This window comes from Flavobacterium sp. C4GT6, assembly GCF_036347315.1.
In the GTDB taxonomy this organism is placed as follows: Bacteria; Bacteroidota; Bacteroidia; order Flavobacteriales; family Flavobacteriaceae; genus Flavobacterium.
The window spans coordinates 1-57671 of sequence record NZ_JAZGZU010000004.1 but is presented as its reverse complement, the minus strand read 5'-3'; the positions used below and the strand labels follow the sequence as shown (position 1 = coordinate 57671).

53 protein-coding genes and 1 riboswitch (1 of these 54 running past the window's edge) are annotated in these 57671 nt (G+C 36.8%); of the genes, 40 read left to right on the top strand and 13 right to left on the bottom strand.

Annotated elements, in window-relative coordinates:
* The 4 genes from V3Z67_RS06515 to V3Z67_RS06500 form a co-directional block, all read right to left on the bottom strand.
* Positions 1-123: the 5' portion of a thymidylate synthase gene (locus V3Z67_RS06515; protein WP_330442544.1), read on the bottom strand. It extends 702 nt beyond the left edge of the window; the window shows 123 of its 825 coding nt (coding positions 1-123); its start codon is at positions 121-123; its stop codon lies off the left edge, out of view.
* Positions 124-197: 74 nt separating this feature from the next.
* The gene (locus tag V3Z67_RS06510) at positions 198-809 is read right to left on the bottom strand and encodes a bifunctional nuclease family protein (protein ID WP_330442543.1); all 612 of its coding nucleotides are present in this window, start codon (positions 807-809) and stop codon (positions 198-200) included.
* A gap of 97 nt (positions 810-906) precedes the next feature.
* On the bottom strand, positions 907-1875 hold the full coding sequence (locus tag V3Z67_RS06505) for an electron transfer flavoprotein subunit alpha/FixB family protein (RefSeq protein WP_330442542.1): 969 nt from the start codon (positions 1873-1875) through the stop codon (positions 907-909).
* A 23-nt stretch (positions 1876-1898) separates the two neighbouring features.
* Entirely contained in the window at positions 1899-2645 is a 747-nt protein-coding gene (locus tag V3Z67_RS06500) for an electron transfer flavoprotein subunit beta/FixA family protein (RefSeq protein WP_157481619.1), read from the bottom strand.
* 276 nt (positions 2646-2921) lie between these two features.
* On the opposite strand from V3Z67_RS06500, the gene V3Z67_RS06495 reads away from it, so the two are divergent.
* From V3Z67_RS06495 to V3Z67_RS06470, 6 genes are all read left to right on the top strand, one after another.
* Positions 2922-3899: a pyruvate dehydrogenase complex E1 component subunit beta gene (locus tag V3Z67_RS06495; protein WP_330442541.1), complete on the top strand. Its 978-nt coding sequence runs from the start codon at positions 2922-2924 to the stop codon at positions 3897-3899.
* A 73-nt stretch (positions 3900-3972) separates the two neighbouring features.
* On the top strand, positions 3973-6465 hold the full coding sequence (locus V3Z67_RS06490; protein WP_330442540.1) for a DUF5686 and carboxypeptidase-like regulatory domain-containing protein: 2493 nt from the start codon (positions 3973-3975) through the stop codon (positions 6463-6465).
* Between the two features lie 70 nt (positions 6466-6535).
* Complete coding sequence (locus tag V3Z67_RS06485; RefSeq protein WP_330442539.1) at positions 6536-7096, top strand: hypothetical protein; 561 nt, start codon at positions 6536-6538, stop codon at positions 7094-7096.
* Between the two features lie 95 nt (positions 7097-7191).
* On the top strand, positions 7192-7743 hold the full coding sequence (locus V3Z67_RS06480; RefSeq protein WP_330442538.1) for a hypothetical protein: 552 nt from the start codon (positions 7192-7194) through the stop codon (positions 7741-7743).
* Between the two features lie 256 nt (positions 7744-7999).
* A complete protein-coding gene (locus V3Z67_RS06475; protein WP_035133920.1) occupies positions 8000-8530 on the top strand; it encodes an inorganic diphosphatase in 531 nt (176 codons plus the stop codon).
* 114 nt (positions 8531-8644) lie between these two features.
* Positions 8645-11098 (top strand): sodium-translocating pyrophosphatase, encoded by a 2454-nt coding sequence (locus V3Z67_RS06470; protein ID WP_330442537.1) that lies wholly within the window; start codon positions 8645-8647, stop codon positions 11096-11098.
* A 53-nt stretch (positions 11099-11151) separates the two neighbouring features.
* On the opposite strand, the gene V3Z67_RS06465 is transcribed toward V3Z67_RS06470, so the two are convergent.
* The gene (locus tag V3Z67_RS06465; RefSeq protein WP_330442536.1) at positions 11152-11766 is read right to left on the bottom strand and encodes a deoxynucleoside kinase; all 615 of its coding nucleotides are present in this window, start codon (positions 11764-11766) and stop codon (positions 11152-11154) included.
* On the bottom strand, positions 11766-12560 hold the full coding sequence (locus V3Z67_RS06460) for a hypothetical protein (protein ID WP_330442535.1): 795 nt from the start codon (positions 12558-12560) through the stop codon (positions 11766-11768). The genes V3Z67_RS06465 and V3Z67_RS06460 overlap by 1 nt, the downstream gene beginning before the upstream one ends.
* A gap of 114 nt (positions 12561-12674) precedes the next feature.
* Between V3Z67_RS06460 and V3Z67_RS06455 the strand changes: the two genes are divergently transcribed.
* The 3 genes from V3Z67_RS06455 to V3Z67_RS06445 all read left to right on the top strand — a co-directional run bounded on the left by V3Z67_RS06455 (position 12675) and on the right by V3Z67_RS06445 (position 17320).
* Positions 12675-13580, top strand: coding sequence for a GLPGLI family protein (locus V3Z67_RS06455; RefSeq protein ID WP_330442534.1), 906 nt, complete (start codon positions 12675-12677; stop codon positions 13578-13580).
* Positions 13581-13677: 97 nt separating this feature from the next.
* Positions 13678-16434: a carboxypeptidase regulatory-like domain-containing protein gene (locus tag V3Z67_RS06450; protein WP_330442533.1), complete on the top strand. Its 2757-nt coding sequence runs from the start codon at positions 13678-13680 to the stop codon at positions 16432-16434.
* 10 nt (positions 16435-16444) lie between these two features.
* Positions 16445-17320, top strand: a complete 876-nt coding sequence (locus V3Z67_RS06445; RefSeq protein WP_330442532.1) for a carboxypeptidase-like regulatory domain-containing protein — start codon at positions 16445-16447, stop codon at positions 17318-17320.
* A 49-nt stretch (positions 17321-17369) separates the two neighbouring features.
* On the opposite strand, the gene metK is transcribed toward V3Z67_RS06445, so the two are convergent.
* On the bottom strand, positions 17370-18620 hold the full coding sequence (gene metK, locus V3Z67_RS06440; protein WP_330442531.1) for a methionine adenosyltransferase: 1251 nt from the start codon (positions 18618-18620) through the stop codon (positions 17370-17372).
* Between the two features lie 696 nt (positions 18621-19316).
* On the opposite strand from metK, the gene V3Z67_RS06435 reads away from it, so the two are divergent.
* The 5 genes from V3Z67_RS06435 to metF all read left to right on the top strand — a co-directional run bounded on the left by V3Z67_RS06435 (position 19317) and on the right by metF (position 25432).
* Complete coding sequence (locus tag V3Z67_RS06435; RefSeq protein WP_330442530.1) at positions 19317-19763, top strand: OsmC family protein; 447 nt, start codon at positions 19317-19319, stop codon at positions 19761-19763.
* Positions 19764-19882: 119 nt separating this feature from the next.
* The gene (locus V3Z67_RS06430) at positions 19883-20410 is read left to right on the top strand and encodes a hypothetical protein (protein WP_330442529.1); all 528 of its coding nucleotides are present in this window, start codon (positions 19883-19885) and stop codon (positions 20408-20410) included.
* A 187-nt stretch (positions 20411-20597) separates the two neighbouring features.
* A riboswitch (SAM riboswitch) is annotated at positions 20598-20702 on the top strand.
* Between the two features lie 87 nt (positions 20703-20789).
* A complete protein-coding gene (locus V3Z67_RS06425; protein ID WP_330442528.1) occupies positions 20790-21791 on the top strand; it encodes a homocysteine S-methyltransferase family protein in 1002 nt (333 codons plus the stop codon).
* 8 nt (positions 21792-21799) lie between these two features.
* Complete coding sequence (gene metH, locus V3Z67_RS06420; RefSeq protein WP_330442527.1) at positions 21800-24475, top strand: methionine synthase; 2676 nt, start codon at positions 21800-21802, stop codon at positions 24473-24475.
* Positions 24476-25432, top strand: coding sequence for a methylenetetrahydrofolate reductase [NAD(P)H] (gene metF / locus V3Z67_RS06415; protein WP_330442526.1), 957 nt, complete (start codon positions 24476-24478; stop codon positions 25430-25432).
* Positions 25433-25434: 2 nt separating this feature from the next.
* Here the strand turns inward: metF and gldA are convergent, their stop codons facing one another.
* Positions 25435-26331 carry a gliding motility-associated ABC transporter ATP-binding subunit GldA gene (gldA, locus tag V3Z67_RS06410; protein WP_330442525.1) on the bottom strand — a complete coding sequence of 299 codons (897 nt, stop codon included), beginning with the start codon at positions 26329-26331 and terminating at the stop codon, positions 25435-25437.
* Between the two features lie 152 nt (positions 26332-26483).
* On the opposite strand from gldA, the gene V3Z67_RS06405 reads away from it, so the two are divergent.
* From V3Z67_RS06405 to V3Z67_RS06345, 13 genes are all read left to right on the top strand, one after another.
* Entirely contained in the window at positions 26484-27572 is a 1089-nt protein-coding gene (locus V3Z67_RS06405; RefSeq protein ID WP_330442524.1) for a bifunctional 3-deoxy-7-phosphoheptulonate synthase/chorismate mutase type II, read from the top strand.
* A gap of 36 nt (positions 27573-27608) precedes the next feature.
* Complete coding sequence (rsgA, locus tag V3Z67_RS06400; RefSeq protein WP_330442523.1) at positions 27609-28580, top strand: ribosome small subunit-dependent GTPase A; 972 nt, start codon at positions 27609-27611, stop codon at positions 28578-28580.
* A complete protein-coding gene (gene dtd, locus V3Z67_RS06395) occupies positions 28580-29032 on the top strand; it encodes a D-aminoacyl-tRNA deacylase (RefSeq protein ID WP_330442522.1) in 453 nt (150 codons plus the stop codon). Before rsgA ends, dtd begins: the two co-directional genes overlap by 1 nt.
* Positions 29033-29081: 49 nt before the next feature.
* Positions 29082-30983, top strand: coding sequence for a DUF3857 domain-containing protein (locus tag V3Z67_RS06390; protein WP_330442521.1), 1902 nt, complete (start codon positions 29082-29084; stop codon positions 30981-30983).
* 40 nt (positions 30984-31023) lie between these two features.
* A complete protein-coding gene (locus V3Z67_RS06385) occupies positions 31024-33039 on the top strand; it encodes a DUF3857 and transglutaminase domain-containing protein (protein WP_330442520.1) in 2016 nt (671 codons plus the stop codon).
* Positions 33040-35055 (top strand): DUF3857 domain-containing protein, encoded by a 2016-nt coding sequence (locus V3Z67_RS06380; protein WP_330442519.1) that lies wholly within the window; start codon positions 33040-33042, stop codon positions 35053-35055.
* A gap of 2 nt (positions 35056-35057) precedes the next feature.
* Positions 35058-37007: a DUF3857 domain-containing protein gene (locus tag V3Z67_RS06375; RefSeq protein WP_330442518.1), complete on the top strand. Its 1950-nt coding sequence runs from the start codon at positions 35058-35060 to the stop codon at positions 37005-37007.
* A 1-nt stretch (position 37008) separates the two neighbouring features.
* Positions 37009-37335 carry a nucleotide pyrophosphohydrolase gene (locus V3Z67_RS06370; protein ID WP_330442517.1) on the top strand — a complete coding sequence of 109 codons (327 nt, stop codon included), beginning with the start codon at positions 37009-37011 and terminating at the stop codon, positions 37333-37335.
* A 38-nt stretch (positions 37336-37373) separates the two neighbouring features.
* The gene (locus tag V3Z67_RS06365) at positions 37374-37583 is read left to right on the top strand and encodes a hypothetical protein (RefSeq protein WP_330442516.1); all 210 of its coding nucleotides are present in this window, start codon (positions 37374-37376) and stop codon (positions 37581-37583) included.
* A 4-nt stretch (positions 37584-37587) separates the two neighbouring features.
* A complete protein-coding gene (gene aroA / locus V3Z67_RS06360; RefSeq protein WP_330442515.1) occupies positions 37588-38811 on the top strand; it encodes a 3-phosphoshikimate 1-carboxyvinyltransferase in 1224 nt (407 codons plus the stop codon).
* Between the two features lie 98 nt (positions 38812-38909).
* Complete coding sequence (gene queA / locus V3Z67_RS06355; protein WP_330442514.1) at positions 38910-39959, top strand: tRNA preQ1(34) S-adenosylmethionine ribosyltransferase-isomerase QueA; 1050 nt, start codon at positions 38910-38912, stop codon at positions 39957-39959.
* Positions 39960-40062: 103 nt separating this feature from the next.
* A complete protein-coding gene (gene kynU / locus V3Z67_RS06350; protein ID WP_157481590.1) occupies positions 40063-41343 on the top strand; it encodes a kynureninase in 1281 nt (426 codons plus the stop codon).
* 4 nt (positions 41344-41347) lie between these two features.
* Positions 41348-42436, top strand: a complete 1089-nt coding sequence (locus V3Z67_RS06345; RefSeq protein WP_330442513.1) for an agmatinase family protein — start codon at positions 41348-41350, stop codon at positions 42434-42436.
* Between the two features lie 68 nt (positions 42437-42504).
* On the opposite strand, the gene V3Z67_RS06340 is transcribed toward V3Z67_RS06345, so the two are convergent.
* The gene (locus V3Z67_RS06340; protein ID WP_330442512.1) at positions 42505-42663 is read right to left on the bottom strand and encodes a lmo0937 family membrane protein; all 159 of its coding nucleotides are present in this window, start codon (positions 42661-42663) and stop codon (positions 42505-42507) included.
* A gap of 182 nt (positions 42664-42845) precedes the next feature.
* Between V3Z67_RS06340 and V3Z67_RS06335 the strand changes: the two genes are divergently transcribed.
* Positions 42846-44186 carry an FAD-dependent oxidoreductase gene (locus V3Z67_RS06335; protein ID WP_330442511.1) on the top strand — a complete coding sequence of 447 codons (1341 nt, stop codon included), beginning with the start codon at positions 42846-42848 and terminating at the stop codon, positions 44184-44186.
* A 10-nt stretch (positions 44187-44196) separates the two neighbouring features.
* Here V3Z67_RS06335 and V3Z67_RS06330 read toward each other — a convergent pair whose 3' ends face one another.
* Positions 44197-44559, bottom strand: a complete 363-nt coding sequence (locus V3Z67_RS06330) for a cupin domain-containing protein (RefSeq protein ID WP_330442510.1) — start codon at positions 44557-44559, stop codon at positions 44197-44199.
* A 457-nt stretch (positions 44560-45016) separates the two neighbouring features.
* Between V3Z67_RS06330 and V3Z67_RS06325 the strand changes: the two genes are divergently transcribed.
* The 10 genes from V3Z67_RS06325 (at position 45017) to V3Z67_RS06280 (ending at position 53125) form a co-directional block, all read left to right on the top strand.
* Positions 45017-45877 carry a MotA/TolQ/ExbB proton channel family protein gene (locus V3Z67_RS06325; RefSeq protein ID WP_035133862.1) on the top strand — a complete coding sequence of 287 codons (861 nt, stop codon included), beginning with the start codon at positions 45017-45019 and terminating at the stop codon, positions 45875-45877.
* Between the two features lie 98 nt (positions 45878-45975).
* Positions 45976-46626, top strand: coding sequence for an ExbD/TolR family protein (locus V3Z67_RS06320; RefSeq protein WP_330442509.1), 651 nt, complete (start codon positions 45976-45978; stop codon positions 46624-46626).
* A gap of 21 nt (positions 46627-46647) precedes the next feature.
* Positions 46648-47196, top strand: coding sequence for an ExbD/TolR family protein (locus V3Z67_RS06315; protein WP_330442508.1), 549 nt, complete (start codon positions 46648-46650; stop codon positions 47194-47196).
* A 33-nt stretch (positions 47197-47229) separates the two neighbouring features.
* A complete protein-coding gene (locus tag V3Z67_RS06310; protein WP_330442507.1) occupies positions 47230-48066 on the top strand; it encodes an energy transducer TonB in 837 nt (278 codons plus the stop codon).
* A 265-nt stretch (positions 48067-48331) separates the two neighbouring features.
* Complete coding sequence (locus V3Z67_RS06305; RefSeq protein ID WP_330442506.1) at positions 48332-49273, top strand: PstS family phosphate ABC transporter substrate-binding protein; 942 nt, start codon at positions 48332-48334, stop codon at positions 49271-49273.
* Positions 49274-49318: 45 nt separating this feature from the next.
* Complete coding sequence (locus tag V3Z67_RS06300; RefSeq protein WP_330442505.1) at positions 49319-51013, top strand: tetratricopeptide repeat protein; 1695 nt, start codon at positions 49319-49321, stop codon at positions 51011-51013.
* Positions 51014-51121: 108 nt separating this feature from the next.
* Positions 51122-51754 (top strand): 7-carboxy-7-deazaguanine synthase QueE, encoded by a 633-nt coding sequence (locus V3Z67_RS06295; protein ID WP_330442504.1) that lies wholly within the window; start codon positions 51122-51124, stop codon positions 51752-51754.
* Between the two features lie 20 nt (positions 51755-51774).
* Positions 51775-52179, top strand: a complete 405-nt coding sequence (locus tag V3Z67_RS06290) for a DUF2059 domain-containing protein (RefSeq protein WP_330442503.1) — start codon at positions 51775-51777, stop codon at positions 52177-52179.
* Positions 52180-52263: 84 nt separating this feature from the next.
* Positions 52264-52680: a DUF2059 domain-containing protein gene (locus V3Z67_RS06285; RefSeq protein ID WP_330442502.1), complete on the top strand. Its 417-nt coding sequence runs from the start codon at positions 52264-52266 to the stop codon at positions 52678-52680.
* A gap of 13 nt (positions 52681-52693) precedes the next feature.
* Entirely contained in the window at positions 52694-53125 is a 432-nt protein-coding gene (locus V3Z67_RS06280) for a DUF2059 domain-containing protein (protein ID WP_330442501.1), read from the top strand.
* Between the two features lie 7 nt (positions 53126-53132).
* Here the strand turns inward: V3Z67_RS06280 and V3Z67_RS06275 are convergent, their stop codons facing one another.
* Complete coding sequence (locus tag V3Z67_RS06275) at positions 53133-53840, bottom strand: class I SAM-dependent methyltransferase (protein WP_330442500.1); 708 nt, start codon at positions 53838-53840, stop codon at positions 53133-53135.
* A 41-nt stretch (positions 53841-53881) separates the two neighbouring features.
* Here V3Z67_RS06275 and V3Z67_RS06270 point away from each other — a divergent pair, with 41 nt between their 5' ends.
* Positions 53882-54373 (top strand): YkgJ family cysteine cluster protein, encoded by a 492-nt coding sequence (locus V3Z67_RS06270; RefSeq protein ID WP_330442499.1) that lies wholly within the window; start codon positions 53882-53884, stop codon positions 54371-54373.
* A gap of 262 nt (positions 54374-54635) precedes the next feature.
* Here V3Z67_RS06270 and V3Z67_RS06265 read toward each other — a convergent pair whose 3' ends face one another.
* Positions 54636-54842, bottom strand: a complete 207-nt coding sequence (locus V3Z67_RS06265) for a hypothetical protein (protein ID WP_035133838.1) — start codon at positions 54840-54842, stop codon at positions 54636-54638.
* 94 nt (positions 54843-54936) lie between these two features.
* Positions 54937-56181 carry an exo-beta-N-acetylmuramidase NamZ family protein gene (locus V3Z67_RS06260; protein WP_330442498.1) on the bottom strand — a complete coding sequence of 415 codons (1245 nt, stop codon included), beginning with the start codon at positions 56179-56181 and terminating at the stop codon, positions 54937-54939.
* A gap of 5 nt (positions 56182-56186) precedes the next feature.
* On the opposite strand from V3Z67_RS06260, the gene V3Z67_RS06255 reads away from it, so the two are divergent.
* Positions 56187-57422, top strand: a complete 1236-nt coding sequence (locus tag V3Z67_RS06255; protein ID WP_330442497.1) for an ABC transporter permease — start codon at positions 56187-56189, stop codon at positions 57420-57422.
* Positions 57423-57671 lie beyond the last annotated feature (249 nt).

Sequence of the window (57671 nt, the reverse complement as noted above, 5' to 3'; positions counted from 1 at the left end):
ACCTTCGCTAAGGTTAAAACGCATTTGGTAACCAAAAACGCTTTTAGTACCCGTTCCTGTACGGTCACCTTTTTGGTTTCCGTTATCCATTACATGCTTCACTAAATCTAAATACTGCTTCATCTTATTGTGTGGATTTGTTTATGTGGCTATTTGTTTATTTGACTCTCAAATAACCGAATTAACGAATAACCAAATTAACTCTCTCTCTTAGATATTTCGTCTCTTATATTAGCTGCCTTTTCATAATCTTCATTTTGCACTGCGCCATCCAGCATATCATACAGTTCCTGTATTGAATATTGTGAATAGCCTTCACCCGAAACCTCTTCGGTTCCGAAAGTTTGCGGTTCTGAAAGTACATTTTCGCTTTCAGGATTATCGGGTTCAGGATTTATTTTAAGGTAAATCCCGGCTTTGTCCAAAATGTTTTTATAGGTAAAAATAGGAGCATTAAAACGCAGTGCAAGGGCAATAGCGTCAGAAGTTCTGGCGTCAATAATTTCCTCAATGCGATCGCGTTCACAAATAATGCTCGAAAAGAAAACACCGTCTACAAGTTTGTGTATAATAACCTGCTTTACTACGATGTCAAAACGGTCTGCAAAGTTTTTAAAAAGATCGTGGGTAAGGGGTCTTGGCGGTTTAATCTCTTTTTCCAGCGCTATTGCGATAGACTGGGCCTCAAACGCACCAATCACAATTGGTAATTTTCGTTCACCGTCCACCTCATTCAGGATAAGAGCATACGCGCCGTTTTGTGTTTGACTGTACGAAATCCCTTTAATAGTAAGTTTAACTAAGCTCATAAAAATCGTTCCTCTTTTCAAATAAAAAGGGCTATCTGAACAAATATAAAACCATCTGTTTCAGATAGCCCTTTCATGGGCACAATTTATAATAAAATTATGAGTTTTGAGCCTTAAACTCTTTTATTTTTTCAGTCAACTTAGGAACAACTTCAAAAGCGTCGCCTACAACACCATAGTCTGCAACTTTAAAGAAAGGAGCATCTGGGTCAGTGTTTATAACTACTTTTACCTTAGAGGAGTTGATACCTGCAATGTGCTGTATAGCTCCAGAGATACCTACTGCTATGTAAAGGTTAGAAGCTACCGGTTTACCGGTTTGTCCTACGTGCTCAGAGTGAGGTCTCCAACCAAGATCTGATACCGGTTTAGAACATGCAGTTGCAGCTCCAAGTGCAGTAGCAAGATCTTCAATTAGTCCCCAGTTCTCAGGGCCTTTAAGTCCGCGTCCGCCTGAAACTACGATTTCAGCATCAGCAATGGTTACTTTTCCTGTTACTTTTTCTGTAGACTCTACTTTAATAGTGAAGTCGTTATCGTTTAATGACGGAGCAAACTCCTCTTCTGTAGCGGCGCCTGATGCTTCAATAAGTCCGAAAGAGTTTTTAGCGATAGCTAAAACTTTTACGTCAGTATTTATTTCTGTTACGTTGAAAGCTTTGTTAGAGAAAGCATTTCTTTTAACGCGGAAAGGAGAAACGCTTTCCGGTAGTGAAACTACGTTTGATGCATAACCTGCTTCAAGACCTACAGCTACAAGCGGAGCTAGGTAAAGGCTGTCTGTAGTAGAGGAAAGTAGTACAATTTTAGCACCTTCTTTTTGCGCTGCCTGCTTAACTACATCGGCATAAGCTTTAGCGTTAAAAGAATTTAGTTTGTCGTTCTTTACGTTTAATACTTTGTCAACTCCGTATTTTCCAAGTTGAGAAGCATCAGCAGCATTAACAGCTACTGCAGTTATAGTGCTACCTGTTTCACCAGCTACTTTCTTAGCGTAAGAGGCAAGCTCGAAAGCTGTTTTTTTAAATTTACCTTCTGCTGATTCAGCATATATTAAGATAGACATAGTCGTAATAATTTTAAATTTGATTAGATTACTTTAGCTTCGTTGTGTAGTAGATTAACCAGTTCGTCAAGGTTATCCGGGCTAATAAGTTTCACAGCCGATTTTGGTGCCGGTTTTTCAAACTTCACAGCCTGAGTAGCATTGTTAGCAGCTACAGGTTCAAGTACTGTAAGTGTTTTTTGTCTTGCCTGCATAATACCTCTCATGTTTGGTATTTTAAGGTCTTTTTCTTCTACAAGCCCTTTTTGTCCGCCTACTACAAGAGGAAGTTTAGCGCTAAGAGTTTCTTTACCGCCATCTATCTCTCTTACAGCTTTAGCATCGGTTCCGTTTACATCTAAACCAATGCATGAGTTAATAAAATCGTAACCTAAGTTTGCTGCAAGCATACCCGGTACCATTCCTCCGTTATAATCAAGAGATTCCTTACCTGCAATTACTAAATCGTAATTTCCGCTTTTCACAACTTCAGCAAGTTGTTTTGCAACAAAAAATCCGTCGGTTGGGTTAGCGTTTACACGAATAGCTTCGTCAGCACCAATAGCAAGGGCTTTTCTAAGAGTAGCCTCTGCGTCAGGTCCGCCAACATTCACAACAGTAACGTTTGCTCCCTGTTGCTCTTTAAACCAAACTGCTCTGGTTAAACCAAATTCGTCGTTAGGATTTATAACAAACTGTACCCCGTTAGTATCAAATTCTGAGTCTCCGTTGGTAAAGTTGATTTTGGAAGTAGTATCAGGCACGTGGCTGATGCAAACTAATATTTTCATTTTTATAAAGTTATAAAGATTATTTTCCGGTTACGAAGTTAATAATTTTATTTAAATAAAAAACTATGCACGCATAATAAATATACTTTTTTTAATAAAACACTGTTAAAATTTAATATACTATGAAAAACGCATACGTTTTAGCCTGATAATTGCGGAATTTTAATTGCTTAAAACAGAAGAAAAACAGGGGGATTTATTTGGTGTTTTTTGAGACAGAAATAAATATAAAATCTTTATTTTTGCCAATCATAAAATTAAGAAATACAATATTACATGAGAACTATACAGTTTAGAGAGGCCGTTTGCGAAGCAATGAGCGAAGAGATGCGTCGCGACGAGTCAGTGTATTTAATGGGTGAAGAAGTTGCCGAATATAACGGTGCTTATAAAGCATCTAAAGGTATGCTTGACGAGTTTGGCCCTAAAAGGGTAATCGATACTCCTATTGCCGAGCTTGGTTTTGCCGGTATTGCAGTAGGTTCTGCCATGAACGGTAACCGCCCTATTGTGGAATTCATGACATTTAACTTCTCGTTAGTGGGTATTGATCAAATTATAAATAATGCTGCTAAAATGAGACAGATGTCTGCAGGGCAGTTTACAATGCCAATTGTTTTTCGTGGTCCTACAGCATCTGCAGGTCAGCTTGCTGCGACTCACTCACAGGCTTTTGAGAACTGGTTTGCTAATACTCCGGGTCTTAAAGTTGTAGTTCCTTCAAACCCATATGATGCAAAAGGTCTTTTAAAATCGGCTATTCGTGATAACGATCCTGTAATCTTCATGGAGTCAGAGCAAATGTATGGTGATAAAGCAGAGGTGCCTGAAGGGGAGTACACTATTCCGCTGGGTGTTGCCGATATTAAGCGTGAAGGTAAAGATGTTACTATTGTTTCTTTTGGTAAAATCATCAAAGAGGCTTTCATTGCTGCAGATGAATTAGAGAAAGAAGGTATAAGCTGTGAGATTATCGATCTTAGAACAGTACGTCCAATGGATTATGATGCGATTTTAAACTCTGTTAAAAAAACAAACAGACTTGTAGTTCTTGAAGAGGCTTGGCCGTTTGCGAGTGTAGCTTCTGAGATTACATATATGGTTCAGGAAAGAGCGTTTGATTATCTTGATGCGCCTGTTCAAAGAATTACAACTGCCGATACTCCGGCACCATACTCTCCTGTACTGCTTAAAGAGTGGTTACCAAACTCTGAAGATGTTGTAAAAGCAGTTAAGAAAGTTATGTATAAGTAAGAATTCAGCCAAAATCTGATTATATTTGAAACTTCATCATACTATATGATGAAGTTTTTTGTTTATAGCATATATGAAAAAGAAAATACTTTTTTTACTGGTAGCGTTTATTGCGTTTACAGCCTGTTTATCAGCACAAACTAAAGTTAGCGGAATAGTGCTGGATGAGGCGAATGAGCCTATACCGTATGCTAATGTTTACTTTAAGGGAACGGCCGAAGGTGTAATAACTAACGAGGACGGGAAATTTTATCTGGAGTCTCAAAATACTTACAAGGAAATACAAATCTCTTTTGTAGGATACGAATCAAAAGATATACAGCTTCAAAAACAAAGTACCTATGACCTTAAAGTGGTTTTGGGTGAAGGGCAAATGCTAAATGAGGTTGTGCTTTATTCGGGTAAAACTTCAAAAAAGAATAACCCTGCCATAGATATACTTCGTAAAATTTGGGAACGAAGAAGGAAAAACGGACTTAAAATGTTTGACCAGTACCAGTTTGATAAGTATGAAAAGGTGGAGTTTGATATGAATAATATAGATAGTGCCTTTACAAAGAGAAAGCTTTTTAAAGGTATGGAGTTTATATTTGATCATGTAGATACCTCTAGTGTTACCGGTAAAACGTATCTGCCAATATTTATTAATGAGAATATTGGTAAAGTGTATGGAGATAATACTACAAACAGTCGCAAAGAAATAACCGAGGCTAATAAAAACTCGGGCTTTAGTGATAATCAGCAAATAATAGCTTTTATAAAAGACCTATATGCTGATTATGATATTTATGATAATTATCTTAAGTTTTTTGATAAGGACTTTGTGAGCCCTTTATCGCGTACAGGTATTAATGTGTATAATTATGTATTGCACGACAGTTCGTATGTAGATAATAAATGGTGTTATAATATAGTATTCTATCCAAGGCGTAAAAACGAACTTACCTTTAAAGGTAATTTTTGGGTAAACGATACCACTTTTGCGATAAAGAAAATTGTAATGTCGGCCAGTAAAAGTGCTAACATTAACTGGGTAAAAGATATTTATATTGAGCAGGAGTTTGAGGTAATGAACGACTCTGTTTTCCTGTTAACGCGAGATCATATGATGTCTGATTTTGCACTTAGAAAGAAAGAAGGTTCTAAAGGAGTTTACGGTAAAAGAACCACGCTTTTCCAGAACTACGAATTTGATATTAAAAAACCATCTGATTTTTATCATAAGGAAGTTAATGAGTATGACGAGACTGTAAATAATAAATCAGATGATTACTGGGCGGAAAACCGTTTTGAGTCGCTCAATAAAGATGAGAAGGCTATATATAAAATGCTGGATACCCTCAAAACGGTACCTAGGTTTAAACAAATGTACAATCTTGTCGCAACGCTGGGGTCCGGTTATTATCAGATAAATCATTTTGATTACGGGCCTATTTTTTCCACCTTCGGTTATAATGATGTTGAAGGAATAAGGTTAAGAGCCGGAGGGCGTACCTACTTTGGTCAAAATGATCCCTGGAGGGTAGAAGGTTATACGGCTTATGGCTTTAAGGATAATAAGTTTAAGTATGGAATCTCCGGTAAATGGATGGTGAACAAAAAGAAAAGGATTATCCTGTCTGGAGGTAACCGAAGAGATATAGAACAAACCGGTGTGAGCCTTACCGCTACTAATGATGTGTTGGGGCGTAGCTTTGCTTCATCTTCTCTTTTTGCCAGTGGGGATAACAGTAAGCTTACTAATATAAGACTAACTACTTTTTCGGCAGAAATAGAGCCGGTTAAGAATTTGTTGTTCAGAACAAGTTTCTCTTATAGAACATTAAAGTCGGCTTCGCCTCAAACCTTTAATATGGATTATTATATAGATCCAAACGATCCGTCGCAGGGAGTGAGGAGTAGGGTGAATCAGTATGAGTATAGTTTACATGCAGATTATACTCCCGGAAGGAGAACAATAGGTTATGGTGTGGAGCGTAGTGATGTAGATTTAAACTATGCCCGCCTGTACTTAAACTTCACACAGGGAGTGAAGTTGTTTGATAGTGATTTTGAATATCAAAAAATACAATTTTACTATAGGCAGCCTGTGCTTATAGGTGGTTTCGGTAGATTGTTTACCACACTGGAGGCTGGTAAAATATTTGGAGCTGTTCCGTTAGGGTTAATGGGTATTGTGCCGGGTAACCAGTCGTACTTTATTATAGAGAATACTTATAACTTAATGAACTACTACGAGTTTGCTGCCGATGAGTATGTTTCATTGCATTTGGAGCATAACTTTAACGGTAGGCTTTTTGCCAGGGTCCCGCTTTTAAGAAAGCTTAACCTAAGGGAGATAGTTGGTATTAAAGGAGTGTATGGTACGGTTTCTCAAAGAAATATCGATTTAAATGCTTCAAGTATAACCTATCGTGCTCCTGAAGACGTGTATTGGGAATATCATGCAGGTGTAGGGAATATATTTAAAGTGTTCCGTATCGATTTTGCATGGAGGGGTAGTTATCTTGATTTACCGGATATTAACAAGTTTGCTGTTAAGGGAACTTTTGGTTTTCATTTTTAATATTCTTCGTTGGTATAAAAAAAATTGTATTTTAGTGTCGAATACCTAATTGTCCATTAATTTTTATTATATGAAAAGCATAGTTATATGCATTTTTACTTTGTTTGCCTTAGTGTCTTTGGGGTGTAAACAACAGAAAAAAGAAGAGCAAAGTAAGCCTGAAGAAGTTATTGAAAAAGTAACTCCTGTAGAATCGCAGCAAAATGTAGCTTCTGCCGAAAGATATTTTACAGATACCCCTGTTGCTGTAATTAAAAATGGAGATATTGAATATACGGATTATGATGCTTTTTTTGAGAAATGGAAGTTATTTACCGGTAAAGAAGGAGATATAGCAACCATAGAAATTAAGGAAACTGATGTTCAGGATGGAGATGGTAATTTTTATATGGTGCTGGCATCCAGCGCAGATAAAAAAACAAAATTTGGAACTTTACTTACCGTGCGGGACTCTAAGCTGTATTATTATGCTGCGCAGGATATGGTGATAATGATAATGTGTAAGGGGTGTGTGGATGATTGTGATGTTGTTGTGGCTTATAATGGAGGGGTAGCAAGTCTTTCATGTTCAGAGGGATGTTCTGATTGTATTAAGCGTGAAGGTGTTTTTAGGCTTAAGAGGAGTAAGTAATAGTTTTTTTAACATTTAGTTAGGAGTTTTGATAAGCGAAAAAGATTAATTTCGTTTGAAATAGTGTCATTTAAATAATTAAACCTTGCCTTATTATGAAAAAAAATACTTTATTAGGTCTTTTGTTTTTATTTGTTTCTTTAGCTTTTGTATCCTGTAGTGATGACAAATCTAATGTTGAGATGAATAATGGAGATACAGCTTTGAGCCTTAAAAGCAGGTCTGAAATATGGAGTAGACCCATTGCTGAAATGCAAAATGGTGAGGTCGTTCTAATAGTACCTGAAAGTGATTTGTTACGGGCTTTCAATGAGTATTTTAAAGAGAATGGTCATGTAGAGCAGGTTCAGTCTGTTTCTGTCGTAAAAAAAGTAGCAACTAACGATTCGAGTATAGAACGTTTTTTTCTTATAGGTTCAACAGCTGATAACCTTTCAGCTAATGTTATATTAAGGTCAGAGCCATCTTCACCTCAATTTTCTGTAGATGATTCGTTTCAATTTGTTGCTTTTTGTGAAGGTTGTCCAAGCGGATGTCATATTAAGTTCTTGAAACATGAAGGTCAGCTTATACCTTACTGTGATGAAGGACCTTGTACTATTTGGTGGTGTGAGCAATTTGAAGAAGGTAATCCTTTAAATCAATAATTTAAAATACTGAAAGTAGTTTTTATTAATAGTTAATACGTATAGTAGTTTAAAGTCTTCTTTTTAAGAAGACTTTTTTATTTCATACACTTTTGATTTTTGTTCAAGGTGTAAAATAATATGGTTTTCCCTATTAAATTTATGTAAATACACTACTAACCAGTGTTTTTAATAGGGGTGTTGCTTTGTAAACAGCATTTTTTGCATTAATTTTGCAGCCGCAAAACTGTAAATGAAATAAATACAACAAAATAAAATGAGCGCAGCAAAATCAAATTCGTTCGATGTACTTATCGAGATACCAAAAGGAAGCAGAAATAAATATGAGTATGACTTTGAACTAAAGAAAATACGTTATGACAGGATGTTATTCTCATCTATGATGTATCCTGCAGATTACGGTTTCATTCCTGAAACTCTTGCTCTTGACGGCGATCCTCTTGATGTACTAGTACTTGTTACAGAACCTACTTTCCCTGGTTGTGTTATGGAAGTTAAGCCAATTGGTGTGTTCCACATGGCAGATGAGAAAGGTCCGGATGAGAAAATTGTTTGTGTTCCTATGTCAGATCCAATCTGGAATAAATTAGAAGACCTAAGCGATATGAATCCGCACCTTCTAAAAGAGATTGAGCACTTCTTTAAAGTATACAAAGATCTTGAAAACAAGAAAGTTGATGTTGAAGGGTGGGGAGATGTTAAGGAAGCTCGTGAAATTATAGAGAAATGTGTTGATCGTTTTGAGTCTTTACAAGATAAGCCTGCTGAATTATTTAGCATCAGATAATAATATTTCCTAAAAAAATGTGAAAAAAGCAATATTCTATGCGGAATATTGCTTTTTTATTTGTTATGGTTTTGTTACATTTACTAATGTATTAACAAACCAAACAATTTTTTTATGGAATCAATAATGATTTACGTGCCTATAATAATGGCCGTTGTAGGGTTGCTGTTTATGGCAGTCAAAAGATCATGGGTCCTTAAGCAAGATGCCGGTGACGGGAAAATGAAAGAAATCTCAGATCACATCTATGAAGGAGCTCTAGCTTTCCTGAAAGCAGAATATAAACTACTAGCATTTTTTGTTATAGCCGCCAGTATAGCCCTGGCGGTTATTTCTTATATAGTCCCCACTACAGATATACTTATTGTGGTAGCTTTTATTTTTGGGGCCTTCTTTTCTGCTCTCGCAGGAAATATGGGGATGAAAATAGCTACCAAATCTAATGTAAGAACTACACAGGCTGCAAGATCAAACCTGCCACAGGCGCTTAAGGTTTCGTTTGGCGGTGGTACGGTTATGGGGCTTGGTGTTGCCGGGCTGGCTGTATTAGGGTTAACAGGTTTCTTTATCTTCTTCTTTCATTACTTTATGAATGGCGTTTGGGCACCGGGAGATTTAGGTGGTGACCCAAAAACAGCTCAGGAATTAATGACTATAGTGCTGGAAACCCTTGCAGGTTTTTCGCTTGGAGCAGAATCTATCGCACTTTTTGCCCGTGTGGGTGGTGGTATTTATACTAAAGCTGCCGATGTAGGAGCCGACTTAGTAGGTAAGGTTGAAGCGGGTATACCGGAAGATGATCCGCGTAATCCTGCTACTATTGCTGATAATGTAGGGGATAATGTAGGGGATGTTGCCGGTATGGGTGCCGATTTGTTCGGGTCGTATGTAGCAACAGTTTTGGCAGCAATGGTTTTAGGTAATTATGTTTTAAGAGATATAATAGCTGCTAACCCAGATGTTAGTCTTGCTTTTGGAGGTATTGGTCCTATATTATTACCTATGGCTATAGCAGGCTTCGGAATCCTGTTTTCTATTATAGGTACTTTATTGGTTAAAATAAAAAGCAACGATGCTAAAGAGGCAGAAGTTCAGGGAGCGCTTAATGTGGGTAACTGGGTTTCTATTGCTCTTGTGGCTGTTTCATGTTATTTTCTGGTGACTTACTTATTGCCCGAAACTATGATGATGAATTTTTATGGAGAAGATGCAAAGGAAATTTCTTCACTACGGGTATTCTACTCAACGCTGGTGGGGCTTTTTGTAGGTGGTGTTATATCATCGGTTACTGAATATTATACAGGACTTGGTAAAAAACCGGTTTTGGCTATTGTCCAAAAATCAAGCACAGGAGCAGGAACCAATATCATAGCCGGATTGGCAACAGGTATGGTTTCTACCTTCCCAACAGTACTGCTTTTTGCAGGTGCGATTTGGGGTGCTTATGCTTTTGCAGGTTTTTATGGTGTAGCACTGGCGGCATCGGCAATGATGGCAACTACTGCTATGCAGTTGGCTATTGATGCTTTTGGTCCTATTGCAGATAATGCAGGAGGTATAGCCGAAATGAGTGAACTGCCTAAAGAAGTAAGAGGGCGTACAGATATTTTGGACTCAGTAGGTAATACTACTGCAGCAACCGGTAAAGGTTTTGCTATTGCATCAGCCGCTTTAACATCGTTAGGGCTTTTTGCAGCCTATGTAACTTTTACGGGTATAGATGGTATTAATATATTCAGGGCGCCGGTACTGGCCATGCTTTTTGTGGGTGGTATGATTCCTGTTGTGTTTTCGGCATTAGCTATGAATTCGGTAGGTAAGGCAGCAATGGATATGGTTTATGAGGTTAGGAGGCAGTTTAAAGAGATTGCAGGCATAATGGAAGGCACGGGTAAGCCAGAGTATGGTAAGTGTGTAGAAATCTCTACAAAGGCTGCTTTACGTGAAATGATGCTGCCGGGATTGCTAACTATTGGTTTTCCTATTGCTATTGTACTTATAGGAATGCTTGTTTATCCTGATAATCATCAGTTGGTGGCTGAAATGTTAGGTGGTTATATGGCTGGTGTAACCGTATCAGGTGTGCTTTGGGCAGTATTCCAGAATAATGCCGGAGGAGCCTGGGATAATGCCAAGAAATCATTTGAGGCCGGGGTTATGATTAACGGGGAAATGACCTATAAAGGGTCTGATGCTCACAAGGCTGCCGTAACAGGAGATACTGTGGGTGATCCTTTTAAAGATACATCGGGTCCGTCAATGAACATCCTTATTAAATTAACCTGTCTTATCGGTCTTGTTGTGGCTCCTATTTTGGGAGGCCATGATGCTCACAGTATGAATGTGCAGTCGGCCACCGTAATAGAACAGCCTATAAGCACTGTGGTTGAAAAACGTACAGAAATGACAGTTGAAAAAGTAAGGGGTGAAGATGGTAAGGTTACTGCTAATGTGGTAATATCTACCTATACTACTAACGAAGATATAAAAATGGAGGAGAAATCCTTTGAAGGTACAGAAGAAGAAGTGGATGCAAAGATTAACGAATTACGGGAAAATAATAAGTAAATTAATCCACTTTAAAGAAAATGCCCCTACAATTGCAGGGGCATTTTTTATTTTTAGAAAAGTCCGTTTAGTTCGGCATTAATTCGGTTTATTATGTCTCCCAAATCTTCAGGGCTGTCAACAAAGTCATTCTTATCTACATCTATAATAAGTAGTTTACCTTTGTCGTAGTTTTGAATCCAAGCCTCATAGCGCTCGTTTAGTCTGCTAAGGTAATCTATGGATATAGAGTTTTCGTAGTCACGTCCACGCTTATGTATTTGCTTTACAAGGTTAGGGATAGAGCTTCTTAGATAAATAAGCAAATCAGGAGCGCCCACAAAAGTTTCCATAAGCTCAAAAAGGGAAGTGTAGTTGTTAAAATCCCTGTTACTCATTAAGCCCATAGCATGAAGGTTAGGTGCAAAAATATACGAATCTTCATATATAGTCCTGTCCTGAATTATCTTCTTTCCGCTTTCCTTAAACTGTAATACCTGTCTTAGTCGGGTATTTAAAAAGTAGATTTGCAGGTTGAATGACCAGCGTTCCATCTGATGATAAAAATCATCCAGATAGGGGTTGTCTACCACATCCTCAAAATGTGGTTCCCATTTAAAATGTTTGGCCAGTAGTTCTGTTAGGGTAGTTTTTCCGGCCCCTATATTTCCGGCTACTGCTATATGCATTATTCGGTACTTGTTATTTTATATTGAATGATGTCGTTGTCTGTAAAAATAGATAAAATTTGCTCTTTGTAATAAAAACTCTTAAAGCTTTTTTCCTTTACCTCAATTAGTTTGTGGCTTTGGGTTTCCATGTTGTAAAGGTACATATTATTGTCTTTTTTGAATAGTACTTTTTGTGGTGCTATAAACTGCAGTTGGTCAAAGCCCTCTGTTATTCCCAGTGTACTTACCTTGCCAAACAGGTTTACCCTATAGCATGTGTTGGTATTATTTACCCAGTAAAAATAATTATAGTCAGACTGGTAGTACTGCATACCGCCGCTCAATTGTGGTGTAATTGTTTTATAACTATTCTGGGCTATATCATACAATCCTATTTGTCGTGTGTTAATATCATAAACCCATAAACGGTTTTGTGAAGCTAAACTAACAGCTTCGGCTATTATAGCCTGCGGAGTGTCTGAAAAGTTTATTCTCGCTGTTTCGGTAAGCTGACTGTCCAATAATACAACTGTATTGAAGTTCTTGTAGAATAAAACTACCTGTAATGGGTTTTGCAGGTCTACCTGATAGATGTCGCCCAGTGAAAGGCTATTGTATTTAAGAACCTTATTGTCCTTTTGTTTTTTAAACTCATTGTCGCTTATGGTGTACTCGTAACCAAAGGCATCGGTTCCTACATATCTTTCAGGTGCTGCCTTGCTGTTAGAAAGAAATTTAACAGGGATGGTAAGCTCCTGTGCTGAGGTACAGTTACAAACAAATAGCAGGAGTATAATAATGGTATTTTTCATACTTAGCCAAAGTACAAAAAATTAGAATGAGAGAAAACTTAATATTTTTTAAAAAAGCTATGTAACGAATCGGCTTTTAGACAGTCTAACAAATAAATGCAAAAACCAATCGATATGAAAAAATTCACTTTTTATGTTATAACATTACTTTTTTCTGTATTCCTATCTCATGCTCAGAATTTTCAGGGAGAGGCCGTGTATGAGTCTAAAACCAGTATGGAAGATGCTACAAAGCAACTTGATGGAAACAAGAACATTACGCCGGAAATGAGAAAAATGATTGAGGAAAGAATGCGCCCAATGTTTGAAAAAACCTTTATACTGCATTTTGATAAAACGGCTTCTGTTTATGAGGAAGAGCAAAAACTTGATGCACCGGGACAGGGAGGAGGAATGTTTAAAATGATGTCATCTATGATGGGCGGTGGCGGAAAACACTACAAAAATATAAAGGACAAGAGAGTACTTGTAGAGAAAGATATTTTTGGAAAAGAGTTTTTAGTAGACGATTCGCTTCCGGCAATTAAATGGAAAATGGTAAACGAAACCAAAAAAATAGGCAACTACACCTGTTTTAAGGCTACTGCTATTATGCCTGTAGATAAAACTAACCTTATGAACATGCGTCCTAAAAAAGGAGCAGAAGAGAAAATCAAAAAATTACAGGAAGAGGGTAGGGAAGAGGAGTTGAGAAAAACCAACTTTATGGATATGGTGGAAATGCCGGAAACAGTTGAGATAACTGCATGGTATACTCCTGAAATACCTATTAGCCAGGGGCCGGGTAATTACTGGGGACTTCCGGGACTTATACTGGAAGTAAGCGATGGTAAAACAATGATACTTTGTTCTAAAATAGTACTTAACCCTAAAGATAAAGCTGAGATTAAAGAGCTTAAAAAAGGGGAGAAAGTAACTCAGGAAGAATTTGCCGAAATCCTGATGAAAAAAATACAGGAAATGCAGGAAATGCGTGGTGGTCCAAGAGGTGGCGGTCATCGTGGTATGGGCAGACCATAATCCTGATTGAAAAAAATAATAAGCCTAAGTATAATATGGAGGGGAGCCCTATTAATCATTACTCAGGTTAAACAGAATAAATTACACTAGCCAATCAATGAGAAATTTTTTATTTACTGTTGTGCTATTGGTTTCGGCCTTTGTACAGGCACAAAGCATTCACGTGCAGGGTACGATTAAAGATTCTACCGGGACAGGTTTGGAAATGGCCAACATAATGGCGGTTAACAAAACCACTAACGAAATGGAATCGTATGCTATTACCAATGAGAAAGGTAAATACCAGCTTACCCTGAAAACCAATACCAGCTATATTTTAAAATCAAGTTATATAGGATATACACCAAAGGAAGAGATAATAACAACAACTACCGATGATATGGTAAAAGACCTTGTGCTTCAGCAGGGGGTTGAGCTGGCAGGGCTTGAAATTACTTACGAGATGCCGGTAACCATAAAAGGAGATACAATTGTGTATAACTCTGATTCTTTTACAAATGGTAGTGAACGTAAACTGGAAGATGTACTAAAAAAGCTTCCGGGGGTTGAGGTGAATGACGACGGAGAAGTAACTGTAGAGGGTAAAACCGTGTCCAAGCTTATGGTGGAAGGGAAAGATTTTTTTGACGGAGATACTAAGCTTGGAGTTAAAAATATTCCTGCCGATGCTCTGGATAAGATTGAGGTACTTCGTAACTATAATGAGGTGAGCCAGCTAAAAGGGCTTGAAAACAATCAGGATAATGTGGCAATGAACATCAAGCTGAAAGATGGTAAAAAGAATTTTTGGTTTGGTGATGTTACTGCCGGAGCCAGTATAGGTGAGGGTGAGCGTTACCTTGTGAACCCTAAGCTGTTTTACTATAGTCCTAAATACAGTATTAATGTAATAGGTAACATTAATAATAATGGAGAACTACCGCTTACTATTCAGGATTATATGAAGTTCTCGGGTGGCTTTCGTAACATGATGCGTAAAGGTGGTACAAGTTTTAATATTGGTTCTAACGATTTAGGTATATCCCTGCTAAGAAATAACAGGGCTAAGGAGATTGAAACCAAATTTGGAGCAGCTAACTTTAGTTATAATCCAACGCAGTCTTTAACCATTAGCGGTTTTGGTATTTACAATTCAAGCCGTACGGAAACCGAGACACAAACCCGTAACCAGATATTAAATCCTGAAACAGGAGAAACACAAACCACACAGGAAACAGATGAAAGGTCACTGCAAAAAAGTGATTTTGCCCTGTTTAAGTTAAGCGGAAGCTATATTCCAAATAAAAGCCTTCATGTTGATTACGATGCTTTCGTAAAAGCTTCAAGCCAACAGGAAGACAATGGTTTGTTCTCATCGGTTTTTCCGGAAACAGAACAGGATCAGGAAATCTATTCGGTTAAAAAGCAAAAGCCTTTTTCATTCAATCAAAACTTTAACCTGTACTATACTTTAGACGATAAGAATGTATTTGCCTTTGAGGCACAGCACCTGTATCAGGATGAAGATCCGTTTTATAATGCCAACTTGGGTAATAATCCGTTCCCTGATTCGGGCACAGGAGATACATCGCTTAACTTAGGGTTGTCGCCTGCTACCCGTTATGATATTTCGCAGGAGCGTTTTGTGATTACCAATAAGCTTGATGTTAAGGCTGACTATTATTATATGGTTACGCCAAGAAGTAACATCAATCTGACGCTGGGCGATACTTATTCATACCAGAGTTTCAATTCGGATATTTTCCAAATACTGGACGATGGTTCGCAGGATAATCTTGATGATAACAGTAAGAACGATGTGAACTATAGTTTTAATGATGTGTTCCTTGGCTTACATTATAAATTTATAACCGGTAAGTTTACTTTTAATCCGGGTGTTAGTCTGCATAGTTATAATGTATATAATGAACAGAAGGATGTGAAAGTCAATAACGATTTTTACAGAGTGTTGCCGGATGTGTATGCGCTTTACCAGATTAAAAAATCAGAAAGCCTTACCTATACTTACAACATGACTACCCAGTTTACCGATGTGACCAACTTTGCACAAGGGCTTATATTCACGAACTACAACTCGCTTTTCAGAGGTAATCCATATCTTGAAAATGCTCTTTATCAAAGTCATAACTTGCGTTACTTTAAGTTTGATATGTTCAACTTTACACAGGTGTTTGGTTCTGTTACATATAATCACCGTATGGATGCCATTAAAAGCCTTGCGGGTTATAACGGGGCTAACAGTATAAGTACTATGGAGAACTCTAATTTTGCCGATGAATCCTTAAGCGGTATGATAGGTTATAACAGGAGTTTTTGGCGTTACTACAAAGCCTCTGTAGGAGCTAATCTAAACTGGAATAAATACAACAACTTCAGGTTCGATCCGCAAAGCGGGGTGCAGGGAGTGCCATCACTGGAAAACTCAATAAGGCAGACAAACGAGCAGTTTACACAAAGTTATTCGGTTAGTTTCTCTACCAACTATAAAACGATGCCTAACTTAGAGCTTGGTTACAGTATAAGTATAAATGACTATGCTAATAACAAGTTTTATAACCATAGGCCATTTGCTAAGCTGGATTATTACTTCTGGGATTCGTTTACCGTTACTGCTGATTATCAGTTTAACCATTACTATAATGATGCAAGGACATCAGATAATAAATACGATTTTCTTGATGCTTATGTTATGTACAGGAAACCGGGAAGCAAATGGGAGTTTAAAGTGGGTGGAACTAACCTGCTTAATACCACTTCGCTTAATGATGACAGCTTTAACCAGTTCAGGACAAGCGTATCTCGCTATAGGGTACAGCCACGATATTTAATGCTTACTATAAAGTATGGTTTATAAAAAATATTATTTGAAAACATTTTTAATTCTTTTTTTATGTCTTTCTTCAGGGTTGTCTTCTCTTCAGGCCCAGATTATTCATGGTGTTGTTAGGGATAGTGTAACTAAAGAGCCAGTACCGTTTGCAAATGTTACGCTGCTAAAAAAAGACCGTGGAGTATCTTGTGATGTTGAAGGTAGATTTGAGTTTGACCTTAATGATGAGAATGATGATTTGCTGATAAGTTCTGTAGGTTATGAAAATAAAGTAATTAGACCTCAAAGTTATAAAGGAGAACTGCATATTGCTTTGGTTCAAAAAGCTTTAGTGCTTAATGAGGTGGTAATTGATTACAAAAAGAAAAAATATTCCGGTACTAAACATTTGGGTTTAAGCAGGAAATACAAGGTGCAGAAATCGATCCCTTTTGGAACTGAATTTTGCTCCTATATTGAAAATACAGAGTACAAAGAAGGTAAAGTGAAGGCTGTATATCTGGATTTAAAAAAGGAAAAAGAGTTTGATTACCAAGCAAGTTATAATATAAGGTTTTACGAATATGACAAACTGGAAAAGAAGCCTGGAAAAGAATTGTACGGTCAAAACCTTATAGTGTTCCCTGATAATAAAACCTATGAGCTAAAAATAGATGTTGATAGTCTCAATATTATTTTTCCCCGAAATGGCATTTGTGTAGGTGTAGAAGTAATAAATACACGGTATGAAGGGAAACTTAAAAGTATGGCTGTAGTTGCCCCGCGTATACTTTTTACTCATACTGAGAGAAAAATTATAACATGGAATCGATACCGTAACAAGGAATGGCGGATTGGTACAACAAAATCTCAGGTAAGAAAGGATTTTGTAAATGCTATGATAAACATAGATGTAGTGATAGAAAAATAAAAAAGGCAGCCAATTGGCTGCCTTTTTTTTATTTGTAACAATAGGGGTATTAAAGCCCGAATGCTTCTTTTACTTTTTCTACATAGTCTAATTTTTCCCATGTAAACAATTCTACTTCCACGGTTTTTTGTTCCCCGTTTGGAGAGGTGAAGGTTTTTGTTACGGTTTCCGGCTTGCGGCCCATGTGTCCGTATGCAGCTGTTTCGCTGTATATAGGGTTTCTTAGTTTAAGGCGTTGCTCAATAAAGTAAGGTCTCATATCAAAAATCTCCTCTACTTTCTTAGCGATTTCACCATCCTTAAGGTCAACTTTTTTAGTACCGTAAGTGTTTATGTAAATACCCATTGGTTTAGCAACCCCAATAGCATAAGATACCTGTACTAAAATCTCATCGGCAACACCTGCAGCAACAAGGTTTTTAGCAATGTGGCGTGTAGCATATGCTGCACTACGGTCTACTTTACTTGGGTCTTTACCCGAGAAAGCACCACCACCGTGAGCACCTTTGCCACCATAAGTATCTACAATAATTTTCCTTCCTGTAAGTCCGGCATCACCGTGAGGTCCGCCAATAACAAATTTACCGGTAGGGTTAATGTGATACTCAATCTCATCGTCAAACAGGTAAGCATACTGTGGGTTCTTTTCCAGTATTCTTGGTATAAGTATATCCAGTATATCTTGCTTAATTTTAGCAAGCATAGTTGGCTCATCAGCAAAATCATCATGCTGAGTTGAGATAACTATGGTCTTTATTTTTACAGGTTTGTTATCATCATCATACTCAAGCGTTACCTGAGACTTAGCATCAGGTCGCAGATAATTGATCTCTTTGTCCTCACGGCGCAAAGCAGCAAGCTCCTGTAATAATTTGTGCGATAGGTTAAGTGCCAGTGGCATATAATCTTCGGTTTCGTTTGTAGCATAACCAAACATCATACCCTGGTCACCGGCTCCCTGCTCTTCTTTAGTAAGCCTGTCTACCCCCTGGTTAATATCCTGAGACTGCTCGTGTATGGCAGATAATACACCACATGAGTTAGCCTCAAACATATATTCGCTTTTTGTGTAGCCTATTTTCTTAATTACATCGCGTGCAATTTGCTGCACGTCAAGGTAAGTTTTTGATTTTACTTCACCTGCAAGTACTACCTGTCCTGTTGTAACAAGAGTTTCACAGGCTACTTTTGAGTCGGCGTCAAAAGCTAGGAAGTTATCAATCAGCGCATCCGAAATCTGGTCAGCAATTTTATCAGGGTGCCCTTCGCTCACTGATTCTGACGTAAATAAATATGCCATAAAATGTTTACTAATTTATGTAGTGAAAAAACAGTGCTGAATGCGGCAAGTGCTAAAGGGAAGTGGTCCTGCTTTAGCATTTTTTATTGAGGTTGCAATCAGTACAAATCTTTCCTCTAATTTTTTCTCCTGCAAAGGTATAAAACCTATTTGGAATAAAAAAAACTGCTCAGGATTTTAATATTTTTAAAAGAATTTTTTAACGCTGTTTATTTAAATACGTAGTATTTAAGTTTCTGCTTATGTATTTTTAAAATGTTAATTTTTACTTTTTGTGTTGTTTATGTCGGGAATTGTTCGGATGTTTGTTGTTCAAAATCAGAGAAATGAAATTTATTATTTGCAATATGTCATACTTTACGTGGAAAATTTCCGCAGGGGTGACTGTTGACTAATTTTAAATTAAAATTATATAAAACAAAAAGCCCCTGCCAACAGCAGGGGCTTTTTTATTTTAATTATTTGGCAATAACCGTTATAGGGACATGAAAGTTTTTAATTCGTTTACATCATTTATCACAACCATTTGTAAGTTCATCTGTATTTCGTATACCTGGATGTGGAAGCACTATGTACATTGCCAAAAGCGAACGACTTAATATTTAGTTTTATAATTCAAGTGTAAGGTCCTTTTGGTAAACTCCAGAAGGACCTTTTTTTATTTCAATCATTCTCATTTAAAAAAATAGCAATATTATGAACACAACATCTATTAACGTACTGGGGTACACAGGTAACAATAAGCAATTTGTAGTTAAAACACTTAATACCGATTTAAGGATAAGCGAAAATGAAAAGTTTCCGGAACTACAGGGGTCAAATCCTTACGAATACATTTTAGCAGGATTTGCAGGTTGTATTAATTCACTGGGGCAACTGGTGGCCGGAGAGCAGGGTATAGCGCTTAACTCATTACAGGTAGAAATTACAGGGAACTTCAATGCAGCAAAATATGAAGGAAAGAACACGAAAGAAAGAGCCGGTTTCAGTAAACTGGAAGTTACTCTTAAGCCGTCAACAAAAGCTTCTTTAACAGCTTTACAGCGATGGGTAAAAGAGATACAGGCGCGCAGCCCTGTATATGATAATCTGGTCAATGCCACACCCGTCGACCTCATACTCTACAAAGAATACCATTACTGATTAGGTAAAGGTTTGATATAAATATTTTAAGTTGTTTTTGTTTGTTTGTGAAGAACTGGTCTTTCCCCCTGCGCCATAACAGGGGGGAGTCCATTCTTAAAAAGAAAAAAGTAAAAAAAATGAATAATAGGATAAACATAGTGCTCTTCGGTATAGGAAACGTGGGGAGCGCGCTCATAAATAAAATTTTAAAAGAAAGAAAAGGCCTTGCGCTGGATAATAAAATAGACCTGAGGTTCCCGGTAATCACTAACTCATCGGTAGCCTTTTTTGAAAAGGAGGGAGTGAACTTTTCATGGGAAGCCAACTTTATACAGTTTGGCATTCCGTTTAAAATGGAAGATGTATTGCAATACCTGCATGCTAATAATATTAGCAACCTGATTACGGTTGATGCTTCGGGGGACGACAGTCTTCCGTTAGATTATACAAAACTGCTTAAAAGTGGGTTTAATGTAGTGTCGGTAAATAAAAATGCAACAGGGTTACCTGCATCATTTAAAGATGAGGTCAAACTGGCAGCATCGGTACACGGGTTAGAAGCCCTCTTTTTAGGTGGTCCTAAAGACAGCAGAGGGGAAATAGTACAAAAGCTATTTGAAGCTTTGGTAGAGATTGCCGAAAAACAAAAGAAACTGGCGGCTTAATAAAATAGGGACTAATAATTCATTATCATGTGTGTTTAAAGGGCAGGCTTTGGAGCCTGTCTTTTTCTATGTACTTTTACAGGCTATATTTATTGTAGCATTATATACCTGTAATTCAGTCTGCTATTTTTTATTTGCATAATATTAATTTATTACATTACTTTGCAGGGTTCTTATACAAATTGATTTGTTATCACGAAAGGCAGAGGGAATAGACCCGATGAAGCCTTAGCAACCCTTTAATCTTTTAAAGAAGGTGCTAAATTCTACCGCAAGCGCGGATAGATAACACAAGGAAAATACTCCCGTATTTTCTCTCTCCACTTTTTTGATGACATATTGATATTATAACGGAACATTAATCCGAATATAAACTATTATGTCAAAAATACATCAGGCTCTTAACGAAAGGATACTTATACTTGATGGTGCTATGGGTACCATGCTTCAGCGGTATAATTTTACGGAAGAAGATTTTAGGAGCGAACGATTTGCAGATTTTCCGCATCCGTTAAAAGGGAATAACGACCTTTTATCACTAACCCAGCCACAGGCTATAAGGGATATTCATGCCTTATACTTTGAAGCAGGGGCTGATATTGTGGAAACCAATACCTTCTCAGGTACTACCATAGGTATGGCCGATTACCACATGGAACATTTGGTATATGAGCTTAACTATGAGTCAGCTAAAATTGCCCGTGAGGTCGCTGATGAATACACTGCCAAAAATCCTGATAAACCCCGTTTTGTGGCAGGCTCTATAGGTCCTACAAACCGTACAGCAAGCATGTCGCCCGATGTGAACGATCCCGGATACAGGGCTATTACTTTCGATCAACTTCTAATCGCTTATAAAGAACAGGTACGTGCCCTTATTGACGGGGGGAGTGACTTGCTTTTGGTGGAAACCATTTTTGATACCCTTAATGCTAAAGCAGCACTTTTTGCTATAGAGGAAGTAAAAGAGGAACTGGGGCTGGATATACCTGTAATGGTGAGCGGTACAATTACCGATGCTTCGGGCAGAACGCTATCAGGACAAACGGTTGAGGCCTTTTTAATATCAATTTCACATATACCGCTGCTGAGTGTTGGTTTCAATTGTGCATTGGGTGCCGATCAGTTAAAACCATACCTGAAAAGACTGGCTCACAATACATCGTTCAATGTATCGGCACACCCTAATGCGGGACTACCAAATGCATTTGGGCAGTATGACCAGACAGCAGAGGAAATGCAGGTACTTATTAAAGAGTATCTAGATGATAACCTGATTAATATTATAGGAGGATGCTGTGGTACAACACCAGAGCATATTAAATTAATTGCAGAGGTAGCGGCAAACTATGAGCCAAGGCAGTTGCCGGTTATTAGTTAATAGGAGATATGAAGGAGAATATTCAAAGATATTTAAAGCTGTCGGGGCTGGAGCCGTTAATCGTTACACCCGAGAGTAATTTTATAAATGTAGGGGAACGTACTAATGTTACGGGATCCCGAAAATTCCTGCGTCTTATAAAGGATGAAAAATATGAAGAGGCGTTAGATATTGCCCGTGCCCAGGTTGAGGGTGGTGCCCAGATTATAGATATTAATATGGACGAAGGAATGTTGGACGGCGTTAGTGCCATGACAACTTTTCTTAACCTTATAGCATCTGAACCTGATATTGCCCGTGTGCCTATTATGATAGACAGCTCCAAATGGGAGATTATAGAGGCAGGGCTTAAGGTGGTGCAGGGTAAAAGCGTGGTAAATTCCATCAGCCTTAAAGAGGGTGAGGAACTGTTTATTGAACATGCTAAAAAAGTAAAACGCTATGGTGCTGCTGTAATTGTAATGGCATTTGATGAGGTAGGTCAGGCAGATAACTACCAAAGGCGTATTGATATTTGTAAACGATCGTACGATATACTGGTTGATAAGGTAAATTTCCCTCCGGAAGACATCATTTTTGACCCGAACATTTTCCCTGTGGCTACCGGTATGGAAGAGCACCGCAAAAATGCGATTGACTTTTTCCGGGCAGCGCAGTGGATAAGGCAAAACCTGCCTTATGCCCATGTAAGTGGAGGGGTAAGTAATGTATCCTTTTCCTTTAGGGGTAACGATAAGGTAAGAGAGGCAATGCACTCGGCGTTTTTATACCATGCTATTAAGCACGGTATGGATATGGGGATTGTAAATCCGGAAATGCTGGAGGTGTATGATGAGATTGATGCGGCCCTTTTAGAACATGTGGAAGATGTACTGCTTGACCGCAGGGATGATGCCACCGAGCGTCTTTTGGCTTTTGCCGAAAATGTAAAAGGTGATGCCAGGTCGGGGGAAAAACAGGTGCAGGAATGGCGCTCGCTTCCGTTGCAGGAAAGGATTACCCATGCTCTTGTTAAAGGAATAGATGAATTTATAGAAGCCGATGTGGAAGAAGCACGTCTTTCGGCCTCAAAACCTATTGAGGTTATTGAGATAAACCTAATGGCAGGTATGAATGTGGTGGGCGACCTGTTTGGTAGTGGTAAAATGTTCCTGCCACAGGTGGTTAAGTCGGCACGTGTAATGAAAAAAGCAGTGGCATACCTACTGCCTTTTATCGAAGAAGGTAAAGGTAAAGGAACATCGGCCGGTAAGGTTTTGATGGCAACCGTAAAAGGAGATGTGCACGACATTGGTAAAAATATCGTGTCGGTAGTATTGGGCTGTAATAATTTTGAGATTATAGACCTTGGGGTAATGGTGCCGCCGGAAAGGATTATTGAAACCGCTATTAAGGAAGAGGTGGATATTATAGGTTTGAGCGGACTGATAACTCCGTCACTTGATGAAATGGTGTATCTGGCAAAAGAACTCGATAAACTGAATATAAGTATTCCTATCATGATAGGCGGAGCCACAACATCAAGGGCGCATACAGCAGTAAAGATAGCGCCTGAATACAGGGAAACAGTAGTACATGTTAACGATGCTTCGAGGGCTGTAACCGTAGCCGGAAACCTTATTAATACAGGTACAAAAACCGAATATTCCAAAACTATAAGGGAAGAGTACGATAAGCTTAGGGAAGGTTACTTAAACCGTTCGCGCGATAAGGATTTTCTGTCTATAACCGATGCAAGAGCTAACAAGTTTCAGTTGGACTGGGAGAACTACACTGCCTATAAACCTAAGAAAATGGGTATATATACCATCTCACCTTCGTTAAAGGAGTTGGTGCCCTATATTGACTGGACACCTTTTTTCCGTACATGGGACCTGCATGGTAAGTACCCCGATATACTTACAGATGAGGTAGTAGGGGAACAGGCAGTAGTCCTGTTTGATGATGCTAAAAAAATGCTGGCCTCTATTATTAATGAAAACTGGATGGAAGCAAAAGGGGTATACGGAATATTTCCGGCAAATCAGGTGAATGACGATGATGTCGCCGTGTATGACGAAAACGGAAACGAACTGGTTACGTTCCTTACGCTAAGGCAGCAGTCACAAAAAACCAAAGGAGCACCAAACATTGCCCTGTCTGATTTTGTTTGCCCTAAAGAAACAGGTAAAACAGATTATATGGGTGCGTTTTGTGTAACTACCGGTTTTGGTGTGGATGAAAAAGCTACCGAATTTGAAAAGAATCATGACGATTATAATTCCATAATGGTTAAGGCACTGGGCGACCGTTTTGCAGAGGCCTTTGCCGAGTACCTGCATGAAAAGGTTAGGAAGGAATTTTGGGGATATGCCTCTAATGAAGATCTGAGTAATGAGGCACTTATAAAAGAAGAATATAAAGGTATACGCCCGGCGCCGGGATATCCTGCCTGCCCGGATCACTTAGAGAAAACAACCATCTGGGAATTGCTGGATGTAGAGAAAAATACGGGTGTAACACTAACTGAAAGTCTTGCTATGTGGCCTGCCTCATCGGTATCGGGGTATTATTTCGGGAATTCTGAAAGTAAGTACTTCGGACTTGGGAAAATTAAACAGGACCAGGTGGAGGATTATGCCAAAAGAAGAAATATAACTATTGATGAAGCTATAAAATGGCTTAACCCAAATATTGCAGATTAAATGAAAGTTACTGAACATATAGAAAATGCAAACGGCAAAACATTGTTCTCTTTCGAGATACTACCTCCGTTAAAGGGACAAAACATACAGTCTATTTTTGATAGCATCGATCCGTTAATGGAATTCAATCCACCTTTTATAGATGTGACCTACCACAGGGAAGAGTATACCTATAAAGAGTTGGCAAACGGACTTTTGGAAAAAAAGGTAGTTAAAAAGCGTCCGGGTACGGTAGGGATATGTTCGGCCATACAAAATAAGTATGGGGTAGATGCTATTCCGCACATCCTTTGTGGTGGATTTACCAAAGAGGATACCGAGAACTTTTTAATTGACCTTGACTTTTTAGGGATAGACAATGTAGTAGCCCTAAGGGGAGATGCAGTAAAAAGCGAAATTTATTTTAAGCCGGAAAAAGAGGGTAATCAGTATGCCAGTGAACTGGTATCACAAATTGTGAATCTTAATAAAGGTATTTACCTGGATGACGATTTGCAAAACACATCGGCAACAGATTTTTGTATCGGAGTGGCAGGATATCCTGAAAAACACATGGAGGCACCTAGCCTTGACAGTGATATTTATTTCCTTAAGCAAAAAATAAAAAATGGGGCATCATACATAGTAACCCAGATGTTTTTTGATAATAAGAAGTTTTTTGATTTTGTAGACAAATGCAGGAAAGAGGGTATTACCGTGCCTATTATACCGGGGTTAAAGCCGCTATCTACTAAAAAACAGCTAAATCAGGTGCCACACCGCTTTAAGGTAGATCTTCCGGATGAACTTATTATGGAAATAGTAAAGGCAAAAGATAACGATGCCGTTAGGCAAATAGGTATAGAGTGGTGTATTGCCCAGAGTAAGGAGCTGGTAAAAGCAGGTATACCTGTGTTACATTACTATTCTATGGGCAAGTCAGATAATATTAAGGCTATTGGTAAGGAAGTTTTTTAAACTTACTTCTTGGTCATTTCCCTGAAAACAGACTCCAGGTTTCTGTTTTTCAAATTAAGTTGTAACGTCTTGATGCCGTTATTTTGTGCAAAGTCAAAAATTACAGGGCGCATGTCTTTATCCGTACTGAACGTAAGTTCCCATATGTGTCCCTGTACGTTTTTGGCGATTGTAAGGTTGTCAAGTGTTTTTAGTTTTGCTTCTTCTACGGCAGTATCAAATTCCACTTCGATTATTTGCTGAGAATCCTGTACAAGGTTGTTCAGTTTTTTGTCGGTTACAATTTCTCCTTTATTAATAATAATAACGCGGTCGCAAATGGCTTCCACTTCCTGCATAATATGAGTAGAGAGGAAAACGGTTTTATCTTTACCTATATTCTTTATAAGATCACGTATCTCTACGAGTTGGTTTGGGTCAAGCCCGGTTGTAGGTTCATCCAGTATAAGTACCTCAGGGTCGTGAAGTAATGCTGTAGCCAGTCCTACACGCTGACGGTACCCCTTGGAAAGTGAACCTATTTTTTTGTGTGCTTCAGGTGTAAGCCCGGTAAGTTGTATTACTTCTTCAATACGGGATTTAGCGACTTTATAAACATCGGTATTAAAAGCCAGGTATTCCCTAACATACAGGTCAAGGTAAAGCGGGTTGTGTTCCGGTAAATAACCAACCGATTTTTGTACGGCTTTCTCCTCGGTAGTAACATCATGCCCGTTTACACTTGCCGTACCTTCATCGGCAATAAGATAAGTGGTAAGGATTTTCATTAATGTAGATTTTCCGGCACCGTTAGGACCTAAGAAACCAACAATCTCTCCTTTTTTTACTGAAAATGAAACAGCATTAAGCGCTTTTTGTTCGCCGTAGCTTTTAGAAATACCCTTAACCTCGATTGACATATGTTGTGATTTTGAACAAAAGTACTAAGAAAAATAAATGTTGGGTATATAAGCTGTTAATTTTATGAAATTGTGTCATGCACTTGTTTAACCCTTATATACTTAGTATTTATAACGGGTAAATGCATTAAATTTGTATCCGGATGCAAAAAATGGAAAATAATATTGAAGTTAGAAGGTGGCTGGAAGATTTTAATCTTTCGCACCCGTTAGTTATAGCAGGCCCCTGCAGTGCAGAAACAGAGGAGCAGGTACTGGATATTGCAAAGCAGTTAAAACAATCGGACGTTACAATATACCGTGCCGGGATATGGAAACCACGTACCAGGCCGGGAGGTTTTGAAGGTGTAGGTGCCATAGGACTTAAGTGGCTGCAAAAGGCTAAGGAAGAAACCGGACTGCTGATGGCTGTTGAGGTGGCAAATGCCCACCATGTACAACTGGCACTGGAACATGATATAGATGTACTTTGGATAGGTGCCCGTACTACAGTTAACCCTTTTGCAGTTCAGGAAATTGCCGATGCACTTGCAGGTACCAATAAGATTGTTTTGGTGAAAAACCCTGTGAATCCTGATTTAGCCCTTTGGATTGGCGGCATTGAAAGATTGTACAATGCCGGTATTGAAAAACTGGGGGTAATACATAGAGGATTCTCTACTTATGAGAAAACGAAATACAGGAACATACCGGAATGGCAGCTTGCGATAGAGCTTCATGAAAGATTTCCTAACCTGCCTATTATCTGCGACCCTTCACATATAACGGGTAAGCGGGATATGATTCAGCAGGTGTCACAACAAGCGCTTGATCTTAATTATGACGGATTGATGATTGAAACCCATAATAATCCGGATAATGCCTGGAGCGATGCAGCGCAGCAGGTAACACCTGATGCGCTTAAACAGATATTGAAAAATCTTGTGGTGCGCCATAAATCGGTAGAAGGGGATGCCTTTAATGATAAACTTGAGAAATTAAGGCTTCGCATTGATGAGTATGATACAAAACTGATAGAAATATTAGGTAACCGTATGCGTATTGCTGATGAAATAGGTGTTATTAAAAAAGAAAATAATGTAGCCATACTTCAAAACCGCCGTTGGAAAGCCATATTGGAAAAGATGAAAGCGGGCGGTAAGGAAGAAAGCCTCAGTGAAGAATTTATTCTTCAGCTTTTCAGGGCAATTCATCAGGAAAGCATCAATCATCAGCAAAACATTATTAATAAGGAAGAATAGCAAAACTCATGGGTTTAAAATAATTATCTTTGCCGAATGACAGGACTTGTTTATAAATCTACCGGAAGCTGGTATACCGTTAAAACGGAAGCAGGCGACTTTTATGAATGCCGTATTAAGGGTAAATTCCGTATTAAGGGAATTAAGAGTACTAACCCTGTAGCGGTAGGTGATGTGGTGGATTTTGAGCTTGACGAGACTTCAGACGATACTACAGGTACCATTAATAACATCCACGAACGTAAGAATTATATCATTCGTAAATCGGTAAACCTTTCAAAGCAGGTACACATTATAGCTTCTAATATTGATAAACTTTTTCTGCTTGTAACTATAAATAACCCTGTTACTACTACCAGCTTTATAGACCGCTTTTTAGTAACGGCAGAGGCTTATGGTATTGAAGCGGTAATTGTTTTTAATAAGATAGATACTTTTACCGAAGAGATGCTGGACGAACAGCTTTACCTGCAATATATATACAGTACTATAGGCTATAAATGTTTAAGAGTTTCGGCTACCGAAAATAAAGGCATTGATGAACTTAAAGAACTTATGAAAGGTAATGTAAACATGTTTTCCGGTCATTCGGGAGTTGGGAAATCAACACTTATCAATAAGCTACAGCCTTCTCTAAACCTTAAAACCAAAGAAATATCTGAACAACACAGCCAGGGGCAGCATACCACTACCTTTGCCGAAATGTTTGAGCTTGATTTTGATGCCAAAATAATAGATACTCCGGGTATAAGGGGCTTTGGTGTTGTAGATATGGAGAAGGATGAACTGGGAGATTATTTTCCGGAGTTTTTTGCACTTAAGGATCAGTGTAAGTTTAACAACTGCCTGCATAAGGATGAACCTTATTGTGCCGTTAAAGATGCTCTGGAAAATGATGAGATATCCTGGTCACGTTATAAGAGTTATCTGCAAATGCTGGATGGAGAAGACGAGAATTACCGAACCGATATTTATGGCGATGGTCGTGCCAGTGATAACCAGGAATAATGAGAGTAGTAATACAAAGAGTAAGCGAAGCATCTGTAACCATAGAGGGCAGGAAACCTGCCGATATTCAAAAAGGACTTTTAATACTTGTAGGTATTGAGGATGCAGATACTAACGAAGATATAAACTGGTTGTGCGCTAAAATAGCAAAGCTCAGGATTTTTGGAGATGATAACGGAGTAATGAACCTAAGTGTTACCGAAGCTGATGGGGATATTATAGTTGTAAGTCAGTTTACGTTACATGCTGCAACAAAAAAAGGAAATCGTCCGTCGTATATAAAAGCAGCTAAGCCAGATGTGGCAATTCCGCTTTACGAAACTTTTGTTAAAACATTACAGCAGGAAACAGGAAAGGTTATTCAAACAGGTGAATTTGGAGCCGATATGAAAGTTGCTCTTGTAAATGATGGTCCCGTAACTATTTTGATTGATTCAAAAAACAAAGAATAATTTTCTGTTTTGTTAAAAACGGTTATTTTTGGACAAAAGTTTTAACAAAATGTTTTTAAGAATTTACACACCTTTACTACTACTGTTCTTTTGTTATAATATTAAAGCTCAGGAAAATCTATCTGCATTTTCTATTCCTGCTGAGTTAAAAGAACATGCAAACGCCGTTGTGCGTTTAAATACTACAAATGTTGAAATCTCCTCACGTAAGTCAATGAAAGTTAGTGAGAAAAAAGTGATTACTTTTTTAAACGAAACAGGGTTTGAAAGTGCTGGTTTCTATGAATATTTTTCCGATTCTGAAAAAGTTAAATCCTTACAGGCTGTAATATATAATGCGGCGGGGAGCGAGATAAAGAAAATTAAGAAAAAAGATTTTAAAATGGCTTCGGTATCCCAAGGTGTAGGGATTACAGATAATAAAGTGCTGTATCTTAATTATACACCGGTGCAATATCCTTTTACTGTAGTTTATGAAAGTGAATTAGAAACCATAAATACAGCTTTTATCTCTCCATGGGCTCCTGTTGAGGGGCTTTTTACTTCGGTAGAGAAGTCAGAATATAGCATTACTTATGATCCCGGTCTTGGATTTAGATATAAGGAATATAATACCAATGATATTACAATAACTAAAGAGGAGCAGGAAGGTTTGCTTAAATTAACATGTGAAAATGTTTCTGCAATCAAATCGGAAGCCTATACTCCATATGCTTCTGTTATGCCAAAAGTAATGTTTTCATTAACCAGTATACACCTTGAAGGAGTAGATGGTGAGTTTTCAGACTGGGCTTCTTTTGGATCATGGTATTATAATAATTTGCTTGTAGGGACTGATGAACTTCCTGATGAGACTAAAGTAAAAATAAAAGAATTAGTTGGTACAGAAACCGACAGGTTAAAAAAGGCAAGAATAGTATATAAGTACGTTCAGGATAAAACCCGTTATGTTAGTATTCAGCTTGGTATTGGCGGGTGGAGACCTATGCTTGCTAAAGATGTAGACAGATTAGGGTATGGTGATTGTAAAGCGCTTTCAAATTATACCAGAGCTTTATTAAAAGAAGTTGGAGTTGAGTCTTACTGTACAGTTATTTATGGTGACCCGGGTAAAAAAGATATAACAGATGATTTTGTTTCTATGCAGGGTAATCATATGATACTTGCAATCCCAAACAATGACGAAATGATATGGCTGGAATGTACCAGTCAGGTTGTTCCGTTTGCATTTCAGGGTAATTTTACCGATGACAGAATGGCTTTGGTTATCAGGCCGGAAAAGGGTGAGTTAATACGTACCCATGTTTATGAAAAGGAAGAAAATACTCAGTTTTTAAAAGGGGATTATACCCTTTCCGCTGACGGGAAAATAACAGGTGGGCTTACTGTAGTATCAAAAGGGATACAGTATAATAATAAGTATCAACTTGAGGGAAGTTCACAGGATGACTTGGATAAAGTTTACAAGTCCAGTTATTTTAGTAATATCAATAATCTTAAACTCAATAAAATTCAGCTTTCCAATAATCGTAAGGACGCTGAGTTTACAGAAGTTTTGGAGCTTGAGGCAAACAGCTACGCAAGCCTAAGCGGGCAAAGGTTAATATTTGCTGTTAATGCTTTTAATCAAAATGATAATGTACCGCAACGCTACCGTAAGAGATATAATCCTTTTGAAATTTTGCGTGGTTATTGTGATAATGATGAGGTTGTTATAACCCTGCCTGAAGGGTATACTATAGAGGCTATGCCTAATGCTGTGGATATTAAAGAGAAATTTGGAGAGTACAAGGCAGAGTGTAATCTTGTTGAGGGGAATAAACTTGTATATAAGAGGACCCTTGTAATTAATAAAGGTATGTATGAAAAATCAGATTACGACCTGTACAGGCAGTTTAGGGAAAAAATAAGCCGTAATGATAATGCAAAAGTAGTACTACTAAAACAATAAAAACACAAACCGAACCAAATCAAAACCAAACCTTACAACTATGAAGATTTTCAAATTTTTTATGTTCCTGCTTTTAGCGGGTCATACTACCTATGCTCAAAAATATGAGCTTGGAAAAGTAACTAAAGAAGAGCTGGCTCAAAAAAGACATCCGTCAGACTCTACAGCGCCGGCAGCAATATTATTTTCAATAGGGGATACCTATATGGAGCTTTCAGAAAATGAAGGTTTTACTTTAGTTACCGAAGTTGATATGAAAATAAAGATTTATACCAAAGATGGCTATGATTGGGCAAATAAAGTTGTAAGTTATTATCACTCTGATAACGGAGATGAGTCGGTTGACTTTAATAAAGCGGCAACTTATAACCTGATAGACGGTAAAGTTGAAAAAACGAAGTTAAAAAGAGAAGGAGAGTTTGATGAAGAGTTAAGCAAATTTTACAGGCAGAAAAAAATAATGATGCCCGATGTAAAAGAGGGTAGTATTGTAGAATACCATTATGAAATAAGATCTCCTTTTACCAGTGTTTTTCCTGAGTGGAGATTTCAGGAATCTATACCGGTAAACTATTCTGAATATACGACCAGGATACCGGAATATTATACTTTTAATCCTGTGTTCAGGGGGTACCTTGTACCTAAGGTTAATAGGACAAAGAATAATAAAAAGTTTACTTACACATCAAAAAACAGAAGTGGAGGGCAGGGTTTTAATGCTAGTAAAACCGGTTTTTCTAACAATGAAATTAACTATTTTGAAAATGTTGTAACCTATATTATAGAGAATGCTCCAATGTTAAAAGGAGAGCGTTTTGTTAATAATATAGATAATTATACCAGTAGTATTGAGCATGAGCTTACCATGGCACAATACCCTAATGAGACTGTAAAATCATACTCTCATACATGGGAAGACCTGGCTAAAACTATTTATAAGAATGATAATTTTGGAGGGGAGCTTAAAAAAACAAATTATTTTGAAGATGATGTTGATGCTCTTATAGCAGGTGTTACTTCGCCTGAAGAAAAATTAGCTATTATATTTACTTATGTAAGAGACAGAATGAACTGGAACGATTATTACGGATATAGTTGTCATGATGGGGTTAAACAGGCTTATAAAAGTAAAACCGGTAACATTGCTGAAATTAATTTAATGCTTACAGCAATGCTAAATTATGCCGGTTTAGAGGCTAATCCGGTATTGGTAACTACTAGGTCAAGTAAAATAGCACTATTCCCTAACAGATCTGCTTTTAATTATGTAATTGCATCTGTTGAGCTACAGGGAGGCTTTGTGCTTCTGGATGCAAGTTCAAAAGCTGCACTGCCTAATATAAGGCCTATAAGGTCGCTTAACTGGGAGGGAAGACTTATAAAGAAAGACGGAACTTCGGTTGCGATAAATATGCTGCCTCAGTTTAACTCCAAAGAGAATATTACTATAATGGGAGAAATAGGAGAAGACGGAGTCATATCGGGTAAAGCAAGAGATCAATATTATGATTATCATGCCTACTTGTTTAGGGAAGCCTATAGTGGTACAAATGAAGACAGCTATCTTGAAAAACTTGAAGAAAGATATAACGGTATTGAGATTAATGACTACACTGTGGTTCATGATGAATTTAGTAAGCCGGTAACAGAAGAATTTAATTTTACCCATAATAACGTTACAGATGTAATAGGGGATAAAATTTATATTAATCCGTTATTGTTTTTTACTAGAGAAGAGAATCCTTTTAAACAGGAAAAAAGGGAATATCCTATAGATTTTGTTTTTCCTTCGGAATACAGGTATATGATTAATTTAAAAATTCCTGATGGTTATATGGTAGAGTCGTTGCCGGAATCTATTGCTTTGGCTATGGAAGAAAATATAGGGTCGTTTAAATTTACCATCCAGTCACAAAACAATCAAATACAGCTTATGGCTATTTCAGATATAAATTATGCTAATGTCTCACCAATGTATTATACTGTGATTAAAGATTTTTATCAGAAAATGATAGAAAAGCAAACAGAAAAAATTGTACTTACAAAAAAGATTTAAATGAAAACAGGAAAACAAATTAGTGTTTTATTATTGTTGTTAACTTCAACTACTTTGTTTGCTCAAAACTACAAGCCGGGTAAGGTATCTGAAAAAGAACTGGAAGAAAAAGCATGCCCTTATGATATAGATGCTACTGCAGCTGTACTTTATGAAAAAGGGGAAATTTCTTTTGATTTTAACAGCCAGGGAAAATGGATTATAGTGACCGATGTTTTTGTAAGACTTAAAGTGTATAGTAAAGACGGTTATGGTTATGCTAATGAAGGCGTGAGTTATTATGTTGATGGGGTAAATAGTGAAAGCGTTGATTTTTCAGATCTTGTTGTTTATAATTTGTTAGACGGAAAGGTTGATAAGACTAAAATTAAGGATGATGATGTTTTTGATGAAGAGATAAATAAAAAATGGAGGGTTAAAAAAGTAGCATTTCCTAATGTGAAAGAAGGTAGTGTTATTGAGTTCCGTTATGTGAAAAAAACGCCTTATATAGCGAGCCTGCCAGACTGGTATTTTCAAAGAGATATTCCGGTTAAAAAGTCAGAGGTTGAATTTGGAGTGCCACAATGTTTTGTTTACAGCAGGATATTGAGTCCTTACTTTCCTTTAGAACAGGATAAAAAAACAAGAAATGCCTACAGGGAATACAGTACATCAGTAGGGAAAGGGGTTTATGGTACATCAAGTGGGTCTAACAAGTCAGAAAAGGCGTCGTTAACATTTACCGAAAATGTATATATCTATAAAGCCGAAAATGTACCTGCTTTAAAGAATGAGGTATTTGTAGATAATATTAATAACTACAGATCTTTTGTAAAACATCAGTTATCCAGCTCACAAATGCCGGGAGAAGCTGAAAAGAAATATGCTTCAGACTGGGATACTGTAGCGTCCAAAATATACGAAGATGAAGATTTTGGGAAACAAATTGAAAATCAGTCTTACTACAGGGAGGATGTTGATGCTCTATTACAAGGAGTAACTAACGATGAGAAAAAAATAGAGATTATTTTTGATTATGTAAAAAATAAAATGGCATGGAACGGAGATAAATCGTATTTGTGTACAGGTAATTTAAAAAGAGCATATGATAACAGAACAGGTAATTCTGCCGATATAAACCTTATGCTGGTTTCCATGCTTAAGTATGCACGTGTAAATGCTAATCCAATACTCTTGAGCACAAGGGATAACGGACACGTGGCTTTTGTAAACAGGAGTGAGTTTAACTATGTTATTGCAGGGGCTCAACTACCCGGTAAAGTAGTACTTCTGGATGCTACAAGTAAAAATGCCGGTATTGATGTGGTTCCGGTAAGAACCCTTAATGTTTTTGGTAGGATGATTACCGATGATTTGAAGGCAAAGGAAATTAGTTTGATGCCCGAAAAGAAGTCCAGAACAAATGTTATGCTGATAGCTTCCCTCGATGCCGAAGGTCAAATAGATGGCGACATGAAAAAGCAGTATTTTGACTATGAAGCTTTACTTTACAGAGAGGAAAAAGGAAATAGCTCAGAGGATGATAAAATCAGAGGACTTGAAAACAGATACGGTATCAGGGTTGAAGAATATAAAGCATTAAATGTTAATGAGGTTAGTAAGGCAGTAGTAGAAGAGGTGTCATTTACAAGTGACGTAGATGTTGCAGGTGATAAAATGTATTTTTCTCCTATGCTTATGCTGGGGATGACCCAAAACCCTTTTAAGCAGGAAGAGAGGGTTTATCCTATTGATGTTTTATATCCGCGTCAGGAAAGATATGCTATAACCATAAATATTCCTGATGGTTATAAAGTAGAGTCGTTGCCCGAATCAATAGCGTTAGGCACACAAGATGATTTTGTTTCATATAAGTTTGTAGTGGCTGTAAATCAAAACAATCAAATACAAATTATAGCTCAGGAAGATGTTAAATACGCCAGGATTAATCCTGAATACTATAGGGACTTTAAAGCATTTTACGGAGATCTGGTTAAAAAGCAAACAGAGAAAATAGTATTGGTAAAAGAATAGTTATGAAAAAAATTACAGTTTTCTTTTTTCTTTTGATATCATTTGCTGTGACGGCAAAGGATTATGGATTAGAGGAGGTGTCTAAAGAAGAGCTAATGGAGAAAGAGCATCCTCTAGACCCTTCGGCAGACGCAGCAGTATTATATAAGAAGGGGAATACTTACTTTAAAATAGATAATGATAGATGGGTTATTATTACAGAAGTTGAGGTAAGGCTTAAGGTGTATACTAAAAAAGGTTATAAATACGCGAATGTTAATGTTCCCTATTATTACAAAAGAATAAACGGCGAGTCGGTTACTTTTGAAGAAGCCTCTACTTATAATCTTGTCAATGGGGAGATAGAGAAAACATCTCTTAAAAAGGGAGATGATCACACAGATGAAATAAGTTCTACCAGAAGATTAAAAAAAATAATCCTTCAGGATGTAAAAGAAGGATCGGTTATAGAATATAAGTATGTAGTTAAATCGCCTTATATACACAGTTTTCCTGATTGGTACTTTCAGGAAAAAATACCTGTAAATTATATAGAATACACTGTGAATATTCCTCAGCTTTTTACCTATAACAGAATTTTGAATTCTTATTATGAGTTAAAAGAAGACACAGAGGTTAATAGAAAGTCATTGTATGTTAGGAGTGCAAAAATCACCTTTCAGGAAATAAAACAAACCTATTCTATAGAAAATCTTCCGGCATTTAAAACAGAAAGCTATATAGATAACCCAGATAATTACAGGTTGTATGTAAAGCATGAGTTGGCATCGGCCAGAGATTTGGATGAAAAAGAAACAAAATATACCAGTAATTGGGAGTCGGTAGCAAAAACTTTGTATGATGACGATGACTTTGGCAGAGAAATTAAAAAAACATCTTATTTTAAAGATGATATTGATGCTTTAATTAAGAATGTTAATGGTGATGATGAAAAGCTTATTGTTATTTTTAACTATGTTAAAAACAGGATGGCATGGAATGAAAAACGTGGTCTTTACTGTCATGACGGAGTCAAAAAAGCATATGATGAGAGGTCAGGAAGCGGTGCTGAAATAAACCTTATGCTTACAGCCATGCTAAGGCATGCAGGGCTTAATGCAAATCCTGTTGTGTTGAGCACAAAAGATAATGGATTTGCTACCTATACAAGTATCAATTCTTATGATTTTGTCATATGTGCAGTTGAGGTAAACGATAAGCAAATTCTGCTGGATGCGACCGAACCTTTTTCAAGTCCGGATATTCTTCCTGTAAGAGATTTAAATGGTTCAGGATGGTTGCTAAGAGAAAATAATACTTGGAAGGAGATTCATCTTAATCCTGTAAAGCTGTCAAAAGAAATGGTGTTTATAAATGCTAAACTTAGTGCAAACGGTGCTGTTGCGGGTAAACTAAACTGTAAATATTCAGATTATGACGCTATGACGTATAAAACGTATTTTGACAATATTTCTGATGATAAGCATATGGATAAGCTGGAAAACGCTATGGGGAATATTGAAATAAGTAATTTGGAGTATAAGCCCGATGAGGGAAGTATTGTTCAGGTAAGTTATGATTTTAACTCTGTAGGACATGCAGAAATAGTTGGTGATATGATTTATTTATCTCCGCTACTATTTTATACAGAGACTGAAAACAGTTTTAATGAGGAAAAGCGATTATATTCATTGGATTTTGTGTATCCTTCGCAGGTAAGGTATAGCTTTGTGTTTACCATTCCCGAAGGTTATGCTGTTGAGTCAATGCCGGAGGCAACTCGCCTTTCAAGTGTAGATGGTATAATTGATTTTACTTTCAGGTTAAGCAGTTCCGGTAACCAGATACAGGTACTGTGCATAAGTGCACAAAATTATTCAACAGTTGGACCTGAATATTATGACAGTCTTAAGGAAATGGAAGGACTTACTTTAAAAAAGCAGGCAGAAAAAATAGTACTTAAAAAAATATAAAATGGATATTAAAAACGCACAGCAGGAAGTTGATAATTGGATAAAAGAACATGGTGTTCGTTATTTTAATGAGTTAACCAATATGGCTCAGCTTACCGAAGAGGTGGGGGAGGTAGCAAGAATTATTGCCCGACGTTATGGTGAGCAAAGTGAAAAAGAGAGTGATAAAAATAAGGATTTAGGCGAAGAACTGGCCGATGTTGTTTTTGTAGTGCTGTGTCTTGCAAACCAAACAGGGGTAGACTTACAGACTGCTTTTGATAAAAAAATGGATATTAAAACCAAACGTGATCACGATCGTCATCACAATAATGAAAAACTAAAGTAAAATTTCTTATTTTTGAGTTGTTACAAGCCTAAATGATTATGAAAGAAAAAATAGCACATTTTATAGGGGGTATAGTTATCTTCTTTCCGCTTGCTGTCATTCTTGTCCTTATTGACGGGTGGAATGACTTTGAGAACAAATGGCGCTTTATGGCATCTTTTACTTTGTTTATGACATTGAGTGAAATGTTTATAATATCAAAGATTAGGGAAGGAAAGTGGTTTAGTAAGAAAAATAAAAATATTTAGATTAATGAATATTCTACTAAAAGCATCCTCCGGGATGCTTTCTTCGTCAATACAAATAACGGGAAGTAAATCAGAGTCTAACAGGCTTTTACTATTGCAGGCTTTGTATCCTCAAATTACTGTAGAAAATGTTTCCAATTCAGATGATTCATCTGTTATGACTAAAGCATTGAATAGTGATAAAAATGTGATAGATATTCATCATGCCGGTACTGCCATGCGTTTTCTTACGGCTTATTTTGCTGTGACTCCCGATAAGGAAGTAATACTTGCAGGTTCTGCCAGAATGAAGGAGCGTCCTATAGGTATACTTGTAGATGCTTTAAAGAGTTTAGGTGCTAAAATAGAATATGCGGAGAATGAAGGCTATCCGCCATTAAAGATTACAGGGACGGAGATAGTATCTGATAAGGTTACTTTAAAGGCAAACATAAGTAGTCAGTATATTACGGCTTTATTACTTGTTGCGGCTAAACTTAAAAACGGACTTGAAATTACGCTTGACGGAGAAATAACATCATTGCCTTACCTGCAAATGACACTTAATCTTTTAAATCAGGTTGGGATATCGGCAGTCTTAAAGAATAATGTAATTAGGGTTAAGCCTGTAGAGAAGGTTAATCCAGTCACGTTAACAGTAGAGAGTGACTGGAGTAGTGCCTCTTATTTTTATTCATTAGTAGCATTAGCTCAAAAGGGAACTGAAGTAAGTCTTTCTTCTTATGTGCAAAAAAGCCTTCAGGGCGACAGCGCGCTTTCAGAGATTTATAAAGAACTGGGTGTTGAAACAACTTTTAACGGAAACACAATCATACTAAAAAATACAGGTGAAGTACAAAAACAGCTTAATTTAAATTTGGTAAACACACCCGATATTGCCCAGACTATTGCTGTAACCTGTTTCGGTGTGGGAGTAGAGTGTCATTTAACCGGACTTCATACCCTTAAAATTAAGGAAACCGACAGGCTAGAGGCTCTCAAAACAGAACTTACCAAACTGGGAGCCATGGTTACTGTGACTAACGATTCTCTGATATTAGAACCATCAGGTCATATAAATAACGATGTGGCTATAGATACTTATAACGATCATCGTATGGCAATGGCATTTGCTCCGCTTGCATTAAAAACATCGGTTATAATAAATGATGCAGGTGTGGTTTCTAAATCATACCCGTCATTTTGGGACGATCTGAAGCAGATAGGCATAGCTGTAAAAACGCTTTAAATTAAAGGCTTTCATCAGTTAAAAAATAAATATATCCCAAAATACTTGACAACCCCTGTTTTGCGGTAGTATATTTGCACTCAATTAAAAATACAAAGATGAAATTATCAAACTTCAATTTCAATCTGCCAAAAGAATTGCTGGCTGAATTTCCTGCAGAAAACAGGGATGAATCCCGTTTAATGGTGGTTAACAGAAAAACAAATACTATTGAGCACAGGCTTTTTAAAGATATTCTTGAGTATTTTGACGAAGGAGATGTAATGGTGCTTAATAACACTAAAGTATTTCCTGCCCGTTTATATGGTAATAAAGAAAAAACGGGAGCAAGAATTGAGGTTTTCCTGTTACGTGAACTGAATTCAGAACAACGTCTTTGGGATGTGCTTGTAGATCCTGCAAGAAAAATCAGGATAGGTAATAAACTTTATTTCGGAGATGATGATTCTCTTGTAGCTGAGGTTATAGATAATACTACTTCAAGAGGAAGAACTTTACGATTTTTATACGACGGTTCATACGAAGAGTTCAGAGCTAAGCTTAACGAACTTGGAGAAACTCCAATACCTAAATACATAAACAGGGAAGTGGTTCCTGAAGATGCAGATCGTTACCAGACTATCTATGCTAAAGAAGAAGGAGCTGTTGCTGCGCCAACTGCCGGACTTCACTTCTCTAAGCACCTTTTAAAAAGGCTTGAGATAAAAGGTATTGACTTTGCAGAGGTTACACTTCACGTTGGTTTAGGAACTTTTAACCCGGTTGAGGTAGAAGATCTATCTAAACACAAAATGGATTCTGAAGAATTAATCATTACTCAGGAGGCCTGTGATATTGTAAATAAGGCTAAAACTGCTAAAAGTAAAGTATGTGCTGTAGGTACAACTACTATGAGGGCAATGGAAAGTTCGGTTTCTTCACAAAAAACATTAAACCCTTATGTAGGATGGACTAATAAGTTTATATTCCCTCCATATGATTTTAGTGTTGCCGATTGTATGATTACTAACTTTCATACACCAAAATCTACACTTCTTATGATGATTAGTGCTTTTATGGGGCACGATTTAATGAAGAAAGCGTATGAAGAGGCAGTGAAGGAAGGGTATAAATTCTACTCTTACGGAGATGCGATGCTTATTCTTTAATTAGAAAAATGATAAAAAATTAATCCTGCTTTTAACGGCAGGATTTTTTGTTTCCTGTTTTTTTATTAATTATGTAATTTTACGGCCCAACAAACAAATAACAATGGAATTTCAAAATACTAGAGAATTTGCAAGGCAGCTTGATGCCAACGATAAACTTGCCAAATACAGGGACGAATTTATTTTTCCTCACGTAAACGGTAAGCAGGTAATTTACTTTACGGGTAACTCGCTTGGGTTACAGCCAAAAAGAACTAAAGCCTATGTTGACGAAGTAATGGATGACTGGGGCAAACTGGCAGTAGAAGGTCACTTTTATGCCGATAAGCCTTGGTGGGATTATCATGAGCGTTTTGCAGCTCCGTTAAGTAAGGTAGTTGGTGCTTTGCCAAGTGAGGTAACGGTAATGAATACCTTAACGGTGAACCTACATCTTATGATGGTTACTTTTTATCAGCCTACTCAAAAAAGGTTTAAGATAATTTGTGAGGAAAAAGCATTTCCTAGCGATCAGTACATGATAAAAAGCCAGGTTAAATTCCACGGTTATGATCCCGAAGATGCAATTGTAGAGATCAAAAGAAGACCGGGAGAACATAATATAAGACATGAAGATGTTATTAATACTATTAATGAAGTAGGTGACGAGCTTGCTCTTGTTTTAATGGGTGGTGTAAACTACTATACAGGTCAGGTATTTGATATTAAGGCAATCACTAAAGCAGGTCAGGATGCAGGTGCTTATGTAGGATGGGATTTAGCTCACGGTGCAGGTAATATTCATTTAGAACTGCACGAGTGGGATGTTGACTTTGCTGCATGGTGTAGTTATAAATATATGAACTCTGGTCCGGGTAATGCATCGGGAGCATTTGTTCACGAAAGACATCATAACGATATGGATCTTCCTCGTTTTGCAGGATGGTGGGGTCATAACAAAGAAAGAAGATTCCTTATGGAACCGCAGTTTGATCCTATTCGCGGAGCAAACGGATGGCAGGTAAGTTGTTTACCTGTACTTTCTTTAGCACCATATTTAGCATCGGTAGAGATGTTTGATGAGGTAGGTATGCCAGCACTTATACAAAAACGTGATTTGATTACGTCATACCTGGAGTATGTACTTCATGAAATCGATAAGGAGGTAAACGGTAACTTTGAGGTTATTACCCCTTCTGAACCAAAGGAGAGAGCAAGCCAAATTTCGGTTTATCTTCATGGTGAAGGAAGGTCGTTATTTGACTACCTAATGGAGAACGGTGTTATTACCGACTGGAGGGAGCCTAACGTAATCAGGCTTGCACCGGTGCCATTGTACTGTTCGTTTGAAGATATGTATGAGTTTGGTCAGATTTTAAAGGCTGGTATACAGTCACACAAATAATAAAATGACAAAAGAGCAAAAAATAGCAACATTCGACCCAAGTCAGCCGGGGCTGGCAGACGCGAGTGTTTTCGGGCTTCCGTTTACGGCCGAAGAAAGTGAAATTATTATAGTTCCTGCCCCTTGGGAAGTAACTGTGAGTTATGGAGCGGGTGCATCTCAGGGACCCGAAGCTATTTTAGAGGCTTCGTTTCAGGTAGATTTGCTTCATCAGGAGTTTCCTGATTTATGGAAACTGGGTATGTTTCTTGACTTGAATGATAAGACCGAAGAATGGTCTGACAAAAGCAGGAAATATAAAAACCTGGCTCAACCTATTATTGAAACTCTGGAAAATGGAGAGAAAATAGAAGATAATCCAGAGCTTATAATCCACCTTAATGAGATAAACACTATTTGTGCTCAGTTTAAGGATGAGGTAAAGTCAAGGGTTAAGTACTGGTTAGAGCAGGGTAAAAAAGTAGTGCTTTTAGGAGGTGATCACAGTACACCACTGGGTTATTATGAAGCTTTGGCAGAAAAGCATAGTGATTTTGGTCTACTTCACCTAGATGCTCACATGGATTTACGTATCGCTTACGAAGGCTTTACCTACTCGCATGCATCTATCATGTATAATGCGCTTAAACTTCCGCAAATATCAAAAATAGTTCAGGTAGGTATTCGTGATTTCTGTAAAGAAGAAGTAGAGGTGGTACAGGCAGAAGCCGGACGCGTAAAGGTATTTACAGATCGTGACCTTAAAGCTGAAACTTTTGAAGGTGTGACGTGGAAACAGCAGTGCGAAACTATAATTGCACAATTACCTCAAAAAGTTTGTATCAGTTTTGATATAGATGGTATGTATCCGTGGTATTGTCCTAATACGGGTACTCCGGTACCGGGAGGTTTCTCCTTTGAGCAGGCAGCTTATCTGTTCAGTCTTCTTGCGAAAAGCGGAAAGGAAATCATTGGATTCGATCTTGTGGAGGTGGCTCCGGGAGAAGAAGGTGATGATTGGGATGGTAACGTGGGAGCAAGAATGCTTTTCCATATGTGTGGTGTTTTAGCAAAAAACAACAATATGGAAATAGGTAAAGAAGTTAAGTTTTAACTTATATATTGTGTTTACAAAATAAAAAGCCCTGCAATTGCAGGGCTTTTTATTTTAAGTAAAGCTGTTTACGGGCGTCGGCCTATAGCCAGTCTGTAAAGTATTCCTATAATTGCCAGTACAAGCAAAACGTGAATTAGGCTACCTACTGCTTCACCAAATCCAAAGAATCCTATTAACCAGCCTATAATAAGAATAACAATAATTAACCAGATTAAATCTCTCATAACAGTATTTTTTTATAGTTAGTGAAGTAAAATTACACATAGTGATTCGTATATGTTAATTAATTAAGAATCCTTTATGTGCAAAAGTTTTCTTAATAAAATACTGAACATGAAATAAATCCCTAAAAATAAAGGCTTGTGATATTAAATCAGTATTTTTGCAGTGTTTTAGATTATTTTCCATGCAAACTCCCTTAAAAATTGCTGTAGTGGGATCCGGACTCGTAGGATCTCTGTTAGCAATATACCTAAAAAGAGCAGGGCACACAGTACATGTTTATGACAGGAGCCCGGATATACGAACTGTAGAGTTTTCAGGACGTTCCATTAATCTGGCAATGTCGCACAGAGGATGGAGAGCGCTCGATGATGTAGGTTTGGGAGAGGAGATAAGGAAAATAGCAATCCCAATGGAAAAACGTGCTATCCATGCAATAGGAGAGCCGCTTAATTTTCAGTACTACGGGAAAGACGGTGAAAGTATCTACTCTATTTCACGCGGACTGTTAAACAGAAAGATGGTTACCCTGGCAGAGGAAGAAGGTGTTAAGTTCTTTTTTGAAACAAAAATATGGGATGTAACCCTTCCTGATGCGACCCTTCATGCGGGTGAGACGGAAAGAGGGGAGTGGAAAGAACTTCAGTATGATAAGGTTTTTGGTGCCGATGGTGCTTTTTCAAGAATCCGTCACAGGATGCAAAGACAAAGTATGTTTAATTACTCTCAGCAGTTTTTAAATACCGGTTACAAAGAGCTAAATATACCTGCAAATCCCGATGGCACTCATAAGCTTGATAAAAATTCACTGCACATTTGGCCAAGAAACGATTTTATGTTAATCGCTTTGCCAAACCTTGACGGTAGTTTTACCTGTACGCTTTTCATGCCTTTTGAAGGAGAAAACTCGTTTGAAGCTTTAAAGGACAGGGAGACTCTTGAGAAATTCTTTGCCGATTATTTCCCTTCTACCATTGATGTGATACCTGAACTGGTTGAAGATTTCTTTAAAAACCCTACCAGTACACTGGTTACTATGAAATGTTATCCTTGGACGTATTCTGATAAAGTTGCTCTTATAGGAGATGCATGTCATGCAATTGTGCCGTTTTATGGTCATGGTATGAATGCCGGTTTTGAGGATATAACAATACTTAGCCAGTTAATGGAACAGTATGGTGACGATTGGGATACTATATTTAAAGTGTACCAGGAAAGCCGTAAGCCAAATGCCGATGCGATAGCCGAACTGTCTTACCGTAATTTTATGGAGATGAGTTCTAAAACCATAGACGATAAGTTTCTTTTACAGAAAAAAATAGAAAAATGGTTTTCAGACAGGCATCCTGATAAATGGCTTCCGTTATATAGTAGGGTGACATTTAGTTACAGGCCGTACTCTGAAGCTCTTGAGATAGGGGATAGGCAAAAAGCCATTATGGATGAGGTGATGCAAATTGATGATATAGAAAATAAATGGAATACTCCCGAAGTGGAGCAAAAAATAATAGAGCTGCTTAAATAAGCAGCTTTTTTTATGCTTCGCGGTTAGCAGCTTCTATTGTAAAGGCAGGTGTACACACGGCTATATATTCACAGGGCTCATCAAAAGGGTTGGAGTATTGTACTCTGGTATTCTTCATTATTTTGATTGACTGGCCTGCTTCCAGTATTATTTTCTCATTATTAATAATAAACTGTTTCTTTCCTTTTATTATATAAGTGTATTCGTCGAATTCAGGAGTCTGAAAAGGTTCGCTCCAATGCGGCGGGGCTATCATGTGGGCTATAGATATGTTACTGTCTCCGTTTGAGGCATTTCCAAAGTGTTCCTCTATAAGTTTACCGTCATTTGTAGGTACTACAAACGGTTTTTTTTGTGTAAAATATTGTTTCATAATGAGTTATTTTTTAATTAAAATATAGGGTGCTGTTAGGTGATTTGACGTTTTAGTTGTAAATTTATAAAACAAGTACTACAAAACGTTCTTTATTTAGGGTAATAATGTGTTAGTTTGAGCATTAATTTCGTGAAAAAAAACTATTTTACAATGCGTGCACAATAAAAACGGGGGATTTATGTTATTTATACGTAATCTATATAAATTTAAAGGAAATACTAATGAAACACAGATTTGTAAGTGAAAAAATAGAAATTGTTTAAATTGAGCCCTTAATTTGGGTGTTTATGAATCTTTAAGGTTGTGATAATTTAATGTTAAGAAACGAGAAAAAAAATCATTTTATTTTTTTTTATCTCCTAATAATATAAATTTGCCAATCTTATTTTAAAAAGTAAAAAAATAACAATAAGAACTATTATTAAAAATCAAAAAAACTAAATTTTTAAAAGAAATGGCAAACGCATCTATTCAGAAGGAAAAAAAAGAAGGTGGATCTAAAGGGTCAAATGTTTTCGCTGCATTAACAATTGTATTGTGTATCGTAATAGGTATACTTGTATGGAGATACATAATGGGTGCTCCGTCAAACTTCGAAAATGAAGAAGAAATAATCAAGCTTGGTGCTGAGGCTGGTCACCCAAAACCGGGTAACTATCTTGGAATGGTATATAAGGGAGGTTATGTAGTACCTGTACTTATGGGACTTTTCCTTATGTCAGTTGTATTCTCAATTGAGCGTTTAATTTCAATTTCAAAAGCTGCTGGTAAAGGTAACGTAGGTGCTTTTGTTGAAAAAGTACAAAAACAAATCAGTAATGGTAACATTTCTGAGGCTATGGCTGAGTGCGACAAGCAACAAGGTACTGTTGCAAATGTTGTAAAAGCAGGTTTATTAAAATATGAAGAAGTTAAAAGAGAAGGTTTTGACAGCGAAAGAGCTGAAGCTGCTATCCAGCAGGAAATCGAAGAGGCAACTTCTCTTGAAATGCCAATGTTAGAGAAAAACTTAGTGGTTATCTCTACTCTTGTGTCAATTGGTACGTTAGTAGGTCTTCTAGGTACGGTAACAGGTATGATTAAAGCGTTCTCTGCTCTTGGTGCAGGTTCTACTCCGGATTCAGCTCAGCTGGCAAACGGTATTTCTGAGGCGCTTATTAATACTGCAACAGGTATCTCTACATCTACAGTAGCGATTATCGCTTATAACTCATTTACTTCTAAAATTGACAAGCTAACTTACTCTATCGATGAGGCTGGTTTCACAATCGTTCAAACTTACAGAAGGTTTAGAGCGCGTGCAAACAACGCATAATTGATAAAAAGAGTTAAGTTTTAATAATAGTGTAAGGTTTAAAAGTGTGCGACTGCGCACACTTTTTTGCCCTTTACATGTAAGCTAAAAATTTAAGAATGGCTAAAGTAAAAGTTTCTAGAAAAAGTACAAGGATTGACATGACCGCGATGTGTGATGTGTCCTTTCTTTTGCTTACCTTCTTTATCCTTACAGCTACGGCAAAAATGCCAGATCCGCACCCTGTGGATGCACCGGCTTCAACCGTACAAACAAAGTTGCCTGAAGATAACCTGGCAACAATTACTGTAGGTGATAACGAAGTTTTCTTTAACGTATTAGGTAAAGAAGTAAGAAGAAAAACCTTAGAGCGCATTTCGGAAAAATATAATATTCCTTTTACAGAAGAGGAATATACTAGTTTTTCTTTAATGGAAGGGTTTGGTGTTCCTGTTAATAAGCTTAAAGGTTTATTGAAAATGAAACCGGCTGAAAGAAATGAGCCTGGGCTTCAAGAAGGGATACCGTTTGATACTATTAATGATCAGTTAAGTGACTGGGTTAAGTTTTCACGTGAAGCTTCAAGAGAGTTTCTTAACGAAGAGATTAATAGTGGTAAGAAAGATGTTAAGTATGTTGACCTTGATATCGCCATTAGAGGTGATGCCGATGAAGACTATACTACTATTAAGAGAGTTATAGATATCCTGCAGGAGCAAAAGAAGAATAGATTCTTCCTGGTAACAGGTTTACGTGATGAAGATTTTTAATATTATAAACTATAATATAAAATGGCAGAATTAAATACCGGCGGCGATGGCGGCAAGGGTGGCAAAGTAAGAAGTAAGAAATCGAATCCGGGGGTAGACCTTACAGCAATGGTTGACCTTGCATTCCTTTTGATTACCTTCTTCATGCTTACCACATCGTTATCAAAGCCACAGTCTATGAATTTGGCTATGCCAGATAAAAACCCTGAGGATACTACTACAACAGAAGTTCCTGATGATAGATCTCTTACTATTCTTATGGGTAAGGATAATACACTTTTGTGGTATTTAGGTCAGTTTGATGAGCCTCTTGTGGCTCCGTCAGCTACACAATATGGAAAAGATGGTATCCGTCAGGTTTTATTACAGCGTATTGCTTCAGTAAAGTCTGTATATGGAGAAGACAAGGATAAAGGACTTATAGTAATTATTAAGGCAAGTGATAAAACACACTATAAAAACCTTGTAGATATTCTTGATGAAATGGCAATTACCAATGTACAGCTTTATGCTATTGGTGATATATCTAAGCCGGAAGTGGAATTGTTAGAGGAAAAGGGAATGTATTAATTCCTGTTTTTTGCTAATCAAAAAATATAAATTATGTCTAAACTTAATATATTCAAACAAGAATGGATTGACATAGTTTTTGAGGGCCGTAACAAAAAATATGGTGCTTACAAACTAAGATCAGAGAATCCAAAGATAACGGTGAGAGCCTTCTTTATCGGTGCAGCCCTTTTTGTTTTCTTAATTTCACTACCTAAGATTTATGCAGCTTTTGATAACTTAGTTGGTAAAAAAGATAAACAGGAAACTATCGATAAGGTGATTGAGGTAATTGATTTACCACCACCACCAGTAGAAGATGTACCGCCACCGCCACCACCGCCACCGGTAGAAGAGGTAAAACAAGCCCCTAAATCGGTAGTTGAAGAGGTGAAATTCAAGGAGCTTGAGGTTAAGAAAAAAGAAGAGATTGTTGAAGAACCACCAAGAACAGAACAGTTTGAAAAAGCTGATCCAAGTTCAAGAAATGCTGAGGCTAGCCCAACAGGTGATATCGTAATTGGTACTCCTGCAGGAGATCTTGATAAAGGTGTAGAGCCGGAAGATACAAATGTATATAGTACAGCAGGTCTTCAGGTACAACCTGAGTACCCTGGTGGTATGAAAGCTTTTTATGACTATGTAAACAATAACTTCAGAATACCTGATGTTGACAGAGATATGACTGCTAAAATTTATCTATCTTTCGTAATTGAAAAAGATGGTTCTATGAGTAATATCAAAGTTTTAAGAGATCCTGGATACGGTATGGGTAAAGAAGCTATCCGTGTTCTTCAGTCAATGAAGAAAAAATGGTCTCCAGGTGTTCAGAATGGTAAAAATGTAAGGGCTTCATTTACACTGCCTATTACAATTAACATCAGATCATAAATTAAAATATAAGAGATGCTTTCACAACGTAGAAACTCTCAAAGAGAAAAACAGAAATCGCTTCACAAGCGATTTCTGTTTGTTTTTGGCTTATTCTTCTTCTTAATGTATTTGGGCTTAGGCCTTATGATAATTTTTTGGAAAACTTTACCTTTGCCGTTATCATATAACCAAAGGATGGCTTTAGGAGTTGTACTTATAGTATATTCAGCTATACGTTTTATAAGGCTAAGGCAAAAATACAGTTAACCAAAAAAGAACTTCAATGAAAATTATAAACAAATACACATTCATTTTCTTTGCTGCTGCATTAGTAGTTGTATCGGTTGTTTATTCCTGTAAAGAAAAAAATGAAAATGGTGAGGAGGTAATTGAAGAAACTCTTACATCGGGTAAAACCACTTTGGTTACAGATAATACGGTTACGCCTATTATCGAAGATGTACTGGCTGTTTTTCATAGCGTTTACACACGCGCCGAAATTACACAGATAAATAAGCCACAACAGGAAATTATAAATGCGCTTTTACAGGACTCTATTTCGGTTGCTGTTTTATCCCGAAAATTAACTGCTGAGGAAGAAAAGCACTTTACTAACAGAAAGATTACACCAAGAGTGACAGAGTTTGCTAAAGATGCTATAGCTTTGTTATCTAATAATAAAAGAAATGATACTGTAGTTAAGCTTGAAGATGTATTAAACATACTGAAAGGTAAACCTACAGGGAATATTAAAAGTTTGGTTTTTGATAATCCGGGTTCAAGTACGCTTGAATATATGAAGCAACTTGCCGGAATTGATAAATTACCACAAGAAGGTATTTATGCGTTTAAAACAAATGAAGACGTTATTAAATATGTTCATGATAATGATGGTGCCATAGGAGTTATAGGTATTGACTGGATTGTACAGGCACCACCACACCTTACACAATATATTAATGAAATTACAGTTTTAGCAGTGGATAATGCTGAGGCTGACAAGGGTGAGGAAAAATATTATAAACCTAACCAAAGTAATATAGCTACAGGCGATTACCCGTTAATACGAACACTTTATGTGGTGAATTATCAAGGGCGCCAGGGTTTAGGCATGGGTTTTGACACATATATAAGTGCGCGTGAAGGACAAAGGATAATTTTAAAGTCCGGTCTTTTACCAAATGATATACCAACGAGAGAGATATCTGTTCGTAAAAAGTTATAAATTAAGAAGAAAAGTAATATTATATATTTAAAAAGGAGAATTAAAATGAAAGAATTAAAAATCATTGGCTTGTCATTATTGGTTTTCGGTACAGCTAATGCGCAGGATGCAGAGCAGGCTTTGAAGGCGATTGATGCCGAACAATATCAGAAGGCCAAAACAATTTTAAAATCTTTAATTGCATCAGATTCTGACGAGGGTAGAAACTACTTTCTTTTAGGAGACGTATATCTTAAACAAACAGAGCAGGATTCTGCTGCTATGTATTTCAATAAAGGTGTTAAGGTAAAACACGACCCTGAGTACAATACAATTGGTCTTGGACAAATTGATTTAAATAAAGGAAACACATCGGCTGCAGAAGCTAAATTCAAAGCGGTTAAAGATGAGTTAAGAAGAAAAGATGTTGAGCAGCTTATTTATATAGGTAGAGCTTACATTGAATCTGATAACCCTGATTATAAAAAAGCAATTGCTGTATTAAACCAGGCTATTGAAAAAGATTCACAATCAGCACAGGCATACCTAAGTTTAGGTGATGCTTATGTAGGAGATAAAAACTATAACGAAGCTTACAAAGCTTACCGTACAGCATCTAATCTTGATTCAAGTCTTCTGAGAGCAGATATACAGCTTGGTGTAATTACTAAAAATACCGGAGCTGCTTTCCCTGAAGCTGTTGCTGCATTTAACAAAGTAATAGCTAAAGATGCTAACTATGGTCCGGCTTACCGTGAGCTTGCAGAAACATATTACCTATGGGGTGCTTATGAGCCAAAAAAATATAATGAGAATATAAAGAAAGCTTTAGAGTACTATGAGAAGTATATGACGCTTACTGACTACTCTCTTAACTCACGTATGAGACATGCTGATTTCCTTGTACTTGCAGGTGACTATAAAGCTCTTGAAGAGGAAGCTAACAAAATGCAACAGTTAGACAAGGTAAATCCTAGAATTTTACGTTACCTTGCTTACTCTGCATACGAGAACGGTAACTACGAACAAAGTATTAAAGCTATGACCGACTTTATTTCTAAGGTTGAGCCTAAGCGTGTTATTGCAAGAGATTACCTTTACTTAGGTTTGGCTGAAATGGCTTCTGTTATTAGTGAAGATGAACAGGGTAATACAATTATTACAGATCAGACTGTGTTTGATAAAGCAATTACAGATATTAAAGCTTCTGCTGAAAAAGATATCGAAATTACTAACCAGTTTAACGCTATTGGAAAAAAATTATTCGGACAAAAATTATACGGTCCTGCTTCTGTAGTGTTTGAAGTTGCTACAACAAACCCTGATAACAGAAATCTATTCTATGATAACTTCTATCTGGCTTACTCAATTTACTTTGATCATTTAAATAAGTCGCCGGAAGCTCAGGCAGAAAATGTAGAACAACTTCAAAAAGCTGATGTTGCCCTTGACTATGTAATCAAACTTTCTCCGGATGCTCAGGATGCTTTCTTATACAAAGCGAGAGTAAATCAAAGAATAAAAACAGATGAGTCATACCAAAAAATGGTTGAGGCTTATAATGAGTACATCAGGATAGTTGCTGAAAAAGGTGATGCAGAAGTTGCAAAACAAAAAGCTAACCTTATTGAGGCTTACTCTAACGCTGCTTCTTATTATGCGGTAACAGAGAAAGAAAAAGCTATTGAGTACTATAATAAAGTTTTAGAGCTTGATCCAAACGACGGGTATGCTAAAGGTGAATTAGAAAGACTTCAGTAATTTGCTACTTTTAATATTGAAAAGCCGACAGTTAACTGTCGGCTTTTTTTATGGATTTTATTACACTGATTTTTTTATACGTATCTTTGCCAACTATTTTAAATTATAATGCTTAAGAAAGATATACAAATAGCAGTAGAGAAAGGGGTAATGCTTCCGCTTATGGAAGAATTTTATACCATTCAGGGAGAGGGTTACCATACAGGAACTGCGGCCTACTTTATTCGTGTAGGTGGATGTGATGTGGGGTGTCACTGGTGTGATGTTAAAGAAAGCTGGAATGCTGATTTACACCCGCCAACCCAAATTGAGGCTATAGTAGATAACGCAGCTAAGTATGCTAAGACTATTGTAATTACCGGTGGCGAACCATTAACATGGGATATGGGACCGTTAACCGCAGGCTTAAAAGAAAAAGGATTAAAGATACATATTGAAACTTCGGGAGCCTATCCCTTAACAGGTACTTGGGACTGGATATGCCTATCACCAAAAAAAACAAAACTACCTGTTGATGAAGTTTACAATAAAGCTCAGGAACTTAAAGTTATAATCTACAACAAGCACGATTTTGTTTTTGCTGAAGAACAGGCCGCAAAGGTGAACAAGGATGCGATTTTGTTTTTACAGCCTGAGTGGAGTAAGAAAGAGGAAATGACTCCGCTTATCGTAGATTATGTAATGAGCAATCCTAAATGGAGGGTGTCTTTACAAACACATAAATATTTGAATATTCCTTAATTTATAATAAATAATAACCAATGAAAAAATTGCTTTTAATTTTCGTTTTTATCCTTTCAGCAAACTTAGTTTCTGCTCAGGACGATGCTTTTAGAAACGATGTAAAGAAACTAATTGAAATGACAGGGTCAACTTCTCAAATTGAAGTGGCTAAAAAACAAGTAGTAGGTATGATTCCTGCAGATAAACAAAAAGAGTTTTTAAAAGAATTTGACGAGTCTTTAAAACCTGTGTTTAAAACGATGGAAGATTTCTATATTGAGAACTATACTCATCAGGAAGTAAAGGAAATCATTAAGTTTTATGAAACTCCTGTAGGTAAAAAAATTACCGCTAATGCAGGAGCGCTTACAGAGGCTTCATTACAGTCTATTCAGGAATGGAGTATGTCACTACAAAGTATGATAATGAAATACGCTCAATAATGATGTGTTAATTTATACATAGAAAAGTCCGGTAGTGTTACCGGACTTTTCTATATTGCACCTATTAATAATAACATCTTACCAATGAAAAAAATAATTTTAAGCGGATTACTGCTTTTTTCTTTTTTTACTGTTACTGCGCAAAGTGATCTTTTTAAAGAGGATGTAAATAAACTTATAAAAATAACTGTTGGCACTTCTGATATGGCTATGCTAAGGAAGAACTTTTCCCAAAAGATGGATGCTAATGAAAAAGAGAATTTTTATAAGGAATATGATGCTGCTGTTTTTAGCTTTTTAGCTGAAATAGAAAAGTATTATATGGAGCATTATACTCATGATGAAATAAAACAATTACTGGATTTTTATAATACGCCTACAGGTAAAAAGTTCCTGAAAGATAAAAGATATGTTGTGGAAAATGACTTTCCTTCAGAGTTTAAACTAAGTATGGAAATTTATCAGATGAAAAAGAAAGAAAAAAACACAAAGAAAGATTAAGGAACTAAGCGTTATGAAAAAAATACTTTATACAGGTTTACTGCTATTAGTTACATTATTTGCTAAGGCACAGGATAACGATTTTAAAAAAGATGTTAAACAGCTTATTAAATTAATGGGAGTGCCTGAACAGGTAGAATATACCCGTGAGGATGAGATATTGTCTGTTAGTCCTGAAAAAGAGGATGTATTTACTAAACAGTTAGATTCTTTGTTATTAGTTTACAATGAAAAAGTAGAGCTGCATTTTCTTGAGAAATATACTCACGATGAAGTAAAAGAAATAATACAGTTTTACAAAACTCCACTTGGGGAAAAACTTGTAAAAGAGAATAAGGGTTACATTTTAGTCTATAATGATGCAAAACATATGTATTATGAAAAACAGGGTGAAATTTTGTATTTTATTAGAACAGGTAAGTATAAAGAAAAAGAGGAAGAATAATTAAGCATTACAAGCTAAGTTTAGCAAGATAATCAAAATGTTCCCCTTCTAATATAAGTTCGCAGTTCAGGCCATTGGCATGGGCTGCGTTTTGCATTGTATTATAATCAATATAAAGCCAGTCAAACTGTTCCTCTTTTTCCCCTTTATATGTAATTGAGAAGGTTAGTTCTCCATAATAGTCGGTATCAGTTGGGATCCATTTACCTCCGTCCTCATCTTCATCAAACATATAAATAATGTCAGATGAATCGATCAATATTTGTCCACCCGGATTAAGTAGCGATTTAAGTTTCTCAAGATACTGAGTTATGTTTCTCAGTTTACCGAAAATTCCGGTGCCGTTCATTAAAAGAATGATTGTGTCATACTTTTCATTATCAAGTTCAAGTACGTTAATAGTGCGGCAATCGTTTATACCTCTAAGTTTACAGGCCTCAATCGCATTAGCCGATATATCTATAGCAGTAACATTAAGTTTTTTGTCATTTTGAAGGTAAAGACTATGGCTCCCGGCACCGCAGCCTACATCCAGTATGCGACCTCTACACAATGAAAGTGCCTTTTGCTCTGTTTTTGGCATTTGCTTATAGCTTCTAAACAAATAGGCAATGCTCATTTCATCTTCTTCAGATATTGATGTTTCCGTTATAATATCCTCAGGAAAATTATTGGTTTGATAATCCAGTATCGCTTTGCCAAAAAGGTCTTTCATTTTTTTATACTTTTGCTGCTTACTATAATATGATTTGTGTGATGGAGAAATTTTTACAACAGCTTCCAAAACTTGCCAAAGATAAGCATAACGAGAACAAAAAGTTTTTTGATAAGCTGAAAAAGAAAGCTCCAAAAAATATGGATTACATTATGCAGGATTTGCATGACAGGGAATTTGGAAGAACAGACTGCCTTACCTGTGCAAATTGCTGTAAAACTACAGGGCCATTATTTACGACAGCTGACATTGAAAGGATTGCAAAACACTTTAAAATGAAGCCTCAACAATTTATTGAAAAGTATTTAAGAATAGATGAGGATAATGATTATGTGTTGCAAAGTGTGCCATGTACTTTTCTTGATGCCGAGAATTATTGTATGATATATGATGTAAGACCTAAAGCATGCAGGGAGTTTCCGCATACTGACAGGAAAAAATTTCAGCAAATAGCGAATCTAACCCTTAAAAATGTTGCTATTTGCCCCGCAGCTTATAATATTGTAGAAGAAATGAAAAAGAAAATCGTTTAATTAAATATGAAAACACCTCAAAGACTTTTGTTGCTATATGTGCTGGCTTTTTTTATATCATTATCACTGTTATTCATAAACAGTGATTTGATTGATGCGAGCTGGACAGCAAAAATGTTCGAAGTATTAAGTGTGTCACTAGTACTCTTTATAATTTTTGCAATACTACACGCAATTGTATGGCTGATAGTAAAAATTATAAAATCAATTAAAGTAGAAAAAATAAAAAAGCCCTCCGGTAAATAGGAGGGCTGTTGTTTTATTAAGCGGCAACTTCTTCATGATATTTAATTTCACTTATAATATCCTGTATGTGCTGTATTTTTTCATCTATATATTCCAGTAGGGCATCTATATTTTCTTTTAACATCGTGAAAAACTCGATTACCTCATTGATGTAACCTTTTGCTTTATCAATCATCCCTACGATGTATTGTATAACGTTGTCTATTGTTTCTGCTATATTCATGGCTTATTTTTTTAGGTTAATACTTAGCAGAAAGTTACAAAACAATTACAGCAAGTAAAAGTACTTTGTAAAAACATTAAGAATTGGCAACAACTTATTTATAAATAAGGTATTTTTTTCTTGTTTGTTTAAAGTTGTTAAGTCCCTGTTCCCAGCTTTTTCTTATTTCAGTTTCGCTAGTGCCGTTCTCAATTTGTTCCTGGAGCTTTTTAGTTCCTGCCAGTTTAGTGAAAAAAGAAATAAAGAATTTTGATTTGTCTTCGGTTTTGCTGTAGGCTTCAATAAGCCATTTTAACTCCAGTTTTTTTGGTTTTTCTACGTCGGTTAAATCTTTACCAAAACAAACTTTACCATTATACATAGGGTCTTTAGCTCCTTCGTTTGGAGATGGAGTAAAACTGAACTTAGTTTTTGGTAGGAAAGGAGATCCATATACCTGAAACTGTTTGTTAGTGCCACGCCCTACACTAACATTTGTACCTTCAAAAAAACAAAGACTTGGATACAAGCTTATTGATTGGTCATTTGGTAAGTTAGGCGAAGGCTTTACCGGTAAATGATATTCGATATCTCTGTTGTAATTTAAACATGGTATTACAGTAAGATTGCATTGAATACCATTTTTTAGCCATTTTTCACCATTAATCATTTTTCCGTACTCACCAATTGTCATTCCGTGTAATACAGGTATAGGATGCATACCCACAAAACTGGTATATTCTTTTTCTAAAACAGGTCCGTCAACAATACTGCCGTTAGGGTTAGGTCTGTCTAGCACTATTAACTGTATGTTATTTTCGGCGCAGGCCTCCATTACATAATGTAGTGTAGATACATAGGTGTAAAAACGAGCCCCTACATCCTGCAGGTCAAAAAGTATAATATCGATTCCGGCAAGTTGTTCCGCTTTAGGCTTCTTATTGTTTCCGTAAAGTGATATAATAGGTAGTCCGGTTTTCGTGTCTTTTCCGTCCTTAATATGTTCGCCTGCATCAGCAGTACCTCTAAAGCCATGTTCAGGAGCATATATCTTTTTTAGACTTACTTTCTTTTCAAGTAAAAAATCAACAACATGTCCGGTTTCTCCATTGTTAATTATAGTACCTGTCTGGTTGGTAACAATACCGACGTTCTTTCCTTCAAGTAACGGAAGATATACAGAATAATTTTCTGCTCCGGTTTTTATTTCGGTTAGCAACTGATTCTCCTTATAAGATATCTCCGTCTGTTTCTTTTGGGCTTCCGGTTTTGCTTTTTGTACCGAAACCGAATTTCCGCAGGAACCAATCAGTATAAATGAGAATAAAAATGTATTTTTGAGCAAAGAAAAAGATACCATACAAATTGAATTTAGAATATTTTATAGCCAAAAGGCTGATTACTTCAAAAGACCATAAAAGTAGTATTTCGGCACCAATAATAAAAATAGCAATTACTGCAATAGCTATTGGTATTATAATGATGGTGGTATCTATAGCTACGGGTGTAGGGCTGCAGGATAAGATACGTGAAAAGATATCTGCTTTTAACGGACATATAATTATATCCAACTTTGATGACAACCAGTCGGAGGTGAGTGTAGAGCCTATCAGTATTAATCAGGATTTTTATCCGGAGTTTAAAACCGTACAGGGAATTAACCATGTTCAGGCTGTTGCCTCTAAGGCCGGTATCATAAGGACAGAAAAAGCTTTTGAAGGAATTATCTTTAAAGGTGTAGGGCAGGACTATAAATGGGATAACCTTGAAGAGTATCTAAAAGAGGGGAGAATTCCAAACCTTAAAGAAAACCTTAATGAAGAAGTTATACTGTCAGAATATATGGCAAACCGACTTCAGCTTAAAGTAGGTGATAGGTTTAGTACCTATTTTATGAAAGAGGACGGAAACAGTATGCCTAATCTTAGAGTGTTTGAACTGGTAGGGATTTACAATTCCGGTTTTCAGGAATTTGATGCCTCAATAGTAATAGGAGACATAAGGCATGTACAGCGTATTAATAAATGGAAGAAAGATCAGGTGGGGTCTTTTGAGGTTTTTATTGATGATTTTGATATGATAGAGGAGAAGGGCGAGGAAGTATATGCTACAATACCGCCTACACTCGATAGTCGCACTATAGAAAATAAGTATATCAATATTTTTGAATGGTTAAAGCTGTTCGATTTTAATATTCTTCTTATAATAACTATTATGATAGTGGTTTCTACCATTAATATGATAGTTGCTTTATTGGTACTTATACTGGAGCGTACTCAAATGGTAGGGATGCTTAAAGCTGTAGGGGCACCAAACTGGTCAATCAGGAAAATATTTTTGTACAATGCAGCCTATCTTGTGGTAAAAGGACTTATTTGGGGTAATATAATAAGTATAGGTTTGCTTTTAATTCAAAAATATTTTGGAATAATTAAGCTACCGCCGGAAAATTATTATGTAACAGTAGCGCCGGTTAGTATAAATGTGCCGTTTATTTTAGCGGTAAATGTTGGCACAATATTAATTTGTCTACTTTTATTACTTGTTCCGTCCTATATAATAACTAAAATTTCCCCGGTAAAAGTACTTCGTTACGAATAATAGATTGAGAAATTAATAAACTATATATGTTTTAAAAGGCTCTTTTTGAAAAAAAAGAGCCTTTTTTGATTTTTGGACGAAAATTTTCTAAAATCAGTTAACCATACGTCAGCAAAAAGTGATTTTTTTTTAGAGTATCAAAACACATCTATTCAGTTAGTTATAAAATAAGGTTAAAAAAACATTAAAAAAACAGTACTAAAAGTTTGTAAAAGTAGAAAAGATGGCTACTTTTGCACCCGCAATAAC

Coding starts and splice junctions, on each gene's coding strand:
- V3Z67_RS06510 (WP_330442543.1), bottom strand. CDS start 809: ATGAGCTTAGTTAAACTTACTATTAAAGGGATTTCGTACAGTCAAACA.
- V3Z67_RS06505 (WP_330442542.1), bottom strand. CDS start 1,875: ATGTCTATCTTAATATATGCTGAATCAGCAGAAGGTAAATTTAAAAAA.
- V3Z67_RS06500 (WP_157481619.1), bottom strand. CDS start 2,645: ATGAAAATATTAGTTTGCATCAGCCACGTGCCTGATACTACTTCCAAA.
- V3Z67_RS06495 (WP_330442541.1), top strand. CDS start 2,922: ATGAGAACTATACAGTTTAGAGAGGCCGTTTGCGAAGCAATGAGCGAA.
- V3Z67_RS06490 (WP_330442540.1), top strand. CDS start 3,973: ATGAAAAAGAAAATACTTTTTTTACTGGTAGCGTTTATTGCGTTTACA.
- V3Z67_RS06485 (WP_330442539.1), top strand. CDS start 6,536: ATGAAAAGCATAGTTATATGCATTTTTACTTTGTTTGCCTTAGTGTCT.
- V3Z67_RS06480 (WP_330442538.1), top strand. CDS start 7,192: ATGAAAAAAAATACTTTATTAGGTCTTTTGTTTTTATTTGTTTCTTTA.
- V3Z67_RS06475 (WP_035133920.1), top strand. CDS start 8,000: ATGAGCGCAGCAAAATCAAATTCGTTCGATGTACTTATCGAGATACCA.
- V3Z67_RS06470 (WP_330442537.1), top strand. CDS start 8,645: ATGGAATCAATAATGATTTACGTGCCTATAATAATGGCCGTTGTAGGG.
- V3Z67_RS06465 (WP_330442536.1), bottom strand. CDS start 11,766: ATGCATATAGCAGTAGCCGGAAATATAGGGGCCGGAAAAACTACCCTA.
- V3Z67_RS06460 (WP_330442535.1), bottom strand. CDS start 12,560: ATGAAAAATACCATTATTATACTCCTGCTATTTGTTTGTAACTGTACC.
- V3Z67_RS06455 (WP_330442534.1), top strand. CDS start 12,675: ATGAAAAAATTCACTTTTTATGTTATAACATTACTTTTTTCTGTATTC.
- V3Z67_RS06450 (WP_330442533.1), top strand. CDS start 13,678: ATGAGAAATTTTTTATTTACTGTTGTGCTATTGGTTTCGGCCTTTGTA.
- metK (WP_330442531.1), bottom strand. CDS start 18,620: ATGGCATATTTATTTACGTCAGAATCAGTGAGCGAAGGGCACCCTGAT.
- V3Z67_RS06435 (WP_330442530.1), top strand. CDS start 19,317: ATGAACACAACATCTATTAACGTACTGGGGTACACAGGTAACAATAAG.
- V3Z67_RS06430 (WP_330442529.1), top strand. CDS start 19,883: ATGAATAATAGGATAAACATAGTGCTCTTCGGTATAGGAAACGTGGGG.
- V3Z67_RS06425 (WP_330442528.1), top strand. CDS start 20,790: ATGTCAAAAATACATCAGGCTCTTAACGAAAGGATACTTATACTTGAT.
- metH (WP_330442527.1), top strand. CDS start 21,800: ATGAAGGAGAATATTCAAAGATATTTAAAGCTGTCGGGGCTGGAGCCG.
- metF (WP_330442526.1), top strand. CDS start 24,476: ATGAAAGTTACTGAACATATAGAAAATGCAAACGGCAAAACATTGTTC.
- gldA (WP_330442525.1), bottom strand. CDS start 26,331: ATGTCAATCGAGGTTAAGGGTATTTCTAAAAGCTACGGCGAACAAAAA.
- V3Z67_RS06405 (WP_330442524.1), top strand. CDS start 26,484: ATGGAAAATAATATTGAAGTTAGAAGGTGGCTGGAAGATTTTAATCTT.
- rsgA (WP_330442523.1), top strand. CDS start 27,609: ATGACAGGACTTGTTTATAAATCTACCGGAAGCTGGTATACCGTTAAA.
- dtd (WP_330442522.1), top strand. CDS start 28,580: ATGAGAGTAGTAATACAAAGAGTAAGCGAAGCATCTGTAACCATAGAG.
- V3Z67_RS06390 (WP_330442521.1), top strand. CDS start 29,082: ATGTTTTTAAGAATTTACACACCTTTACTACTACTGTTCTTTTGTTAT.
- V3Z67_RS06385 (WP_330442520.1), top strand. CDS start 31,024: ATGAAGATTTTCAAATTTTTTATGTTCCTGCTTTTAGCGGGTCATACT.
- V3Z67_RS06380 (WP_330442519.1), top strand. CDS start 33,040: ATGAAAACAGGAAAACAAATTAGTGTTTTATTATTGTTGTTAACTTCA.
- V3Z67_RS06375 (WP_330442518.1), top strand. CDS start 35,058: ATGAAAAAAATTACAGTTTTCTTTTTTCTTTTGATATCATTTGCTGTG.
- V3Z67_RS06370 (WP_330442517.1), top strand. CDS start 37,009: ATGGATATTAAAAACGCACAGCAGGAAGTTGATAATTGGATAAAAGAA.
- V3Z67_RS06365 (WP_330442516.1), top strand. CDS start 37,374: ATGAAAGAAAAAATAGCACATTTTATAGGGGGTATAGTTATCTTCTTT.
- aroA (WP_330442515.1), top strand. CDS start 37,588: ATGAATATTCTACTAAAAGCATCCTCCGGGATGCTTTCTTCGTCAATA.
- queA (WP_330442514.1), top strand. CDS start 38,910: ATGAAATTATCAAACTTCAATTTCAATCTGCCAAAAGAATTGCTGGCT.
- kynU (WP_157481590.1), top strand. CDS start 40,063: ATGGAATTTCAAAATACTAGAGAATTTGCAAGGCAGCTTGATGCCAAC.
- V3Z67_RS06345 (WP_330442513.1), top strand. CDS start 41,348: ATGACAAAAGAGCAAAAAATAGCAACATTCGACCCAAGTCAGCCGGGG.
- V3Z67_RS06340 (WP_330442512.1), bottom strand. CDS start 42,663: ATGAGAGATTTAATCTGGTTAATTATTGTTATTCTTATTATAGGCTGG.
- V3Z67_RS06335 (WP_330442511.1), top strand. CDS start 42,846: ATGCAAACTCCCTTAAAAATTGCTGTAGTGGGATCCGGACTCGTAGGA.
- V3Z67_RS06330 (WP_330442510.1), bottom strand. CDS start 44,559: ATGAAACAATATTTTACACAAAAAAAACCGTTTGTAGTACCTACAAAT.
- V3Z67_RS06325 (WP_035133862.1), top strand. CDS start 45,017: ATGGCAAACGCATCTATTCAGAAGGAAAAAAAAGAAGGTGGATCTAAA.
- V3Z67_RS06320 (WP_330442509.1), top strand. CDS start 45,976: ATGGCTAAAGTAAAAGTTTCTAGAAAAAGTACAAGGATTGACATGACC.
- V3Z67_RS06315 (WP_330442508.1), top strand. CDS start 46,648: ATGGCAGAATTAAATACCGGCGGCGATGGCGGCAAGGGTGGCAAAGTA.
- V3Z67_RS06310 (WP_330442507.1), top strand. CDS start 47,230: ATGTCTAAACTTAATATATTCAAACAAGAATGGATTGACATAGTTTTT.
- V3Z67_RS06305 (WP_330442506.1), top strand. CDS start 48,332: ATGAAAATTATAAACAAATACACATTCATTTTCTTTGCTGCTGCATTA.
- V3Z67_RS06300 (WP_330442505.1), top strand. CDS start 49,319: ATGAAAGAATTAAAAATCATTGGCTTGTCATTATTGGTTTTCGGTACA.
- V3Z67_RS06295 (WP_330442504.1), top strand. CDS start 51,122: ATGCTTAAGAAAGATATACAAATAGCAGTAGAGAAAGGGGTAATGCTT.
- V3Z67_RS06290 (WP_330442503.1), top strand. CDS start 51,775: ATGAAAAAATTGCTTTTAATTTTCGTTTTTATCCTTTCAGCAAACTTA.
- V3Z67_RS06285 (WP_330442502.1), top strand. CDS start 52,264: ATGAAAAAAATAATTTTAAGCGGATTACTGCTTTTTTCTTTTTTTACT.
- V3Z67_RS06280 (WP_330442501.1), top strand. CDS start 52,694: ATGAAAAAAATACTTTATACAGGTTTACTGCTATTAGTTACATTATTT.
- V3Z67_RS06275 (WP_330442500.1), bottom strand. CDS start 53,840: ATGAAAGACCTTTTTGGCAAAGCGATACTGGATTATCAAACCAATAAT.
- V3Z67_RS06270 (WP_330442499.1), top strand. CDS start 53,882: ATGGAGAAATTTTTACAACAGCTTCCAAAACTTGCCAAAGATAAGCAT.
- V3Z67_RS06265 (WP_035133838.1), bottom strand. CDS start 54,842: ATGAATATAGCAGAAACAATAGACAACGTTATACAATACATCGTAGGG.
- V3Z67_RS06260 (WP_330442498.1), bottom strand. CDS start 56,181: ATGGTATCTTTTTCTTTGCTCAAAAATACATTTTTATTCTCATTTATA.